Consider the following 54,671-nt stretch of genomic DNA (forward strand, 5'->3'; position numbering starts at 1 on the left):
GTGGTGCATCCATGTGGCGCCGTATTTCTCTGTGAGCTCGCCGCGTATTTCGCCGGCTCGCTCTGTTGTGATGATGCTCATTGCCTTGTCCTTAAAAAGTGATGTCGTTTTGTGTGATGGATACAGGGTCATCGTCGACCCAGATGTTTGGGCGAATGCCTAGGCTGGCCAAGTAGTCGGCCTTGGCTTGGCCACCTGTGCAGTGGATCGTTATTGACGTGTCCAACTCGGGGGCGAAGGCACGGCCGGTGCAGATCACGATCTCGTGGCCTTCTTCACGGGCGGTGGCGGCGAACCGCTCCCACAGGCGTGGCGATGATGAATACGTGTTGTCGTAGTCGATCGCTATTAGCAGAGCTTCTGACATTACTTTCTCCTAAAAAATTGTTGATGAACTAATTGTTGCGCAATAAACAAATTGTTGCAAATGGAGCGAAAAAAAGACCTTCAGATTCACTCGGACTTTGATTCAACCCACCATTCACGACTTCCTTGTGCGCTCATCCATGGCTTGAATGGAGCGGGGTGCACATGAATACTCTCTGCTATACAGGAGTTGATTCCCCACTTGCAGGCCTGCCTCCACGCATGGCGTTTGCTGGCAAAAACTCTGTACTTGGGTGCACCTTGCTGCATATAGCGAGGGGGGTAGACGATGAATTCCTTGCGGCGGTGCGTCATGCGAAGCTCCCAAAGGTGATCGGCGTCTTGTCCGCGGCTTGCAGGTAGGCCACGTTAAGTGCATTGCGAGCCTCACGCAGGCGCTCGGACTCTTTGAAATGGTGGTAGTCAAAGTCATAGCCGGCGTAGTGCTCGCGCAGCTGGGCGACCTCAGCTTTGGCCTCGAGGTATTCGTCTAAGAGTTCTGTGAACGTGCTCATGGTCGGGCTCCTTTCAGTAGTGATGGATCTCGCTTTACGGCCGCCGCCATTGGCGCTGCCAGCACTGACATCGCCAAGTCTTTGGCAACTGCGTTGACGAATTTTGGAATCCAGGTTTCTGGTGATGCGTCAAACATGTCGATGCGGAAATCTGTCGTAAGCTTCTTGCCATTGACGGAATAGACAAAACGCAATAAGTGATCGCCAGTGAGATGCTCAACCATGGTATGAATCACACCGTCGAACCGGTTGTCGTTCAGTGTGATCGCCTTGATGACCTCGGCCTTGGACTTGGCCTCCATTTCGCGCAACAGCTTGACCGATTCATCTGTTGGTGCGCGCTTCTCGGTGATAGTGACGTCGGCGCGAATTGAGCCGGACTGGTGAATTGTGGTTCTGTCAAACATTAGTGCTCCTTGGCCATGGCTTCACTTGCTGCCAGACGGTTTTCTGTGGCGTGTACGGCACCTCGCCGAGCACATCCTGGGTGAGCGGCTCCGCACGGTTCACGCGGGTCGCGGCCTTCTCAATCAGCTTGGCCGGCTTGAATGGCACATACGGCTTGCGCACATACGCTGGGCGAGGTGCATTGACAGGCTCAGGCACGCATGCCCAGACCTGACGCTGACCGTTCCAGCTCTTGACGTAGCAGCCGTAGGTGGCATGCAGGCGCTTGGCCACGTTGGTGTACTCGCGCTCTAGCGCATTGGAGATGGTTCCAATGTCGAGGCCTTCGGGGTGCTTCAGCAGCAGATCACGTAGGCGCTTGGATGTGTTGGCGTTCATGGATGCTCCTTTGTCTCTTCAATGAGGCGAAGATAACGACCGAGCACCTCGCACCAAACTTTGTCGGGAGAGTCCACCAAGGCGAACTGATGCCAGAAACCGTTTCCGCTCCAATTAAAGCCAAGATAGACAAGTCGCTCAGGTTGTCCGATCCAGTTGTATTTCCCGCCTACATTCATGACTGCCCCTTGATGCCGTGGGCGGCTTCGGCATCTCCGATACCCCACGCATACCAAAACCACGCATCTTTTTCACCAAGTGCTTTTAGTTTTTCTCTTGCGCGAAACATTGGGACAATCTGCTCATCCGTCAGCGTCTTGCGCTGTGGTGCAAAAATTATGACGCGCTCCCATACGCTTAAATCTGCTTTGGCTTTTGGGAACATCATTGCAATATCAAGGAACTCAAATAGCTTTTCATTCATGTGCTGAGTTGCTTTTTCATCGCTGTCAATCACAAGCGGCTTGCGCTGTGGTGGGGTGGTGTAACTAAGCAAAGGCACTTCACTCATGGAAGGATAAAGCGATGGAGTATTCATACCCATGTCGGCAATCAGTTTGTGAGCATCTTCTTGGGTAGCGCAGATTTGTTGCCATGTCTTGCCGCCAACAACCCAAACTGTTTTTATCACAGTCTCATGTTTTGGCTCTTTTGGTTGTGGATTGTTTACCCAACCAGCGCCAAGGCATTTTTTGCAAACGTGTTCCATATCTGCCAATCCTTCATGGCAGTTGCCACACTCTACAAGGACAGGCTCCTGCTCTGGCTGTGCCAAGGCTTTTTCTTTCCAGTAATGCACATCACACAAGTCGCCTTGGTCAATGTCTTCTTTGTATAAATTGAAAGCGTAGCTTCCACAGTGGCAGCGTTTCATAACGGGCTTTCTTCAAAGTTGTCAGGGTTGAATTTCGGCACGCGATTGCCGCGGTCCATGGGGTTGGGGTAGGGCGGGAATGGCCATGCATTCATGACGAGGCCTCCTGTGGCGGCTCAAACAATTCCCTTATCGCGTGCTCGGCGGATACAGGGTCTGTGCTGCTGTAGATTTGAATACACCGCATAGCGATAGCCATAGCGAGTTGGCGCTTGAATGGCATCTTGGCGTGCTGGAACCGTCGCGTGCAGCCAGCTGCAGAATTTGCCACCGCGATGAGTCTGAGTAGCTCTAAGTCTTGTTTGGTGTTCATGCAACCGCCTTGTCTTTGATCTGCTCAGACACCCAGTTGCGCATCATTTTCCAGCGGCGGCTTGGCGCGGTTTCATCAGGCATGCGAACTGATCTGGTGTGCCGTCCCCAGTGCGGGTAATGAGGTAGAGATGGGCCGCAGATCTCAACGTCCACAAATTTGAAGTCGCCAATCCACTCATCATTCATGTACATAATTTCTTGAACCAATGGCGCGGCCACGCCAAAGCGCTCGGCGACAATGCGTTCGTCGCACCCGTCCTCGGCGTCACCAAGGTCGTCCATCTTTGTGCCACGCGCAGCACCGAGCACACCGAGGGTGCAGTACTCACCGGTCGCCTGTGCAAAGCTGTTGGGGTACAGCCGCTTATCCGGCATGGCATCAAGCGCAGTGAGTAGCTCGCTCAGCATGGCCTGGCCGCGCTTACCGCGGATTGAGCTGGCCACGCGACCGCGCCACATAATGTGATTCCAGTGGTTGTCTATGTCGTCTGAGTATCCGCTGCGGCTCATTTGTTGGTCTCCTTGCCGCAGCGATATAGGAACCACCACGCCAGGTAGTACATTGGGCTGACGGCGATCACTGCGATGATTGTAATTTGAGTGTCTATCATGCGTTTTTCTCCTTGAATAGCTTGATAGCCCGGTCAATGACATCGGCGCGGCTGCCGCCGTAGTTGTCATCAAGAAGAGCTTGTTTGTCGGCAATGGTTAGATCGACCCACTTGCGTAGTACTTTTGGTGATGTCGGCGACACTGATGTCGCTGACTTGCGGTGAGGCACTGAGAGGCCGATGGGTTTGCGGGTCATGCTCAGTAGTTCCAAGGCTTTGCGCCCAGTGTTGCGGCGCGGTGCTTGGCTATGGCTTTGGTGGCGTAATAGCCTTCGGTTTTAGCGCCTTGAATGTTCGGCGTATCGCTGACAATCAGCTGCCATCCGTTGCCGATCTTGAAGATGTTTGCGTAGAGCATTTGGACTCCTTAGTAGTTGCGGGGTAAGAGGGCGTCGCGGCCAGAGAGCTTGGCCACGAGCTTGCAAATGGGGTCAGCCACCGCGGCATGCGCCAAGTAGCGGACCTCGAGGTTGTGAGTGATGTACTCGGCGATCCAGAGCGCGACGCCCTGAGTGTTGATGGCGCGACGAACGCGGTAGGTGGCGGGTGTCATGCGCAGATCCTTGAGGTACGCTTGTACGTAGTGAGAATTTTTCTGGCGGTGGTGTCTGTCAGAAAATGTGAATGCTTCATGCGATAGAAAGTTTTTTCATGTACGCCAGTTGCCTTGCAGGCTGCGCAAAGGCCGCCAGCATGCTGCTCAATCTTTTCGAACAATGCAATAAATGCAGGCACCTTGGATTGGATGATGAGATTTGCTCTTGGCATGATTGATCCTTAAGCAGCTGAGATTTGAATGCTGCAAGCGCAGGCCAAAACTTTTCCAGCCTTGGCGCGTCGACCTTCGGAGAGAAGATCTTTGGCGTGCATGGCGCCGCCAACGGCAGCGGCCCAGTTCTCATTACGACTATTCAATGGGACCCTGTTCAGGATGCTGATAGCGGTATCGATCTTGCGCATCAAGCCATCGCTTGGCTTGGTGGAGATGGCGTAGCCGCCATGGGGCTTGGTAGTCAATGTCATTGGAACTCCTTAAACATTTTGTTGCTGATGAATGATATTGTTGCGCAGGAAATAAATCTGTCAATAGATAATCCCTACAAAGCACTCGGGTATTGGTTCATACGTCAACGATTTAGGGGATTTCATAACACAGATTTGCCCCTGTATTCGCCAAAATAGAAATAAATGTTTGCACGTATCAACAAAATGTTGTACAATCACTGCATCGAAAAGATTGACGGCGACACCTGTTGGTTCGCCGAACAAATAACTACACGGCAGCGCCATTCCCCCTCTGAGGGAATAGTCACGCCTCCAGATATCGCGGGTTAGATCAGAAGCAGATCAGTTGGTTCATACCCAAAAGGACGAAGGTGCGAGTCCTTCACCCGCAACCAAACAATCCCTTATCCGAGCAATTGGACTAGGGCGAACAAACCCGCTTCGGTGGGTTTTTTCACATATACCGGACCAGCATGAAACTAATTGACGACTGGAAGACGGTCGCAGTTAAAGCATGGAGCATGCGACTTGCGCTGCTCTCCGCAACATTTTCTGGCGCTGAAGTAGCGCTACCGTATTTCAATGGCATCGTCCCGCCTGGGACCTTTGCTGTTCTCGCCTTGGTGATCTCGGTCGGCGCTGCGCTCTCGCGCCTTGTCCATCAACCCAAGATGTACCAATGACACCCCAGCAAAAGAAAGCAACAGCTGTCGCATTGGCGACTGCATTAGCTGTGCCTGCTGAGGGCTTGCGTCAAGTTGCCTACTATGACCCACCCGGCATCCTCACGGTCTGCGAGGGTCACACGGGAAAAGACATCATCAAAGGTAAGGTGTATAGCCTTGCCGAATGTAAGGCGTTTCTCAGCGCCGACATGCAAAAAGCAGTAGATGAAGTTGATCGATGTGCTCCTGATTTGCCTGACAATGTGCTGGCTGCCTTCGGTGATGCTGCTTACAACTTGGGGCCAAAGATTGCTTGCGATCCTGCGCACTCGACTGCTGCGCGTTTACTAAAGGCGCACAACATTACTGGCGCTTGCAATGAGCTCACAAAATGGGACAAGGCGAGCGTCGCTGGACAAATGATTTCCCTGCCAGGTCTCACCAAACGCAGACAGGCTGAAAAAGCCCTGTGCCTTGGAGAGATCCAATGATCAAGACATTCACGAAGAACGCTACCGGAAAAGACTGGGTAGTTGGTGATGTGCATGGGCACTTCAAACGCCTAGAAGACGCACTGGACAAGATCGGCTTTGATCCTGCAAAGGATCGCCTCTTTAGTACAGGCGACTTGGTAGATCGCGGACCAGCGTCCGAGGAGGCAATCGATTGGTTGGCTAAGCCGTGGTTTCATGCTGTCATGGGTAACCATGAGCAGATGGCCATCGATCATGTGTCCGGCAATTCAGATCCGCGCCTCTACCTGCAAAACGGTGGTGCTTGGTTCTTGAGCCTGCCAGACGCTGCCCAACAAGACATTGCCTGCCAGTTCGCAGTGCTGCCGATCGCGATTGAGGTAGAGACAGACAACGGACTCGTTGGCATCGTGCACGCAGAAGCCCCGCTCAACAGCTGGGAGATGATGCGATACGCTTTGACTGAAGCTGATGAGTACGCCCGCAACCAGTGGATCGTCAACTGCCTGTGGAGCCGCACCAAGATCAATGGAGCAGATGACCGCCCTGTGGCTGGCATCTCCGCCGTGATCTGTGGTCACACGCCATTGTCGGAAGTCGTCGAGGTTGGCAACACCATCTTCATCGATACCTATGGATGGGGACCAAATCACAAGGCTGGCGCACTGACTTTCGTTGACTTATCAGACCTAAGTACAGTCAGCATTCATCGTGATATCAGCGTGATATCAGCCTGATATCAATACGACATCAGGTTGATACATGACAGAACAATTCAGAATTTTCGCTGTGGCAATCGTTTTTGCCATGGTTGCCGCTTCTGGCTTTTGGGTAGGTGAAGAACACATCCAAGCCAAGTGGGACAAACAAACTAAAGAGCAGACCGAGCAGCGCATCCAAGATGAGCGCGTCGCCCGATCTGAAGAACAACACAAAGCTGCTGACGCAATCAGGATCACAGATGAACAAGCCCAAAGCAATGCCATCGCTGCTGCTGACGCTGCTAGCGCTCAGCGCACTATTGACAGCCTGCGCGGGACCATCGTTCGTCTCAACTCCCGTACAAGCCCCAGTGACTCTGAAGCTGCCGGATACGCTCGCGAAGCGTCCATCGCTAGAGAGTTACTCAATACGTGCTCAGCAAGATACGCAAGTCTGGCAGCAGAAGCTGACGGATTACGAATTCAAACCCGCGGCCTCATCGATTGGTCTGAAGCAGAAGTAAAGTAGCATGCCTCCAGATACCAGCCTGGCCGTAGCCATTTCCAAGATCGAGTCATTGTCTGAGGACATGGGCGACATCAAGAGTTCGATGAGAGAGCTGGCTCAGGCCGTCTCACGTTTAGCTGTTGTAGAAGAGCGTCAGTCCAGCATCAATGAATCCATTGGCCGCTTGTTCAAAACGATTGAGTCCTTTGATAACCGACTCAAGAGCTTAGAGCAGCTGCAACCCATTCAACAACAAACCAATGGCTGGATTCAGTCAGGGGTTCAATACATCATCGCCGCCGTCCTTGGCGCCATCCTTGCTGGTGTGATTCGCACACCTCCGACACTGCCATCGGTGCAACCTCCAGCAATCGTCAGTAAGTAACACAATGAGCAACCTTCCGATCAATGAAACCCAAGACTCCCAAGTCGACGAGACAAACGCAACCCAAGGGTTGGATCTCGACTCGGATGCACCCTTGGCTCCCGCATGCCCGCTGAACCCAGCTGATGGCACTTGCGAGGCTTGCCAGTAAGGTGAGATCATGACCGGTGAGGCGGCAAACAAGAAGCCAGTTGATTGGGAGATAGTAGAGAAGGACTACCGAGCTGGTCTGAAGTCTCTGCGTCAGTTGGCAGATGAGCATGGGGTATCCCATGTAACCATCGCCAAGCGAGCCAAGAAGTATGGCTGGGAAAAGAATCTTGAAGAAAAGATTCAGACCACAGCGAAAAACAAAGTTGTTCGTACTGTAGTTAACAAGCAGGGTAACAACGAGGTTAACAGCAAAGACCAATTGTCAGATGCGCAGGTTGTTAACGCCTACGCTGATGTCGTTGCCTCAGTTGACATGATTCAACGCGACGACCTCAAGCTGGCCATTGACAACAGTCGCAGCCAATTGCGTGAGGTTGTGGCTTTGGGCGATCCGAAGTTCTTGGACAAGCTTGTAGAGCTCGGTGCGACCTTTGATGAGTCCGGTCCAACTGCTAACGGCGGCTGGAAGACCGACAAGAACAATGAGCTCTATCAATACATCATCTCGCTCGCTGGTCGGGTGAAGATGTCTAAAGAGATCGCTGCGAGTCATGGCGTTTACTTGCCAATGCAACGCAAGGTCTTTGGCTTGGATGTCGAGAAGAAGTCTACTGGTGAGTTTGAGGAAATGCTGCGACAAATCCGCTTGGAGGATTGATGGCTATTTCCCTTTCCACTGAGCAGCGAGCCAAAATTAGGCTTCTTGATAGCAAGCTCGAGGTCTATGCGGCTTCTTGCTTAAAGATTTTGGACAAGAGCGGCACAAAAATGCCGTTTATCTTCAACCAGGCGCAACTGTATGTTCACGAGTGCCTTGAGAAGCAATTAGAAAAGACTGGCAAAGTTCGGGCGCTGATCCTGAAAGGTCGCCAACAGGGCATCTCCACTTATGTGGCAGCTCGCTTCTATCACAAGACATCGATGAATGATGGCCAACGCGCCTTCATCGTGTCGCACGAACAAAAGTCTACGGACAACTTGTTCTCGATGGTTAAGCGTTACCACGAGAACAACCCGATGCCGATCAGCACGGGAGCAACGAACGCGAAAGAGTTGATCTTTGACCAGCTTGATGGGGGCTACAAGCTCGCAACGGCAGGCACTAGCGACGTGGGTCGCGGTAACAACGCTCAGCTCCTTCACGGCTCTGAATTTGGATTCTGGTCAAACGCAGCAATGCACTTGGCTGGTATCGGTAACACGATTGGCGATATTGCTGGCACGGAGATGATCTTCGAGTCGACTGCCAATGGTCTTGGCAATCAATTCCACACGATGTGGCAAGATGCCGAGGCTGGCAAGAGTGAATACATCGCGATCTTTGTGCCTTGGTTCTGGCAAACAGAATACCGTGCACCGATTCGCAATGATCTGGCACTGTCGTCTGATGATGTGACCTATCAAAATGTCTACGGACTTGATATGGAGCAGATGCAGTGGCGCCAAAACAAGATTCAGACCTACGGCGCTGGCCATGAGTGGTTGTTTGATCAGGAATATCCTGCAACTGCCGCACTGGCCTTTAAGACATCGACCCAGAACCCGCTGATCTCTCCCAACAATGTGATGGGTGCAGCTAACAGCCAGTTCCGCGAGCGGTTGGGTCCACTGATCATTGGTTGCGATCCTGCTGGTGACGGCGAGGGCGATGGTGACCGCACAGCGATTGCCTTTAGACAAGGTCGTACCTGCTTTCGCTTGGAGTATCACGAGAAAAAGAGCCCGATGCAAATCGCAGGCATCTTGGCTGGATACTATCAAGAGTTCAAGCCTGATGGCCTGCTGATTGACAAGGGCGGCCTAGGCGCTGGCATCTACGACCGTTTGGTAGAGATGAACATACCCGTCATCGGCATCAACAACGCTGAGCGTGCACGTGACAGCGAACGCTACGAGAACAAGCGTGCAGAGATGTGGTGGCTGATGGCAGAATGGTTTGCAGATCAACCGAATCGAATTCCCAATGATTCTGCTTTGATCAGCGACATTTGCGCGCCACAACCCGAGCGACACTCTAGTGGCCGCAAGCTGCTCGAGAGCAAGAAGAACATGAAAAAGCGTGGCATTCGTTCACCAGACGGTGCCGATGCCTTAGCCTTGACGTTCGCTGAAACGATTGCTGAGCGTGCTCCTGAGTACGTTGCCAAATCCAGTTACAAAGCGCCAACTAGCGCAGGATATTAAACATGGCCGACGAATACGCAGACGCGTGGACAGAAGATGAGAACGACAAAGGTCTGACAGACAGCTACAACACCAAGCTGTCGCCAGAAGATGAAGCCAAATTTCAGGGATGGGCCACACAGAACGGCAAGCTCAAAGATGCGTATGACTACGACATCCGTGGGTTTTGGAAGAACGATGGCCAGCTCGATGAGCGTGCGCATGGTTCTGATTTGTACAAAAAGCCGAATCACCCAACCTTTAGCGATCAATCGATGTACCACGGCCAAGATGGTCAGTACGGCGGCCAGTGGAATGCGGACGAGAGCGGTAATACGGTCTCATTCACACCCTCGCAAACTAACCTTAAGAACATGTCAGCTGAGCAGCTGGGTCAATACTTCAAAGAAGTCGAACCCAACATCGCACTTGACTTGCCTACAGCCAAATAAACCTGGCAATGAAAGACACTATGACCGATAAAAACGAATACGAAGCAGCATGGAATGAAGGCGGCGAAGAAGCCAAGCCAGCAGAAAATGCTCTGGCTGCAGCGAAAAAGGTCAGCGATACTGCCGAAGCAGACGACTATGTCACTGCCTACGATGAGATCGACAGTGGTCAGTCGGTCAACGGCGAAGACTTAAAGAACGTCAAGCCCAAAGACAAGACCCAAGAAGCGGGCAACATCGCCACCAACACCGACTCCAATGACGGCAAGGGCGAGAAAAAAGACGACAAAGCTGCCAAGTAACCCATGAGCAACATGGATCAAACCGAATACGCACTGGCCGCCACAGACCAGTTGCGTGATGCTGCGCCCACTCAGGCCATGGATGCCTTGGGCACGGTCTTGATTGCGGAGTTCGCTCGTGCTGAACTCGAGCGCCGCTTAACGGAAGAGCGTTGGCTCAAAGACTTGCGTCAATACCGTGGTCAATATGATCCCGACGTGCTGGCGCTCATTGGTCCTAACCGCTCCAAGTCGTTTGTGCGCAAGACCCGCGTGAAGGTCAAGACAGTGGACAGCCGCGTGGCTGATTTGCTGTTCCCTTCAGGCAGTGAGAAGAATTGGGAAATCGACACGACTCCCGTGCCCAATGTGTCAGATGAGCAAAAGCAATTGGCCATGAACCAGTTGCAGATCATGGCTCAAGGTCAGCCGGTTCCAAAAGAAGCGGTTGATGCTTTCTTGTTAGAGCTGGCACGTCAAGCTTCTAAGGGCATGTCTAAACTGATTGATGACCAATTGGTTGAGGCGCGATACAAAGATGTGGCCGTCAAGACGATTCACTCAGGCCATTTGTATGGCACTGGCGTGATGAAAGGCCCACTCGTGGAGCGCAAAGTGCGCACTACGTTTGTGCAACAAGGCAATAAGTGGATCGCCAAGAGCGAGTCCTACGTGGTGCCGTTTGTGGACTACGTGCCACTGTGGCGCTTTTACCCCGACATGAATGCTACACAGCTTGACCAGTGCAAGTATGTGTATGAGCGTCACATGATGACCAAGTCCGATTTGGTGGAGCTGTCAGCTCGCAAATCGTTCAACAAAGACAAGATCGTCAACTACATCAAGTCTCATCCAGATGGTGAGATCAAACTGCGCTACTACGACAACGAGCTGCGCATCATTGGCGAGCGCACTGCCAACCAAGCCAACAAGCAAAACACCTATGAGGTGCTTGAGCGCTGGGGCTGGATTGATGGCGACAGACTCAAAGAAGTGGGCGTTAAGGTTCCCGAAGACCGTGTGCATGAGTCGTTCTTTGCGAACGTGTGGCTCTTGCCTAACGGTGAAGTGATCAAAGCCGTGTTGCAGCCAATCAATGGCGTGACTTGGCCTTATCACATGTACTACTTTGACAAAGACGAGACCTCGATCTTTGGTGAAGGCCTGTCATCGATCATGCGTGATGATCAGACCATGCTGAACTCTGCTGTTCGCATGATGCTCGATAACTCCGCGATTGCCTCAGGCCCCATGATTGAAGTGGCTCCCAGCCTGTTGTCTAACGTGGACAAAATGGATGAGATGTACCCATGGAAGGTTTGGTTGCGCAACAGCCAACAGCCAGGCGTGCCGGCCGTTCGTCCGATTCCTTTGCCAAGCAACCTCAATGAGTTGTCTAGCATGGCCGACCGCTTTGAAGCGAACGCCGACGAAGTGACCGCAATTCCGCGCTACATGACTGGCGAGAACGTCAGCAATGGCGCAGCAGGTACCGCTTCTGGCATGTCTATGTTGATGGGCGCGGCCAACGTGGTCATCAAAGATCTGATCACCAGCTGGGATGAAGGTGTCACCCGCCCGTTTATCACCGCCTTGTATCGTTGGAACATGCAGTTCCACAAAGACAACTCCATCAAGGGTGACTTTGATGTGAAGGCTCGCGGCACAGCCTCATTGGTGGCCAAAGAAGTGCGCGCGCAGCAGCTCGATGCTTTTGCAGCGCAAGCAGCCAACCCCATGGATGCGCCGTTCATCAAGCGCGATAAGTTATTGCGTCAGCGTGCCGAAGCCCACGAGCTTTCGGATGTGGTCAAGACCGAGGACGAAGTCAAGCAAGAGCAAAACAGCCCACAAGCCCAAACGCAAATGCAATTGGCCCAGGCTCAAGCGCAACTCGCATTGCAAGAAGCGCAAGGCAAGGCCAACAAGTTGATGGCCGAAGCAGAATTGGCAGCGGCCCGCTCCAAAGAAGTGATGGCCAATATCGATCTGCTCGTAGCCGAAGCGGTGAACAAGCGCGTCGAGGCCGTGTACGCCGCCTTGCAAGCTGGCGGAGTTGCTACCAGCACACCGCAAATCGCTCCTGCTGGAGATGAAATCTTGCGCAGCTCCGGTTGGCAAGATGCGACGCCCAATCCGTCGATTGCCGATCTAGACCGTCAGCCGGTGCAACAAGCTGGACCACAAGGTCTCATGCCTGCGCCAGCAAACGGTAACACTGATCCTGAGCGGCCAGCTATGCCAGCACAAGGCGGACCACAACAAGCTGCTCCCGCTGCGCAAGCCATTCCTGCAACCGGCATGCAAGGTGCACGTCAAGGCATTGAGACACCGGCCAACGACTGATGGACGAAGAAACCAAAATCATCATCGCGCTGGCGGATTCCGCAGTCGATGTGGCCAAGTTCAAAGGCTCTGATGCCATGAACACCATGGACAAGATGCTGAGCAACTTGGCCGAGGCCTACAAGAATCAATTGGCCAATGTGACCGTCGATGAGCTGGTCCGCATTCAGGCTTGCCTTAAGCAAACCTTGGCCATTCAGGGTGTCATTCGTGGCACTCAGCAACTGCCCTCAATCTAATCTCAGCCCCTGCAACCGCAGGACAGTGTGAGCCAGGAGACTGGCTTTTAGGAAGCCGGACGAAAGGAACCCCATGGCAACCACTCATGACAACATGAAAGACGAACAAGACGCTTACGGCGCTGCGTTCAATGAAGAGCAACCTGCGCAGCATGTGCAAACAGAAGACGAAGCCTTTGGCATCTCTCCTGAAGAAGCCAAGCCTGCTGCAGATCAAAGCGCAGCAGAAAACAAAGCTGGCGAAGACGCTGCCGATGGTGAGTCTGGCGATGAAGGCAACGTGGCTATCGTGATTGATGGTGGCGAGCTCAAAGACGCTGCAGAGCAAGAGAATGCAGAAGCTAGTGCACAGCAAGCAGCTGCTGCCCAGCAACAAGGCGAATCACAAACTCCACCCGATGCCCCTCAAGAAGGTGATGCGGGCGAAGTCAAAGCACCTGCTGTGGATATGGAAAAAGAAACCCAACGATTGAAGTCTTGGGAAGGTCGCCTCAAGGCCATGGAAGCCAAGCTCAAAGCAGCTGGCGCTGATACCCCAGAAGAGCAAAAAGAAGCTGTGGGTGAGGCGATTGAAGACGCTGCTGAGAAGGCTGACACGCCTGCTGCTGAAGAGCAAGTCGAGCAGATTGCTGAGCAAGTTGAAAAAGGCGAGCTCACTCCTGAAGAAGCCATGAAGCAGCTCGAAGAAGATTTTGGCTCTGACTTTGTGAAGATGATTGAAATCATCGCCACGCAAAAAGCCAAAGAAGCCGGCATGGAAGCGACTGCTGAGCTGGGTAAGACCGTGAGCGACATCATCGATGACATGGTTGACAGCAAGGCCAAGGCTCACTTTGCCAAGATCGAAGCAGCGCACCCTGACTTTAACGAGATCGGCCAGTCCGAGCAGTTCAAGCAGTTCATTGATGCGATGCCTGAAGATAAAAAGCAAGAAGCCCTGAGCGTGATTGGTAACGGTTCTGCCGACCAGATCAACCAATTGCTCGATGGCTTTAAGCAAGCAACCGCTGCTGGCCAAGAGTCCAAAGAGGGCGAGACTGAATTGGCTCCTGCACAAGGCGAGTCCATCGTAGATGAAGCTGCTGAGTCCAATGAAGACCAGCTCGATGCCGCTGAAGGTGTGCGCTCTTCTGGTATGAAATTGCCTGAGAGTCCTGCTTCTGCTGACAACTACGAAGACGCTTGGAATCAAGCCTAATCATGCCAGTCATCAAGTCTGCTGACGCCAAAGACGTCGGCAAGAACATCAAAACGGAAATGGACGCAGGCAAGCCTCACAAGCAAGCCGTGGCCATCGCATTGTCCGTGCAAGACGAGGCCAAGAAAAAGGCTAAGACTGCACAAGAGGACGCCAAAACAGAATATGTCGACGCCTGGAAAGAGGGCGAGAACAAGTAAAGAGTTCCTGCTCTGCGCAAGCATCAGGCTTTTGTCCAGTCACGCCACTCCACGATGCGCACCCCGACTGGTCTCTATCAAACAGCTGATCGCCCATGTGGTGAAACAGTATCTGGGTCGCTTCACTTTGTGAGGTGGTCCTGTCAAGAACCTGACGAGTCAGAAACTTCTGCCTCACAGTCGGTGTAGCAGGGTGCACCGGTTACCAAACACCCAGCATTTTCGGAGCACGACCACCCAGTCGCGCAAGACAAAGAATTCAGGGATACGGCTTAAAACGCTGCCCCGCCACGCTTTCGTAGTCTGCACACGGCACACGGGAAAATCCATCGCTCCTTTCACGATGGCTGTTACCAACAGCAAAAAAGCATTTTTTAGCCATTAAAAAAGGAAATTACCATGGCATCTACCTCATACGGCGATATTTCGCCTCGTACCGCAGCTTACGCAGAAAAAGAACTGTTGAAGCGCGGCCTCCCATACTTGGTGCTCGAGAAGTTCGGTCAAGCCAAAAGCTTGCCTGAGCACAGCACCAAGGTCATCAAGTTCCGTCGTTACAACGCGCTGCCTAATACGCCTACCGCGTTGACCGAAGGCGTGACTCCTGCTGGTCAAACTCTGTCTGTGACTGACATCACAGCCACCTTGGCTCAGTACGGCGACAAAGTGACCATCACTGACGTGATCTTGGACACTCACGAAGACCCAACATTGAACGAGTCTGTTGCCCTCTTGGGTGAACAAGCCGCTCAAATGATTGAGAAAATGCGCTTTGGCGTGCTCAAGGCTGGCACTAACGTGTTGTACGCAAACGGTTCAACCCGTACTGCTGTGAACACTTCCGTGACCGTTGCCTTGCAACGCCGCGCTGTGCGTGCCTTGAAGCGTCAAAACGCTCGCTTCATCACCACTATCGTTCGCTCGACTCCTTCTTTCGGTACAGAGAACGTGGCTCCTGGCTACGTTGCTTTGATTCACCCCGATTGTGAAGCTGACGTGCGTTCCTTGGTTGGCTTCGTTCCTGCTGAAAAGTACGGCACGATGACTCCATGGGAAAACGAATTGGGCAAGTTGGAAGACGTGCGTTACGTGTCTTCGACCATCTTCGCTCCCTTCGCTGACGCTGGCGGTTCCGCTGGTGCGATGTTGTCCACTTCTGGCAGCAATGCCGACGTGTACCCCATCTTGTACGTGGCCCGTGACGCTTACGGCATCATCGCCCTCAAAGGCATGTTCGCTGTGACTCCAATGGTTGTCAACCCTAAGCCAAGCGATTCCGATCCTTTGGCCCAACGTGGCACCGTGGCATGGAAAGCAATGCAAACCTGCGCGATCTTGAACGACGCTTGGATGGTTCGCGCTGAAGTGGCCGCTACTGCCTAATCGGCAATGAGCCCTCTAGCGGGGGCTCTATCAATCTCGGTGCGCAGCTTTTAATTGCGACCAGCACGACGCCGCGGCGTGTAATCCGCGGCACCCTTTAAATCTGTGAGGAACTCAACATGTCTGATAAAGATACCAAAATCTCGTCGATTGACGACGCCTTAAACACTCCCTCTGCCAGCAAGCCTGCAGCCCCCAAGAAGGCTGTCAAAGGTCAGAACCACGATGTGGCTCTGTCTGGCAAGACTCGCACAATCACTGTGCACACTTCAGAAGCTGAAGGCGGACACGAAGCCGTGTTCTTGTCGATCAATGGCTTTGGCTACCAAATCCCTCGTGGCATTCCAGTCGAAGTGCCCGAAGAAGTGTTGCAAGTGTTGGAAAACGCCAAGACTACTTCCTACCACCCAGGCGACAAAGCCGGAGAGTTCGTAGAACGCACTGCGCACCGCTTCGCCTTTAGCGCTCACTAAGCAAACACAGCATGGCAAACACCCTTGTCCGTGAAGTCTTGTACCGCGTCTCTGATGCACTGCAAGATCTCAAACCCCAGTTCACACGTTGGACACAACGCAGCCTGATCGCTTACCTCAATGATGGTCAGCGCGCAATTGCGAAGTACTGTCCGCCTGCATGCTCTCGGGTGGATGCCATCAAGTTAAGCCCAGGCACCAAGCAATCGCTGGCCTTTATCCCCGCGGCATCAGTCGTGCCGGGAGACGGTTCTACAGCAGCTGACGTGCATGGCAATGGTCTTGTGTCCGTGATCCGGAACATGGGATCAGATGGCCTCACGCCAGGCAACGCTATCCGCATTGTCGACCGTGAGGTCCTCGATATTTACTCGCCTGAATGGCACACCACCACAGACACCAAAGTCTCTGGCTTTGTGTTCGATCCACGCATCCCCAAATATTTCTACGTCACACCTGGCGTTCCCGCATCGCCGGCAGTGTGGGTAGAGGCCTCTTTCTTGGCTGATCCACTAGAAGTGTCAGCTACGCCAGATTACGGCTACAACGGCAGCGATACAACCACGATTTCGATTGACCCCAAGTTCGTTGACGATCTGGTCAATTACATCTTGGCGCGCGCCTATGGTAAAGACAGCGAGTCGGCATCCAATAAGGTGCTGGCCGATGGCTACACCACTCAATTTGTTGGCAGCATTAACGCCCAAGCAACTGCACTGCTTGGCGTCAATCCCAACTTGCAATCCCTGCCAAGCAATATGGCAGCCTCTACACCGCGGGCTTAATTTATGGCGTCAAACACGATTACCGCGCAAGAGCTCTTGCCGTATGTACTGCCTGATGTCTCTGATGCGCCAGACTCGCTCGTCGTTCGCCAGATCATGTTCGCGGCCAATGACTTTTGCATCAAGACTGGCGTGTGGGATGAGATCCAAGATCCAGTGACTGTCATTGATGGCGTATACCAATACGATGTTGATGTGCCCAAGAATGCACAGGTCAGCACCATTAAAAACATTTGGCTGCCTAATCGCGAAGTGATTGCGGTGACCATGGACAAACTGCAAGAGCTGATGCCCAACTGGCAAACAGCTACCGGCTCTGGCCCTGCGTACTACAACGCGGCGCAAGACTGGACCTCATTTCGTTTGTTCCCGATTCCTGAGCAGGCTGGCAACGTGCAAATGACTTTGCGCGCTGCTTATGCGCCTGATCAATTTGGCAATGTGTTGCCGCGCTTTTTGGCTGACCGCTGGTTAGATGAAATCTGCGCAGGCGCCAAGAGCCGACTGATGCTCATGCCCAAACCTTGGCGCAACGATGTGCTCGCTGGAGTGAACGAAAAGATCTACACCGATGGCGTCATGGAAGCCAAGATCTTCATGGCCCACGACAAAGTGATTGGCTCCATGCGCGTCAAGCCCGTCAAAGTCTATTAAAGAGAGTCATCCATGGCAGAAAAAATCAAGCTCGTACAGGGCGATAGCCGACCACAAGTCCAAGCAACCCTGACCGATGACACCACTGGTGTGCCGATTGATATCACTCGCGCCACAGTGGTTTTGAAGTTTCGCGTGATCAATGGCACCACCATTTTGTCGACACTGCCTGGCTACATCACCGATGCGGCAAATGGTAAGGTGTGCTTCACTTGGCCCCCTGGCTCACTTGATGTAGCGCCAGGCCAATACGAAGGTGAAATCGAAATCACCTTTGAAGACACAACGGTTCAAACCGTCTACGACACGCTCAAATTTATCGTGCGCGCTCAGTTCTAATGGATTCATCCGCTGGATCAACTAAGGTCTCGGCACTAACGATCCTTGCTCAGACCACGATTGCAGCCTTAAGCGCTGCGATCAATGCACCCATCATTGCCGCTGACATTCAGTATGCCTTGATTGCCGCTGCCGCCATTACTGGGCAGTTTTTGACCTTGCTGTATCTTGAAGATGCCGCAAACATGAGCGATGAGACTGTCATCGCGATGAGCAAGTCCTTGCAAGAGTTGGCCAGCTTGGCTGACGAGGCAACGATTAGCACCAGTAAAACGTTCGCAGATCAATCGATCGTCACTGACTTGTTGATCAATCAGGTCACCAAGGGCATTGCAGATCAAATGGGTCTGACCGATGTTGTCGTGCGATCTATCGGCAAAGGATTGGTTGAGACACCAATCTTTAGCGATGCGGCTGCAATTGGACTTTCCACTGCACGCCAAGACAGTTTCTCGTGGCAAGAGGGACCAGGATTTTCCGATTACTCGCAAGGGTACTCAGTTGATGATTACGCCCGCGATAGTGCCCCTGCAATCAGTTTGGGCAAGGGCGTAGCAGAGCATCCTGCACTGACCGATTCGTATGTGCGCACACTGGGCAAGAACCCCATTGAAGTGCTGGGCATCTCGGAGACGTTTAAGAAATACCTCACGCGCTCCATCGTTGACAACTTGCAAGTGTCAGACGATTTCTTTGGCGCCGCCTCGTTTGACGATGAGCAGACGATGAGCTTAACCAAGCAGGTCTCCGATAGCTTTGCGATTGGTGACACGTTTGCTCGAGTGGTGTACTTCACTCGCAACCCTATTGATCCGGTGGGCTTGAGTGATGTGAACACTAAGCGCATTGGTAAGACCTTGGTGGATGCCGCCGCCGTTACAGATCCGGCCACTATTACTACCAGAAAGCCCCTCACTGAGGCTTCTGCGGTCACTGACACCAAGAGCTTTGCGCTCAGTAGGGCGGTGACTGACAGCTCGGCAATGACCGATGTGAGCGCAATCAAGACGACCAAGGCTTTACTTGAGTCGCCGGCCATTACTGACACCAAGACGCAAAATTTTGGCAAGGCAGCAAGCGATGCCACAGCGCTAACTGACACTCGGTACAACACCGTGGGCAAGGTAGCAGCTGATGGCACGGCCATAACTGATTTCGGCATTCGCAACGTCGGCAAGGTTTTGATGGAAACGCCAGCACTGACTGACGTGCCAACCTTTAAAAATTCCAAGCCCTTAGCAGACTCGGCCGCAATCGTCGACGCCAAGGGATTTTCACTTAACAAACCGTTTGCCGATGCGGGCGCGATAACTGATGCCACTTCACTGAAGACGGCTCCATCCAAAACAGATGCAACCGCTCTGACTGACACCGGTTTGATCTACACCCAGAACTACGCGGGAACGTATTTCTCCGCTGACTTTGTTGGCAGCAAATTTACTTTTTAAGAAGAGGAACCCATGAGCAACATCATCGAAAATCTGAAAATCCGTGGCGACTTGAACATTCAATTGTTCGATGAGCAAGGCAATCTCAAAGAGAGCCATGACCGCACCAACTTGGTTGTGACTGCTGGCTTGACTTACATCTGCTCGCGCATGGCTAACACTAGCCAAGGCGCTATGGGCTTCATGGCTTTGGGCTCTGGCACAACTGCTGCCGCTGCCGGTCAAACTGACCTGACTACCTTGATTGGTAGCCGCAATGCATTAGACAGCACAACCCCTGGCGCAAGCTCTGTGGTGTATGTGTCGACCTTCGGTGCTGGCGTGTCGACCGGTGCGGTGACTGAAGCAGGTATTTTCAATGCCTCTACTGCTGGCACGATGTTGTGCCGCACAGTGTTCCCAGTCGTGAACAAACAATCTGGTGACACGATGGTAGTCACTTGGACGATTTCGCTGACAGCGTCTTAATCGGTAGCGCCCCATGACCGGCACCACAATCACACTCCGTGCGACGAAAGGTGCGCCGCTCACCAACACTGAGGTTGATAACAACTTTACAAGCCTTGCCAATAACAAGCTTGAAGTTGGCAACAACCTCAGTGATTTGACCAGCGTATCGACAGCACAAGCAAACCTACAAGTCGACCCAGCAGGCACAGCAGCATCGCAAGCAATTGCAATGGCTATTGCGCTCGGGTAACAAGGAAAAAAATCAATGTCATTTAAGTCACTTCCGACGCCTAGCATTGGCGTAACGGGCTCACCTAGCACCATCAGTGCAACGGTGGCCACAAGTACTACCAATACGATCATTGGCCTGTCTTTGGCCAACGTGGGCACAGCACCTGTGACTGCCAGCGTGAAGATCATCAAGGCCAACGCTACGACAGCCTTCTTGATCAAGGACGCCATCGTTCCATTGGGCGGTGCATTGATCGTCGTTGGTGGCGATCAAAAGCTAGTGCTTGAGGCGGGTGACTCTTTGACTGCTTATTGCAGCGCTGCGTCGTCTGTCGATGCTGTCATGAGCTACTTGGTATAAGAACATGAGTTACCTCGGCTCATCCGCAGCACCAATCCCTGTTGCTTTTGCTGGCCAACAAGGCCAAGCCTACAACGGCGGCACAAACACATTCACGCTCAGCCGCGCAGTGGCTCGCACGTTGGACATTGACCTCATCGTCAACAACGTTGTGCAAAGCCCTTACGATGGCTCTTATACCGTCAGCGGTAACGTCGTGACCACGGCTGAAACCGTGAGCGCTGGCGTGGGCAATGTCTACGTCATCTTCCGCGATGCGCCCGTTGGCTCGTTCGCCCCGATTGACGGAAGCGTGACGCCAGCAAAGCTTGACAGGAGCTACGTGCCAACGGCTGGCGGCACCATGACAGGACCATTGATTGCACCGGGATTGCGAGCAGCTGGAACTCCTGCACTTGGATTCCAAGCATCAAGCTGGTTTATTCAGCAGGAAGATTCCATCATCGCCAGAAGCTATGTGTGTGGACCTGATGCGTCTACATACGGACAGTGGTCAGCATATATTGCTAAATCCACTGGTTCGCCACTTGAAATGATTCGTCTTGGTCAGGATGGACGAGTCTTCGTTCCGCAAGGGCAACTCGCATTTCCAGCAACTCAAAACCCATCCTCTGATGCAAACACGCTGGATGATTATGAGGAGGGGACTTGGACTCCAGTGGCTACGCGTGTAACTACTGCGCCATCCGTTTCATATGGTCGTCAAGTTGGTACGTACATCAAAATTGGGCGCATGGTTTATGCAAACTTTGAAATTCAACTAACCGCCATAGCCACCAATGGTGCCGGATACAACGCCATCTCAGGGCTTCCTTTTCCTATCAGTAGTGCAAACGCAGCTTGGTTTGATATTGGTGGTGGAATGAAATACAACACAGCCTTCTCCATTAGCGATACGGTAAAGCTTTCTGGCGGTGGGGGGCAAGGGGCAAACGCAGTCTGCTTTTTACCAGCCGGACGCTCAACCTCAGAGGTAAACGAAAACTGGCAACCGGGATACGTTACCGCCACTATTGTTTACCAAACAACAGCATAAAAGGAACACACATGTCACTCACAGAAACAAAAACCATCGACCAAATTACCGTCACTGAAAACGGCACAGTCTTGTACCGTGAAGCCACGCGCATTATCAAAGATGGTGAGCAAATCGCTCAGACATTTCATCGCACGAGCCTGACACCTGGTCAAGACCTAGAAGGCCAGCCTGCTCAAGTGGCAGCCATCGCCTCGGTCGCTTGGACACCTGAAGTCATCGCTGCATATCAAGCGCAACAAGACGCTCAAGCCGCTGCCATAGCAGCGCAACAGCCCGCTCAGTAAGCGTCACTCACCACACAAACACAGCCCTCTTCGGAGGGCTTTTTGTTTTAGAAAGAACACATGCCATCACTGAGCAGAATTCAAACGCCCGCACTGGGTAACTCGGGCGCTGAGCTTGGGTTTCGGAACCGGATCATCAACGGAAACTTTGACGTGTGGCAGCGCGCGACGACCGGCTCTGGAAGTGGATACTTCTTCGTTGCCGATAGATGGCTTTCGTATGGCTACGGCGGCGCAAACACTACATTCTCGCAGCAGGCCTTCACCATTGGCCAAACCGCGGTGCCAAACAACCCAAAGTATTTCGCTCGCATGGTCTGCACGAATACACGGCCATACCTTGAGCAGAGACTCGAAGGTCTCGGCGCCTATTCGGGTCAGCAGCTCACCGTGTCACTCTGGGTTAAGTCGCCCGACATCACAGCCCCGCTGACATACGCGTTCTACTCATACTTCGGGACATCTGGATCTGCCCCCGTTTCAAGCGGAGACATCGCAACAGGAGTCTCATTGTCAAACACCTGGCAAAAGGTTGTATTCACATACACCGTGCCTTCGATGACCGGCAAAACCATTGCCGGTGGCAACGACTACCTGGGTATCGACTTTGCACCAGCAAGCGGAATTGTCGGAACTCTCGATGTTGCCCAAGTGCAAGTGGAGTTTGGCCCATCCGCAAGCCCATTTGACTACCGCCCGTATGGTACTGAGTTGGCTTTGTGTCAGCGGTACTACTACAAGGTTGGGCCGACTGGTACAGATGGTTTTACTCAACTTGCATTTGCAAACATTACATCCACAACAAACCATGTTGCTTTCCTACCATGTCCCCCGATGAGGGCTGCAGCAACAAGTATTGATTATGCGAACATTGGTTTTGTTACTCAATGGGGCGCAGGTGTTACAAGCATCTCTGCATTAACCCTGCAAAGAAATAACCCTAATGGAGCAACATTATCGGCAACTTTAAGTGGTGCTCTAGGTTCTGTTGGCGGGGTTTCTATATTCCTACAAAACAACAACAGTGGCGGCTATGTTGCACTTTCTGCGGAGCTTTGATTATGTATAAAACAATGACCGAAACAATATATGGTGTGACTAAGACGTTTGTTATTCGTGACAACGGTAACGGTTCTTTCACTTCATTTTCTGACGACCCCGCCAACACAGACTACCAAGCCTATTTGAAATGGCTGGACGAGGGTAACACGCCTGAGCCAGCAGACCAAGCCTAATCCCACAAACCCCAAAAGAGCTCGCTTCGGCGGGCTTTTTTATTTGGAGAACGAATGTCCTACGTAGGCGTCCCACCATTCGGACAAACAGTCCGCACAGTCACCGAGCAAATCGCTCAGCAAGGCCAGAATATCTTCTACCCAACTGGTGGATATATCCCTGGCTACATTGATGTCGATCTCGACGGCTCAGGCCTTGGCTCTCAAGACTTCACAGCAACAGATGGACTGAGCGTTACGCTCAACCAAAGCGCTGGTGCAGGTGATCTGTTTAAGTCTGTAGCTTACTGGCCTGTCGCGATGCAAGACACAATGCGCCGAGCTGAGATCAACGCGATTGTGGGCGCAGGCAACTGGGCTATGCGCAATCGAATCATCAACGGGGATATGCGAATTGACCAGCGTTACGCTGGGGCAAGCACAACTAATGGTCAGTACATCCTAGACCGTTGGCAAACAGGCGCTGTGTCTGGTGCTACGCTTACTTCGCAACAGGTTGCAGACGCTCCCGCAGGATTCCAATACAGTTTTAAACAGACTACAACTGTTTCATCTACTGCCAACGACTACAGTGCAATTTGGCAAGTAGTTGAAGCAAATAACGGTATTGACTTGGCATGGGGTACTTCAAATGGTCAGTCAGCAACACTTTCGTTTTGGGTAAAGTCAAGCGTAACTGGGCAGCAAAACGCTTGCATCATCTATTACGGCCCAACAAACTATTTCTATTTTCCAACATACACAATTAACGCTGCCAACACTTGGCAATATGTTACGGTAACAATCCCAGCTCCTCCAGCAGCGGCTGGCGCGTTTGCTGCGACATTGAATACTGCATACATCAGTGTGCGACCAGTTGGAGTTTTTAGTTCTGGGTACACAAATACTGGGGCTGGAAATGCTTGGACTTCTTCGGGGACGTTTAAAGTTACTGGAACGGTAAACCTTGCTAGTACTGCGGGTGCAACAATTCAGTTCACAGGCGTTCAACTAGAAAAAGGCTCCTACGCTACGCCGTTTGACTTCCGCCCGTACGGAGCTGAGTTGCAGTTGTGTGAACGCTATTGTCAAAGTGTTTTGTTTAACAACTACATTGGTAACGGTTCGGGTTGGTATTGGTCAATGCCAATTAACTTTCAAACAACAATGCGAACAGCCCCTACTTTTAGTGCGTTTTCGGGCGGTAATACAAGCAATATTACATACGAAGCAGCTGAGTCTATAGGTGTTCAGGGTTGTAGATACACAATACTTGCATCCGGCCTAAATGCACAAGGTATTGGTCGAACAGCACTTGCATCTGCGGAGCTTTAATCATGGAAAACTACAAACAAATATTTGGCTCAACTGGATTGCAAACAGACTGCATCAAACGCATATCTGACGGTGCAACCATCCCCTTCGACACCGCCAACACCGACTACCAGCAATACCTAGCATGGCTCGCAGAAGGCAATCAACCCCTCCCCGCAGACGCTTAATCGTCCTCACATCAAATGACCCGCTTCGGCGGGTTTTTCTTTTTCCGGAGTACACATGACAAAAGCAAGAGACCTTGCAAACTTAGGCGCGATTGCGTCCAGCGGGATTGGGTTCCGTAATCGAATCATCAATGGTGCGATGATGATTGACCAGCGTTACTCTGGTGGTCCGTACCTTGCCGCAGGGAATGGCATCTATCTGGTTGACCGTTGGCGCACGATTTCCACCATCGCCAACAAAATGACCTATCAACAGAACCAGGGAAGCCTAACGCCACCCACAGGGTTCACTGCTTACCTCGGCATGACTGCTACAACGGCAGACTCAAGCGGCACTGGCTGGTGGGGCGTAGAACAAGGCATCGAAGGCTTGAACCTTTCCGACTTGGCCTACGGTACGTCCTATGCTCAAACAGTCACTGTGAGCTTCTGGGCTCGAGCAAGCATTGCTGGCACGTACTCGTTCAGCCTGTTCAGCAACAACGGCAGCACAACGCGGTCGATTGTCCAGACATACACGATCAACTCAGCCAACACTTGGGAATACAAGACGCTGACGTTTGTTGGCGACACGTCGACAACGATGTACACGAACACAAACCAAGGCATTGCTGCACGCTGGGATTTGGGCACTAACGCTGGCGCAACCACGTCAACACTCGGGCAGTGGATTACTGGCAACTACATGCGGGCCACGGGTTCGGTGAACTGGATTGCAACGGCGAATGCAACGTTCCAAATCACAGGCGTCCAACTAGAAAAAGGCTCAACAGCAACGAGCTTTGACTACCGCCCGTATGGTACTGAGTTGGCTTTGTGTCAGCGGTATTACCAAAGGTGGTCAAGCACTAACGGCTCCTATTTGTCTATTGGAAGTGGCAACTGCATAACAGCGGGAACCATAAACCGATGGGGATTCCCACTTAGCATAAATCTTAGAACATCTCCAACAATCAACTTAGTTAATTGTGTTGGATGGGACGGAAACGTTGGTGGAGCAGCTTCTGTTGCCATAAATTACTCATCAACCAACAATATTGACATTGATGTAACAACTTCTAGTATGACCGTTGGCTTGGGACATATGGCTAAACTTCTTATTAATGGTGCAACAGGCGGATATATTGAAACAGTGGGGACTGAACTATGATTAAAAGTGCAAAACTCTGCATAGACAACTTAAGTGGTGGTGTTGTGTCTATCCTTTTAACTGATGAAAATGAAAAAACACTTTGCGCCCCTGTTGATTCAGGAAACACAGATTACCAAGCCTATTTGAAATGGCTGGAAGAGGGTAATACTCCAGAACCAGCCGATGAAGTTCCTGTTCAGGCAGCAGCTTAAACAATTTGTTGCATAACCATTGCAAGTGGTTACAATCGGTGTTTTGCACAAGACTTGTAATCATTTGTAAGGTCGATATGTGATATCCATCAAGCTCGAAACTGAAGACTTCAATCTTGTGATTGATGCTCTAAACTACCAGCAAGCACAACTTGCTCGAATTGCTAAAGAGGTCCACTTGCAGGGCTCTTTGCAAAACAATCAACAGTCAGCGGTCAATCCGCCAGGCGATCAGTTGCCACTCGACACGCCAAAACCATAACCTATTGCCCTCTTCGGAGGGCGTTTTTCTTATTGGTCGGCGCTTGCAGCTGACAGAAAGCAGTACATGGCAGTTGCATCATGCACAGATACCGAATTCATGGAGCTGTTCAAGCAGCTTGGTAGTCCGCAAAAGATTGCGAATGAGTTGGGTGTCAATATTCGTAGCGTTCACTCTCGCCGCGCAAATATCGAAACAAAGTATGGGGTTAAGTTGTCCACTTGGGATGCGCCTCAGCACTCCATTCGTGAGGCGGCTGAAGTTCCCATGTCAGAAGATTCCTCTAAGTTCATGGAGCATTGGGGGCCTGAGGAGTGCGTTGCAGAGCTGCGCCGCATTGCCAAGATCGACGAAGACAAGGTTGTTACACGTAACTACTTTCGCACGCACAGCAAGATCTCAGAGAGCACATGGAACCGTTATTACGGGACCTTCGAAGAGTTCAAGCGCCAAGCGAACATCACGCTCTCGCGCCAGCAGCACCAGCATGAGCGCCACATCGCCAAGCATGCTTCGGTAGATCATTATCGCCGCATGAACATTGATCGCCAAGACTGGGATCAAAAGTACATTCGTGAGAACAGTAAACGCTTCAAGACCATCCTAGTCGCATCGGACCTGCATGACATTGAGATTGACCCCTTCTACCTCCGAGTGCTCATCGACACCGCTCGTCGCGTCCAGCCCGATGTCATCAGCCTCGTCGGGGACATCTTCGACTTGCCCGAGTTCGGAAAGTACGGCGTCGATCCGCGGGAGTGGGACGTCGTAGGTCGCATCCGATTCGCCCATGACAACATTCTTGGACCCTTGCGCGAAGCCTGCCCAGATGTCCAAATCGACTTCATTGAAGGCAATCACGAAGCCCGCCTGTTGCGCCAGCTGGCTGACGCCACTCCGGCACTGCGTGCGGTTCTTTCTGACCTGCATGGGTTTACCGTATCCCGCCTGTTTGGCCTAGATCAGTTCGAAATCAACTACATCGCAAAGGCTGACCTTGGCTCCTTTACTAAACGCGACTTCAGCAAAGAGCTTGCGACCAACTACAAGATCTACTGGGACACAGTACTGTGCCACCACTTCCCCCACGCGCGAAACATGGGACTACCGGGTGTCAATGGGCACCATCACAAGCACATTGTTTGGAGTGAGTTCAATCCGATATACGGTGCCTACGAATGGCATCAACTCGGCTCGGGTCATAAGCGCTCGGCATCGTACTGCGAAGGCGAGAAATGGCACAACGGTTTCGCGCTGATCAACGTCGACACGCACACGCGCTCGACTACCTTTGATTACATCAGCGTAACGGACTTTGCTGTGTCTGGTGGCAAGTTCTACTACCGTGCTGACAACGAGCTGGACGCATCGGTCCCAGCAAGCATTCTTCAAGAGAAAAAATAATGGCATCTATCGACATCAACACCTTTGACGGCATGCAGCCGGTGCTCGACCCTTTGTTGCTGCCCGTCGGCAAAGCTGTGATGGCTCAGAACGTCATTCTAAATAGTGGCACGCTCAAGCCATTGCTTGGCACGACTACATTGAAGTCACTCACCAAGACCAATCCTAAAACGATTTGGCGCTATGGCTTGTCTAGTAACGAAAATGAATACTGGCTTGAGTTCTTGAATGACACTGATGTGATCAATTCTCCTATTCCCAATGATCAGTGGGGCAGGGCATACTGGACCGATGGTATCAAGCCGCAATATGGCGTCAACAGCACTATCATTTCCGGAAGCTCATACCCAGGCACCAGTTATGACTTGGGACTGCCTGCGCCATCGAATACGCCAGCCCTAACAGGCAGTGTGCCAAGTGTCGCAGCACTGGGCGAGACGCGCACCTACGTGGAGACGTTTGTCAGCGCCTATGGCGAGGAAGGCCCTCCATCTGCCGCAGCTACTCCAACAACCATTGATGCTGGCCAGCCAGTCTATGTGAGCAACTTGTCAACTGTGCCATCAGGCGCGTACAACATTGCCACGCGCCGCCTGTATCGCTCATCGACCGTGGGCAGCGCAGCGCAATTTCAGTTTGTCGTTGAGCTTCCCATCGCACAAACGACCTACACCGACACTATTTTGCAAGCCAACTTGGGTGAGGTGCTGCCAAGCGAAAATTGGATTGCGCCGCCTGATGGTCTTAAGGGTCTGAAGATAGTTTCAAGCGGTGCGGCCGTTGGATTCATGGACAACGTCGTGTACATGTCTGAGCCCAATTTGCCTCACGCTTGGCCAAATAAATACCCCATCGATTTTCCGATTGTGGCCGTAGGCTCATTCCAGCAAACGGTGATTGCTGTTACCACCTCATTCCCATTTGCCTTGTATGGCGCAGACCCGGCCGCCATGAGTCCAGCACGATTAGAGCTTGCACAAGCTTGCGTCTCCAAGACTTCATTGGTTGAGACTGGAGATGGCATTTTGTATGCCTCGCCTGATGGCTTGGTGAGTATTGGCGCCTCGGGCATGTCGGTCATTACTGAGCAGTTCGCAACTCGTGAAGAGTGGCAGCAACTTAACCCTGCATCATTTCACGCATTTGTCTATGACCGACGCTACATTGCGTTTTTCACTCGCGCCGATGGATCTCGTGGCACGCTGATTTTGAACATGAGCGGCAATGGTCCATTTTGGACTGTGAGCGATCTCAATGCAGCAACCGAGGTCACCGCAGCCTATTCAGATAATCGCTCTGACACGCTGTACATGGCGCAAGGCGGAAACATTGTGCGCTTTAACCATGGGTCGCCATTGAGCTACTTGTGGTCCAGTCGCATCTACCGCATGGCATCACCATTAAGCATGGGATGGGCATCAGTCAATGCCAAAGCCTATCCAGTGACGCTCAATATCTATGCCGATGGCACACTTTCGGATACTCGTAGCGTAGAAGACAGCAGCCCATTTCGATTGAGCAGCGGGTTCTTGGCCACTGATTGGCAGCCAGAATTATCTGGATCAAACGAAATCACGCGCGTGCGCATTGCAACTAGCATGCAAGAACTGAAGACATTGCCATGAGTTTGACCAAGGTCCCATCGATTCCACTGCCAACAGCAAACAATCTGCTGGCAGTATCACAAGCCATCAAGGGCATCTTAGATGTGCGAGAGGGTTACGTTGGTGACCCGATGGATCAGAACGTTACCTACCGAGACCTAGTGAACTCTGGCATTGCCCAGACAACTCAGGCCGCGGTAAGTGGCATCTCTACGCTTCCTCAGATCGAAGTCCCAGGCCTAGTGAATGGGTACAACCCTGCAACTGACGAGACTGTGCCGCCTCAGCCGCAGCATGTGCTCGTCACCTCCGGAACGACGCTGGTCAAAGTCAAATGGGACTTGGGTCAGTACCCCAATCACTCCTACACTGAAGTCTGGCGTGGATTGACAAATGCTATTGGCAGCGCGACTTTAATTGGAAAATCTGATACGCAGTACTACGTTGATGACTTAGGCCACGATGGCTTGACTTTGTACTACTACTGGGTGCGCTTTGTGTCCATGGCCGACATTTTTGGGCCATACAACACCACCGATGGTATTGCACCAACAACCGGCTTGATTGATCATGCGGACATCGCTTTTTTGGATGCAGCCAATATCACCGTTGGCCACCTGTCTGCCGATAGGATTGCGACCGGTTCGATTGATGCCAAGATTGCCAACCTAGACACGGCCGTGATTACCAGCGGAACTTTTGGTACAGCGCGCATTGGCGATGCAACGATCACCACCGCCAAAATTGCCAGCACATTGCAATCAACCAACTACAGCGCTGGCGCAGCGGGATGGAAAATCTCCAAAGCTGGCGACATGGAATTAAACAGCGCAACATTTCGGGGAACGCTAGATGTGCGTAGCGGAAATTCTGGTGCACACATGACTATTGCCAATACTGTGATCAAAGTATTCGATGCCACCAACAGCTTTCCGCGCGTGCAACTTGGAGACTTGAACGCATGACGTTTGGCATTCTTGTCAAAGGACCAGCAGGTCAAACTTGGATGGACAGCACGCTCATCACATGGAATATGGTCGAGGTGTTTACGGTCAATGCAGGAGACTCCATCACCAAGACCTATGATTCACTGGCAGGCCGAGAGTTCATGGCCATTCAGATTCCATTGGAAGTTCCCAAAGTGGATAGCTACACCTATGAAAAAACCATTGTCGTTGCAGGCAATCAGGTCAGCGTCTACGGTGGAAATCAAATCGCAGAAATCGTGGTGCTTTGCCGATGACAACAGGACTTTTAATTCAAAACGACAGCGCTCAGATCATTATTTCTGATGCGACTTCAACGTTTTACTACTATGGGCCAGCCGCTCCATACAACGTTGTTGGCACTCCCGACTACGGCGGCGTAGTAGTGCGTCTGTATAACTCATTCACCTCAGCACCCATCATTCCATTCATTTGCCCCAAAGATGGCAATCTGTCTGCCATCACACGCATCTTCCGTGATGGCTCAGGATATTGGCAACTTGAAGTGGCCACCTCAAACGTGTACTCGGCAGCTCCTGAGGTGGTCATTTTCACAACGGCTGATGCCGAGAACTGGGCCAGTCGATTCACGCTTGGTGACCGGTCTGTTGGTCTGCGAGTGAAGCGCGATGACGGATCGCTTGCTTTTGATAGCAGTGTTGGTCAGCCTTTATCGGTTCAGGCTACGCTGTCTGTCGTCCCGCCAACCAACCCAACCTCTGGCGGAACAGATCTCACGCCAACCAATATCACTGGCTATTCGATTCCTAGCAATATAGTCACGCCCATGTTCGGGTACTACTCGCTGGCCATGTCTGAGCGTCAATACACGGTCACGCAAGTGCGCCGCGATTGCACCGGTATTGGATATGGCGGGTCATGCATCGGCTGGTCTGATGTCACGGTGCAGTCTGACCTATATTGGGCTTTTTATCGCTCAGCATGTGGCGCCACGGCATCGACTCTAAATTGCGGGTGGCTGACCTATTCAAAGGGTCACCTCACCAATACCTCATCTAGCTCTGGAATATCGGTTTTCATTCCAATCATCAGCCTTGGTGGAGGATCATCCTCGTCTGGCTATGGCCCGTTTGTGAATGACACGATCAACTTGTCCAACTCGCCAGTGCTATTAACAGACCGCAATCTGTATCCTGACTCAAGCTTTAATGCGTCGACCAATGGCCCAGCTAATCCGCCGACCAACCTCACTGCCAATACACAAATGTCAGGTGGATCTCTCAAGTTGGAAGCGGCTTGGAACAATGCTACTGGGTATCCTTTTGCTGCGGCATTCCATGTCTACTACCGCATCACTGGCTCATCTTTGTGGAGTGATGGTGGCATCACCAACCTGACCGTCTGGGGGGTTGATAACGTCGCCAATGATGCCTTTGATGTGATGGTTGTTTCGATTGGTGGAGATGGTGCTCAGGGATATTCCATCACTGCCACCTCAACACCGTACGTTGCGCCAGCACCAATTGCTGGAGCGCCAGATTATTCTGGCGGAGATGGCGGTGGCGGTGGCGGAGATGGCGCAGGCGGTGCTGATGGCGGCGCCGGAGACGGCGGCTCAGGAGGTGATGGCGGCGGCGGTGGAGATGGCGGTGGTGGCGGCGATGGCGGCTAAAGTTATAGAGTCCATTTTTCCTCAAGAGCTAGCTTCCTCGCTTGCATCATCCATTGCTAGCGGCTCATGGAATCATGGCTGGCGCTCCAATACCTCCATGGGTTATGGCCATTGGAATCAAGACCTTGCTAATGGCGAGAGCTGGAATGGTCTTGATGTCTCAAGGTCACTGCGCGGGCCATTCAAAGAAGCTTGGGATTACATATCGTCGGTACATCTGAATAAGTACCGACTGATTCGTTGCTATGCTAATGCGCACACGCATGGAGTTGAGGGCTACCCGCACACAGACTCCATTCGTAAAGATGACCTCACATTGGTTTGCTACCTCAATCGCGAGTGGAAGCGAGAGTGGGGCGGTGAGACGGTTATCTTTGAAGGTGACAACATCTCCATGGCGCAATTACCCAAGTTCAATCGTGGAATACTTTTTCATGGTGCGGACTGGCATTGCGCGCGCGGAGTGAGTCGAATCTGTCCTGAGTTACGTCAGACATTGATGTTTAAGTGTGCACCAGAAGGCATTGATTTGCATCGAGATGCGCTGCAAAAGTTGCTCAATACGTTTGGCGCATACTTCATCAAGCATCGCAATGGCGTGCTCACACGTCACCTGATGGCGACTTATGACTTGCTCAAGCGGTCAGGCCAGCCTGATGGCGTATGCATGGCTGGTGGCGCTCACTCTGTATTTGGAACCAGCACATTCAAAGAAGTCTGCATTGATCGAGATCATCGTCAAACGGTTGAGCAAGCGATTGGCTACAACGCACTGCATTTGGTTGATTTGTTCTCAAGCATCAAGAGGGCACATCAGCTCGATGCCTACGCGGGCCAGAATGGGGCATGGTTGGAGTTATTTAATGGTGGCAATGTCAGCGTAAGCAAAATAGAATTAGACGCTCTGTGCATGATTGAGTGCGCCAATCTCTTTGACCAAGATGAGCTTGGTCAGTGGCCGCGCCTAAGCCAGATGTGGAAAGAGGCCAATTCATGATTTATCCGTTTCGTGTGATCAATTCAAAGCCTATTGAAGGCGGCTTTGGGGTGACCATCGAGTTAAGCAAAGTGGTCCGATACGAGCCAAGTATTGACCCATCGACACAATACAAGACGCCAATACTTGAGTTATCAACGCAATACCACACCATTGATGCAGCCAGTCTTGATGAAGCCCTTGGAGTAATCGCACAAAATGTCGCAAATTCTTGAGGTGATGACGACGGGCGGTGAATCGCGCTCGCTGTATGACATGAGATCAGCCGAGGCAAAAGCAATTATGGATGAGGTCGAGAAGATATTTGGCCCGCAAAACTGGGCTGGTTATATCTCGATTGGAAACTCCGTATCTAATTCTGCCATGGGCAGTCGCATCATTACTGCGGTATGTGGTGTGATTCCGCACTACCTATACGATATTGGCGCGCGCGGAGCGGAGAGAAAGTTCCACATGGACACCGGCTTCATGTACGACAAGATGTACACATTTGCGCCATCTGCTGATCAGCTGCCAGTATTACCTCCATCAGCCAAAGCAATTGCAATTGGATTTAATCATTGCATTGCTGGTCGGGGCGGAGATCCTAAAGTGGAGAACGTGTGGGATGTTTATTTTTCAGCAGATCCAGACGAGTGTGAATCGTTTTTCAATCTGGACAAAAAGCGTGGGCTGTATAGCACGCTGTACGGAGTGACCTACGACCATCAAACCAAAGAAGTTCTGCGAGTCAAGGTGTATACCTACGACAATAATGCAGGCCATTCTGACTGGGACGGCGCGCTAGCCGAGGCATTAGCCACAATGTAATAGAAACAAATTGTTGACTGGCGAATGGAAATCTCTGGAAGCCTTGATATTCCTAGCAGACAAGAAAATAGTTGTCAACAAAATGTTGCATTTCTGGTAAAATCAGGTACCAAATTGACTGGATGCCAATGCCCATATCGTCGGAAAAATTGACGCTCCAAGAAAACTCTGAATCAAATTCGGAAACCACTCGGCGCTCAATCTCCAATCTAGACGACGTATTTTCAAGCGCCTCAGGCCCTGATGTGCGAGCAAAAATATTTGCACTTCAGGATGCGTGTCTTGAGTACCCGCAAATTGATTGCCCAGTAAAGCATCACTTTGCGCCAGGTCTTTATGCGCGCGAAATTTTCATGCCGGCCGGAGCAACTGTTGTTGGAAAGATTCACAAGCATGCGCATGTGAACACCATATCTCAAGGTCGCTGCATCGTGACCACGGAATTTGGCTCAGAGGAATTAGCTGCCCCGTTGTCGTTTGTTTCCAAGCCTGGGACAAAGAGAGCTGTCCATATCCTTGAAGACACGATCTGGACAACTTACCACCCAACAGAAGAAACAGATCTCGAAAAGATTGAAGATCACGTTATAGCAAAGACATATAACGACTATTTGGAATTTACTGGCGAAGAGCCAAAAATGATTGAAGGAAATAATCCATGGCATGGGTAGCAACAGCAATCGGTGGAAGCGCAGTCTTAGGGTATATGGCCTCAAGCAATGCAACTGACGCCTCGAATAACGCCACGAATGCATCGGTAGGCGCAGCAAACCAACAGACTCAACTCGCTCGCGATCAGTTTGACTGGAACAAGCAAAACTATGAGACAAACATTCTTCCGCAGCAGCAGAAGTCTCAAGCAATTCAGGATCAGATTGCCCAGCAAAGTTTAGATTCCTCAAAGCAGCAGCAACAGTTTTCAACCGATCAGCAGCAATATTACAAAGATACGTTCCAGCCTGTTGAGAAAAAGACGGTTGATGACGCCAACAACTATGACTCGCAGGCAAACGTAGACAAGCAATCCGGCATGGCCTCGGCCAACGTCAACCAGCAATTCTCCAACGCTCGCAATCAAAGCGCTAGGCTTGCCGGTCGATATGGCATGAGCTCTACGGCGTTCTCTGGTCCTGCTGGATCATCTGAGCGCGCGCAAGCTCTTGGCGCAGCAGGTGCTGCTACAGGCGCCGCCACAGCCACACAAGACAAAGCAATCGCACTGCGCGCTGGTGTTGCCAACTTTGGCCGCAATATGCCAAACACATCAGCTCAATTTGGCCAGATCAGTAATCAATCTGGTGCGGTTGGAACAAATGCTGCAGGCGCTGCATTAGGCTCTTCTACTGTTGGCGGAAGCGTTATGAACAACGCGACTGGTAACTACATCAACACGATTGGTTCGGCAGCAAATTTGACATCGAACGCATACAACAACCAAGCAAACATGTACAGCAATCAAGCTGCTGGATTTGGAATGCTTGCCGGTGGAATTATGGGAAACAAGACGGCTCAGTCAGCGATTACAGGCATGGGAAATTCGATTAGCAATTTCTTCACACCAACACCAACACCAATAATGGATGCAGGCATTTCTGGAATGCCAACTTACGCTTAATAAGCAGTCAAGGAATAAGACATGGCAGGATTAGGATTTTTTGGAGGCATGGGAACGCTTAGTGGCGGAATCATGCAGGGATACCAACAAGGCGCTCAGCTGCAAAACCAACAAGATACGGCCGACTTTTTAAAGACTCAGCGCGACCGCGCTCTCAAAGAGCAGGCGCGTGATGATACTGTGCGCGAGGGTATTGCAAATACCCCAACCACAGAGACTTATCAAACTCCAGACCCATCTGTCATACCAACAGAAGCCCCTGTTCAAGATGGCTCAATGGGTCCCAATCAGGCTGCTCCAGCCCCGATGATTGATGCTACTCGCGACCGGCGCCAAGATGATGTTCTGCGTGACTATGCAAAGCTCTATAAAAGCACGGGCAACATTGAAAAATACATGGACTTTAATGAGAAGGCTGACAAGATTGGCTGGAACCGTGCAAGCCAGCAATACAACCAACTCGTGACAAATTCAGCGGGGATGAGTGCTGAGCAGGTTGCCAAGGCTGCCGCTGAAATCTATCACAATGACCCATTCGCCGGTGGCATCAAAGAGAAGCCAGTAGTTAATTCTGATGGCACGATCACCGTCAATGTGTTCAATAAGAATACTGGCGCTACAAATCAGTCAACCTTTAAAAACAAAGATGACTTGTTGGCTTCATTGCAGCCGATGTACCAGCCAGAGGCATTTGCTAAATTGCAAGCTGCCAAGCAAGAGATGGCGCTCAAGGCTCAAGAGAAAATGTACGAGGAGCGCGCTAAGACTGTCGTGATGAAGCCGGGCGACGTTGCTTACTCTCGAGATAATTTGGATGGCCCTCTGAAAGAGTCGGCATCAAATGCTACGCCTCCAAAGGGTTATGAGGACGTAACCGACCCAACAACTGGAACCACACGTCGCGTCAAGATTGGCGGCTCTGGCGGCTCTGGCGGTGGCGTTCCAAAGGCAATTGAGCTGGGACTGAAGGGCAATGAAGCACTGATTCCAAGTGCCACGAACATCTCTTCGATTCTTCTTCAGAACAACCCAAATATGCCAGAGGCGCAAGCCAATGCACTGGCTATTGAGGCTGCTAATGGCAAGAACATGAAGAGTACGTTCGATATGTCAACCGGTCAATTTAATCGTCACTTCACCGATGTGGCAGAGATTGATCCCAAGACAAATCAGCCTACACGATATGCGACGAACAAGACATATCTCGTGGATTCTGGTGAGTATTCACCAAACGGTTCATCGGTTACCAAAGAGCAAGCCATATCCGCTGTGAAGCAGATGGAAACTCAAGCCCCTGAAGTGTTCAAGCAATACGTTGCCGCCACAACCCCAGAGGGTTACAAAGCATTTAACGAGAAAATTGCTCAAACATGGGAAAACTCTAAAGCAGAAGCGCAAGCAGCATACGCTCAAGCTCAGAAAGATGAGCAGGTTGCAAATGCTTCTGGAGATCGTCAGGGTGCGGCTGCCGCAGCGGCGCGCCAACAAGATATCCAAAACAAAGCAGCGCAAGGGTGGGCTGCTATTCAGGCAGAAAATCGTAAGCTTGAACTTGTGAAGCAATTCTATAAAGCCCCAGACAAAACCAACTCGGGATCATCACTCCAAGCCCCAGGTGGACTCTATCAGCCCAAAGCTGGCGTCCCAACAGATCTGGCAGCTCGTGCGCAGCAGGTATCTGCGCAGCAAGCCAAAGATCAGGCAATCAAGGATGCTGCGTCTAAGGTGGATACAGAAGCAAAAGCAAAGCGCACAGCAGAAGTGTCATGGCTGACTACGGCAGAAGCTGCAGTTATGAAGCCAAATGAGGCTCAGCAGTATTTGACAAAGTACCAAGATGTCCTGCCTGGTGGGCCAGATGGAGAGGTGGCGCGAGCTTTGCGCCGCCAGCTGTAAATGGCAGATTTAACATTTCTTGAGTCAGTCAAAGGGATGCCAATGCCAAATATATTTGGCGGGAAAAGTTCTGGCTCACCATCTAAGTCATTTTTGGAGAGTGTGCGAACAACGCCTGCTCCAGATTTGGCTCATCCAGATTCACCCAAGACGGGTAGCCTCACTTCGTTTGTGCAAACCTATTTGCCTGTTGCAGAGAAAGTCGGGCAGCGGATTGGCGTTGCTCCAAAGAACTTACTCGCACAATGGGGAGTTGAGACTGGCTGGGGAAAAAGCGTTGTCCCTGGAACAAATAATCTGGGCAATATCAAAGATTTCAGCGGTGCTGGAGCCAAGGCAGTTGACAACTATACGAAGACAACGGATGCCTATCGCTCATACAAAACAGCCGATGATTTTGGAAATGATTTTGCTGGCGTTATTGAGCGTGTGCACAAGGGTGCCATGAATACTGGCGATGATGCAGGAAAATATTTTGGATCACTCAAGCGCAGCGGATATGCCGAGCATCCAGAGTACGTGAACATGGGCGTCAAAGCGTCCCGCATGGTTGATAAAGAATTGCAGCGCATGCGACCAATGAAAACATCAGATGCATCTGATGCGCAAGATGAATATAATCCCACGCCACTTGCAAGTGCTGCTGGTGGCGAGTACGAACAGGCATGGAATCAGCCTGAAGACGAAACAATGAAAGCATCTGCATGACCGACATTTTTGACACTCTGGCAAGCAACTTTAGTAAATCTTTGGCCAGTACAGAGAAGGCTCAGCCTACCTCGTACTCCATGCAGCCAACTGATAGCGCACGCGGCCAATATGCCGTTGACCCTGCTACGCCAAAGTCAAATGATGGTGAATTCACAAAGGGTTTCAGTCGATCATTCGCAGAGATTCCTGGGTTGATTGCAGGCCTAGGCGCATACGGAGCAGACATCGTCGGTGCAGATCACGCACGCGATGCAATGCTCAAGTATGCCAAAGAGAATCAAGACTCAACAGAAGAAAAGTATGGCAGTGATGCCGCTAGCTTGACCAATGTGCTTGACGGAAAAGCCAGCGCGTGGGATTTTGTCAAGAATGGCTCTGGCTATGTGACCGGCCAAGCGCTGCAGTCGCTGATCACTGGCGGACTTGGCGCAATGGGCGTAAAGGCCATGGCACAAAAAGGCATTGTCGCTGCAGGTCATGACTTGGTCGCTAACGAGCTGGCCAAAGGCGCAACAGCAGAGGCAGCAAAGAAGGCTGGAGAAGCATTCCTGAAGGATGCAGCATTCAAGGCTGGGATCACTGGCGCCACCGCAGGCGCTGGTGCACAAAACCTTGGTATGGAGTTGGGCTCCATTTACCCAGATGCCGCTGACCAAGCTCAAAAGGAAGGCCGTCAATTAGATGGTGGCGACTTGTTGCGTGTAGGCGCTGCAGGTGTTGGCGCAGCTGCACTCGACACCGCTGTTGAGCGCGCCAACCTTGGCAAGATTATGGGTGGCGGCAAGGGCAAGTCCATTGGCTCTCGCGCTTTGCATGAAGTGCCCGTTGCCATGGGCGAGAATGCCGCAACCGAATATGGGCAAACTGGCCTTGAGTACGCCGGTGCAGGAAAAGACTTTTTCACACCAGAAGGTCAGCGTGAAGGCATTGACTCGGCGGCCGTTGGATCGCTTGGTGGATTTCATGCGGGCGCTCTGGCCTCTTTGCATCAGAAAGCGGAAGAGCCAAACAGCCCCCTATCTCGCGCAGTTGTTGCAACTGGTGTAGCGGGTGCACCTGGAGCCCCGGCGGGCCCACTAACACCTACTCCTGATGCAATGCCAGGTGATACACCCGCGGACACACCCGATCAAGCCCGATCAGGGGATGATAAAACCCAAGTAACCCTGCCGCCCACCGATGCAATGGGTCAGCAGGTGCGTGCGATTGAAACCGAGCTCCGCGGCACAAATCTACTGGACACCCTGCGCCTTGATGGCGTCAACGTGCCTCAGATCTTCGATGACCTGAACACCGCTCGAAATCTGAAAGCTCCGCTCGAGCAGCGCCAAGAAGCCTTGTCCGCCGTGACTGAGCTCGTGCAATGGGCCAAGAACAACTACAAGCCCAACGGTCCGATGGACAACTTGGCCACGCCACAGCCTGTTGGTGTTGCGCCTGCGCAAGAGCCCGTGCAAGTGCCACCGGTCGACGCCGCCATCGCCGCTTTGCGTGACGACCAGTTCAACCGTCTGCTATCTGACAATGACCGTCAGAATCTGATTCAAGCCATCCAGACATCACAGGCAAAGGATCTTCCCGCCGCCACGCGCGCGAATGCAGCCAACGCCGCTAATGAGATTGTCGGCCGCTACCAAGCACCACAAGGCAAAGCCACTGGCACAGGCGCGCCTGCGCTCAGCACGCCCTCGGAAAGCCTGGCGCAAGCCCAGGGCAATAAAGTCACGCCTGCAGAGCAACAATTTGTTAACCCGCAAACAGGCGCTATTCAAAAGTCTGACTACACGCAAGCGGTAGATGCTCCTCGCGTTCAGATTCCAGCCGATAAAGATGGCTCCCGTAAAGACCCCGCATTCATCCGCCGCCGCGCCGCCGAGATCAAGCAGCTGGTGGCCATGGGCTTTGAGACTGTTGAGCGAAAAGGCTCTGAGTTCTTTTTGATCAACAGCAAGACTGGCCAGAACTTCAAGCTGAGCGGCATGGCCGACTCACAACTGGCACGCAAGGCGATTGCCGACCGCGTGAATGAGATTGCTCATACCGCAGCAACCAGCCCAAAGAACGACCGCGCCGAGCCAACCAAAGCTCAGATCGAAGCCGGCAACTACAAAAAATCAGATGTCATTGAGCTCAATGGCATGCAGATAAAAATCGAGAATCCCAAGGACTCTACGCGCCGCGGCACTTCGCCCGATGGCGAGGTCTGGGAAACCAAGATGGCTCACCACTACGGTGAGTTCCAAGGCACGCTCGGTGCCGATGGCGACAAGCTGGACGTATTCGTTGGCCCACGTCCAGATAGCCACAAGGTCTACGTCATTGACCAGAACAATGCCGACGGCTCATTTGATGAGCACAAGGTGATGATGGGCTTCACCTCTGAGCAAGCGGCTCGCGATGGCTATCTTGCTAACTACGAAAAAGGTTGGACCGGCTTAGGTGCTATCACCGAGATGAGTGTTGACCAGTTCAAATCATGGGCAAAGTCTCATGAAGCCAAAAAGCCTGCCGCAGCGATTGCAGATAATTCTGCCGCCAAAGTCGCAGACCAAAGTTCGTCACCTATTGAAAAATCGCTCAAGGAAGAGCAAAAACAAGACGCAGGAAAAGACGCAGGGCAGGCCAGCTTTTCAACTTATGAAGAAGCGAAGTCCTACATCGGAAGTCAACGTCGCAATGGCTCGAGCATTTCTGCTTTGCCAGTTCCGCATGCAGACGGCACATTTGGTGTTGCCATCAAAGGAACTCCAGGATACACAGCGGCAGAAAAATACGCCAAGCAGCAGCAAAAGAAATCCAAAACTAGCAAGGCAAGCAAAGCTGCCAATGATGAAAAGGCAGGAGACTTTAAAGTCAACGTCAATGGAGAGCAAGTGAGCCTTCATAGCGTAGGCAAAAAAGATCTCCCAAAAGATGTTGCCTCTGCAACTCGCAAAGGACACTTGCGCGAGCTCACTCAGTCTGATTTGAATCTGCTGGAAAAGCTGGCTAGCATTTTTGGCAAAACACTCAAAGTCTTCAGCGAAGACACGGCTGGTGTAGATTCCAAAATTGGAGATGGATTCGTTCGACCATCCGAGCCAAACGCAATTTACATTCGAAATTTCACTAGCGTCAATCCAGTTGCTGTTTTCGGACATGAAGTATTTCATTCCATCAAGGACTCAAATCCAAAGGCATGGGATTCAATTGCCAAAGTAGTTCGCGAGCAGTTGGGTGATGGCGCTGTTGAAAAAATGCAGGGGCTCACTTACAGCTCAGATGAAGCGTTAGATGAAATCGTTTCTGACATCGGAGGAGATCTGTTGTCCGATCACCACTTCTGGAAAGAGGTGATGATGCAAATCGAAAAAGACCATGGCAAGGATGCTAAGGGCATCATCGCTAAGCTGGTTGCACATTTAAATGACCTGATTGACAAACTCATTGCGCAGATTCGTCAGTCGGGCTATGGCAGCGCCAGCATGGTCAAGGATATGCGTGCCGTGCGTGCAGCATACAAAGAGGGCTTGACTCAATACTTCAAAGAGTCAACCATCTCGCGTCCCGCCGTGCAAGCGCAAGTGATGCGCGAAGAGCAAAACATCAAGCGCGCTACCCAGCGCCCAGAAGACCCTAACCAGCCAAAGGTTGGTGTGCACTTTAGCAAGCAGCCGCGTCATCACATCATGGGCAGCGCCTATGGCACAGGACTACGCGGTATGGAGCGCGAGCGCATCTTTAATGGCGATGATGCTCGCATTAAAAATCGCGTCTCCTTCTACGTTGATGAAGGCAATGGGCTTGTACCAGAATCAGGCGTTGGTGGCTATGCTCATGAAATTGCGCTGCCAAAGCTATATGACGCTGCCAAGAATGCAGAAAAGCTTTTCGTGGGTGGAACACCTGAGCAACTTAATAAAAGTGAGTCTCGTGTATTGGATGCTGGCTATGACGGCTACTGGGTTTCTGGTCACTCTAACCATCAAGGTGTTGGCGTCATTCTTGGTCGAGCAGCAAGTGCTGTTGAGGCTAAACAAATTGAAAATCCAGTAGGCAGAGTCAGCGGAACTCCAGTGGAAACAACCCTGAAGAAGGGATTGATGTCCAAAGAAATCGACAGCATCTTGACTGAGAAAATTCCAGGCGCAACGATGCGTGCTGGCATCTTGAGCATTCCCGTGGATAGCCGCGAAGCTGCCAATGATGAATTGGCTCGTATCGGTTCTGGCATCCGCTTTAGCCATGAGCGTCCAGAGAGCAATGAAGACCGCGCCAAGCGTGAGTTCGAAGAAGTGCTTGCCAAGCACAAAGACACTAAAGATTGGCTTAAGGCGCCAAATGGAAAGAATTCGCATCTGAATGAACGTCAATGGGTGCAAGTGCGCACGCCATTGTTCAAAGAGTGGTTTGGTGACTGGGAAAAGGCGCATGCCGATGGCGGCGTCTGGGCAACAACTGAGGATGTATCCAAGGCAGTCGATGAGAATGGTGAACCATTGGTCGTGTATCACGGTACAGACAAGGGCGGCTTTGCAGCATTTAATCATCCAAGTGGGGAGAAGCGTGGCGACTTGGGTATCTTTACGACACCCAACTTGGCCATGGCTCAAACCTACTACAGCCGTCGCGGCGGAGAGATTGAGTTGACGGTCAGCCCAAGCAGCATGGCTGAACTGGAGGCTCTTGGTTACGACTTCTATGGCATGACAGATGACAATGATGCACCTGAAGGTCAATACTACAAAGATGCAAATGGAGATGAAAACGGACCATTTGAAACCGAGCAAGAAGCTATTGATGATGCAGTCGCCTCATTTGAGATGGAGCCAGATACGCAGTCAGGCTACTATGCGATGTTTATTAACATTCGCAACCCCAACGAAAGCGACTTTGAGGGTGCCAACTGGGAAGGCTCTCGCGAGGGCCAGTACAACGTCATCGATCGAGATGGCGAACAGGTTTACTCCAAGGATGGCAAAGGCGTATTTGACAGCTATGACGAGGCGCAGGAGGTTCAATTTGAAAATCCTGGCTCGACTGTCGAGGGCGCAGCCGATCACTATGAGACAACCGATAGCGTGGTGCGAGAGGCAAGCCGTGATGGATATGATGGCTCATTCATGCAAAACGTCGTCGACGCTGGCCCTGGCGGCGGACCATACATTGATGAGCCATCGGACATCTTTGTTGCGCTCAATCCAAATCAACTGAAGTCTGCAAGCTATAACAATGGCGAATTTAGTGTCAGCACCGATGACATTCGTCGTAGTGTTGAGCGCCCAAAGAAAAGCAAATCACGCGCTCGTGAAATTCCAGAAAGCATGGACGCCATCACTACAGCAGATGCCTCGTTCGAGTTTGCTAAGAGCAAAGAGTTTGGCACCAATCGCGAGTTCAAGCTTGCCATGCAAAAGCGCACTCAAGATGCCGCGAAAGAAGGCAAGCTAAACCTAGAAGATGAGAGCGAGGAGCTTCACAACTATCTCGTTCGTGTTGGCGTCGCTGATGCTAAATCAGGATTGCGCGATAACGCAAATGCCGTCGGCTGGTACGATGAAAAAGTCAAGAAGGCCTTGCGCTTAGTTGGCTTGATTCACCCAGAGATCAACACAGATCCTGAGGCAAAATTTGCTTTCATCTGGGCGCTGGCTGTCACCTCTAACGGAATCAAAGTCAATAAAAACTTTGAGCTGGCAGAGCTTGTGTATGAAGAATACAAACGCACCGGCAAGATGCCAACTAACATCAAAGCTGGCACAACACAAAAGGCAATCAACAAGAGCCTTGGCTTATTTAACAAGCTCCGTGATACATGGGGCATGGAGCCGCTGATGCGCTTCATGACCACTAAGCTGCCAGTTCGTGACATCGAGAAATCATCAAACATCGAAATCACTGGAGAAGGAAAGAACACTGAAGTCTACGGTGCTGCAATTCTTGGCCCAAAGATTGGCAATGGATTTTTCATGAACCTCAATGGTCGCTTTGACCAGTTGACCATGGATCGCTGGTTGATGCGCACATGGGGACGCTGGATTGGAAAGCTCGTTGATGTAGACATGACTAAGGTTCGCCTTAAGCGCGAGCAGCTGAGCGGAGTGATTCGCATGTTGTCACCGGAGCAGAAGTCTGAGCTTCAAAAGATTATTGGCACCAAGCTGACTGTTGGCAATATCGATGAGACTTCAATGGCCATCTGGAAGGCTAGCCAAAAGATCTCTCTGCGCGAAAAGATGAATGCAGTGGGCGAGCTCACTGAAGAGCAGGGCGCTCAGCTCGATGAGCTACTTGGTGCAACTAAGAAGAACCAAGTTCGCGAGAGCTTGGGATCTGAAGTTCGCAAACTGGGAAATGGCTTGCGTGGCTACCTAGATGGCCAAATTGAAGCTCCTGGAGGCTCGAAGCAGCGAAACTTCATTCGTAGTGTTTTTTCTGGCGTTTTGAGTAAAATGCGAGAAGAGAACCCAGATCTCAGCATGGCTGACTTGCAGGCTGTTGTTTGGTATCCAGAGAAACTTTTGTACGATGCCGCTAAAGCAAACGAGGAGTCTGATGAGGGCTACTCCGATGACGAAGCACCAGATTATGCAAACGCAGCAGCTTTGCTTGCAGCAGAAAAGGGCGTACCAAGCGCCAAGATTAAAGAGGCCATTACTGATGTCGACCATGAAATTCAATCCGCAAAGCGGGCAAGAGACGCACAACGAGCAGCTGGAGGAAATAACAGCGAAGCCGAGCGCACTTCCGGAGTATCTGAACAAACTTCCACCGGAGCCGGTGCGGGATCAGTTCAAGAGCCAGGACGAGTACGAAGAAGCCTTGAGCGGTTGGACGGCACGAGTGGGACGAATCAAGGGAATGGCGGGCGTGAAGAAGACGGAAGCTTAAACGGCCTTCCACGTAGCTTTACTGTTGATGGCAAGGCGATTCGCGCCAGCCATTGGGCACCTGCTGAAAAAGTTGCCCAAGATTACATGAAGGCCGCGGGCCTCGAGTACAACCCGCCATCACAATATGCTAAGGTCGACAAGGAGCGTGCTGCACGCATCGCCAACGAGTATGACCGCATGGAGCATGATCCTCAAAACCCAGAAGTCAAGGCGGCATATGCAGCCATGATCAAAGAGGTTGCCGCCCAGTACAAGGCAATCATCGACTCCGGCCTGAAGGTCGAGTTCATTGATTACGCCAAGCAGGGCGATCCATATGCGGCCAGCCCACGCTTGGCCACAGAAGATGTCCGTAAGAACAATCACATGTGGGTGTTCAGTACTCGCGACGGCTTCGGCTCATCTGACTTTGATGTCAATGACAACCCAATGCTTGGCGAGACAGAGTTTGAGATCAGTGGCCAGAAGGCCTTGGCCAACGACCTATTCCGTGTCGTGCATGACTACTTTGGTCACGTCAAAGAAGGCGTCGGCTTCCGTGCTGATGGCGAAGAGAACACATGGCGCTCACATAGCGCAATGCTCAGCCCTCTGGCTCAGCGTGCACTGACTACCGAAACACGCGGCCAGAACAGCTGGGTGAACTTCGGCCCCCATGGCGACAAGAACCGCACAGCCAATGGTTCAGACACACACTACGCAGACCAGAAGGTTGGCCTGTTGCCCTTGTGGGTGAGCGAAGACGGCCGCGGAGATGATGGCGGACCTGATGGAGGACCTGATGGCGGCGTTAAATTTGACCCTAATGAGCCCTCTATCATTCGCTCTGCAGAGCGCCCATACTTTGGTGCGCTCAGTGAGCTCAAGCTTGCAAGCGGATATAAGGTTGGCGACTTCTTGGCAACAAGCAAGAAGCTCAGCTGGTGGGATAAAACCATTGGCACTCCATACCATTTGGCGCAGAAGTACCCGTCATTCAAGCGCGTGTTTGATTCGATTCAAAACTTCATCAATGATATCTCTTACTTTGCAACACAAGCAGCAGACTTGGCTCCAACCATTTTGCCAAAGCTTGAAAAGCTAAGCGATATCAGCAAGGCAGCATTGTCTGCTGAAGACATCAAGGCTTTGTCTGATCCCATCTTTGGTGGAACCCTCAAGTACAGTCGCGATGAGAATGGCTTGATTCAACCTGAAGACGATGTCGAGAAGGCTGGCGTCGTGTTCACAGATCAAGAATTGCGCGAATACTTCCAACTAGATGATCGCCAGATTGGCTTGTACCACGAGTTCCGCAATGCAGTTGACCGAAGCATCTCTGATTTGGCTGTGGCAGATATGCTGCGCTATCTTGGTGATGATGGACTTGGCGTTCGCAATCGAGCACTCAATGCAGGAAGCTTAGACCGTGCCGTTGAAGAGATGTCCGCACATCTTGATCAACTTGCTCAAGATAATCCGAATCGTGCAGAGGTTTTGCAAAACACCAAGGAAGCCATTGAAGCGAAGGCTAAGCAGGCCAAAGATCTGATGGCAAGAGGCTATGCACCGCTGTCTCGTTTTGGTCAGTACACCGTCTATGTCACAGGCAGAGATGGCGAGCAAATTTACTTTGGCATGTTTGAGAACGAGTACGAGGCCAACAAGATGGCAGGGGAGATGCGCATCGACTACCCAGAAGCGACTGTCGAAACTGGAACTATGTCTCAAGAGTCGTACAAGTTGTTCTCTGGTATTACCCCAGAGACGCTCGCACTGTTCGGCGAATCACTTGGGCTCGAAGAGAGTGGGATCGATGCTAAGTCTGAGGCATTCCAGCTGTACCTCAAGCTTGCAAAATCAAACCGCAGTGCAATGAAGCGCATGATTCACCGTAAAGGTATCACTGGATTTAGCATGGACGCTGGCCGCGTTCTGGCTGGATTTGTTTACTCAAATGCACGCCAGATCTCTACCAACTTGCATGCTGGTGAGATCTCAAAATCTGCCGCCAGCATCAAAGAGGGAGACTTGAAGGATCATGCTCTCAAGATGATGGAGTACATCCAAAATCCACAGCAAGAAGCGCAAGCAATCCGCGGGCTATTGTTCACTCAGTTCATCGGTGGATCGGTTGCATCTGCGCTGGTCAACATGACACAGCCATTCACAATGACTCTGCCATACCTATCTCAATGGGGAATTGGCAACGCAAGCAGAAACATGAAAAATGCTCTGTCTCTCGTTGCTGGAGGAATCAAGGATGATGAAGAGTTAGCCAAGGCACTCAAGCGCGCAGAAGATGATGGCGTCGTAAGCCCTCAAGAAGTTCACCAACTGATGGCTCAGGCGCAAGGTAAGGGTGCACTGCAATCTGGTGATGGCACTAAGCTTGGCGACTCATTAGCTTTTGCCAACAACTCAGTCTCCAAGCTTTCACTTGGTTGGGGCAAGCTGTTCTCCACTGCTGAGCAGTTCAACCGACGCGTTACATTTATTGCCTCGTACAACATTGCTCGCGAGCAAGGCATTGCTGATCCATTCGCTTTTGCCGAGAAGGCAATTAACGAAACGCAAGGCGTCTACAACAAGGGCAACAAGCCAGCATGGGCACGCGGTGCTGTTGGCTCTACCTTGTTCACATTCAAGCAATACAGCATCGCCTACGTTGAGTTCTTGCAGCGCATGTGGGGCAATGGACCAGAAGGCAAGAAGGGCGTCGGAATGGCGCTTGCAGTCTTGTTCCTAGTGTCTGGGCTTGGTGGAATGCCTGGCGCAGACGATTTGGACGATGTGATCGATGGTATTGCACAGCGCGTATTCAACAAGTCTTTCAACAGCAAGCAAGCAAAGAAAGAATGGTTGTCTTCATTTGTTGGCGATGACTGGGCTGACATCATCTTGCATGGTGCTAGCTCAATCCCTGGCGTTCCAATCGATGTGGCGGGTCGCATGGGCCTTGGAAATCTTGTTCCAGGTACCGGCATGCTCACCAAGAAGAAGGACTACGGCAGCGACTACAAGGAATTGCTTGGACCTGCTGGCACACTGTTCGCTGGAATTGGGCAAGCTGCAGCAAAGATTGCAGAGGGCGATGTTCCAGCTGCGCTTAAATCTGTAGCGCCCGTTGCCGCCCAGAACGTGATCAAGGGCTTAGACATGCTGACCATGGGTTACTACCGCGACGATAAGGGTCGCAAGGTGGTCGACACAACGGCAGCCGAGGCGGCCATGAAGATGATTGGATTCCAACCCACATCGGTTGCCAACGTCCAAGAGGCGACACGTGTACAGCAGTCTCTAATTTCGCTGAACAAGCTGCGCGAGTCTGAGATTGCTGACATCTGGACAGCAGGTCGAGTTGAGAATGACCCATCCAAGATTGAAAAGGCCAAAAAAGACTTGGCCGAATGGAATAAGGAAAACCCTGACAGCCCAATCAAGATCGATCCATCTCAGATCAATAACCGCGTCAAGCAGGCAAACATGGATAAGGCAAAACGCATTGCCATGGGGGCCTCGAAAGAGATGCGATCATCTGTCAAGAAAGAGCTTGAGAGCGCTCTACCACAGTAATCCATAACCTTCAGTTACTCGGCCCATCCACTTATGTGGTTGGGCTGTTTTTTTTCGCCCATACATTCCAAAATCCCTATAATTGGCAATGCAGTTGTTGTTTGGAATCTTTGTTTTAATCGGTCTTTTGGCCATCATTTTTGCTCATCCTTGGATGGCATTTGTAATTGTCGGATCGGTAGTTGGAATTTTTTTCTGGTCGAAATAATGACGGTACCGTTGACGGTACGGAGTAAAAAAAAGCCATAGAATCCTTAAGTAGCTGTCGTTTGTGGACTCTCTCGTCTCCGCCAAGAAGTGAATAGGCAAAAGGGCTTTTAGCCCTTTTTTCTTTTAAGCTACACACACATTGATCTACCGATATTCATCACAAAATGAAACTACTACTATCACTGGCAATCGCAATCTGGATAAGCTGTTTGAGCGGATGCTCTGTTTATATGGCTTCACATCAGCCATCAGAGAAGAACGTTGCGCTATTTAAGCCCGGCACACCGCGGAGCTTTTTGGTTGCGGAGTTTGGGCAGCCAGTCTCCAGTGAAGTGAAGAATGGCAAGACCTATGAAATTTTTCGCTTTACACAAGGCTATAGTGGTGGCGCAAAAGCTGGACGCGCTTTTGCTGAAGGTGTAGCTGATGTTTTCACTCTTGGCGTTGCCGAGATCATTACGACCCCAGTAGAGTCGATTGCTGATGGTAATTTAACGGCTTATGAAGTGAGCTATGACAGCAATAATCTGGTTGTAGAAGTCATTCCACTGACACCCGTAGCCTCTCCAGACGCTCCTGCGCAAAATGCTGCCACTCCTACACCCACCCCTCAAGCTGTCAATACGCCTTCCAGGTAAGGCGGCAAGAGCAGGGCGTGTAGTCACTTTTGGTCCATATTTGGCCAAATAACCCCAAATTGATCAAAATTTTCCGCTTTTATAGCCTGTTTTTGTATGAGCCGAGAACTAAAAAATAACAATAAAATCAGTAGCTTAGGTAGTCTAAAGCCTTAAATTGTTCTTATTTGTGTTGCATTGCCGCAAATAAATGTTGCACCACAACAATTTCTTTCTTACAATGGTGCATCGCAACAAATAATGTAACTCTTAACTAAATAAGGATTAAACATGTTCCAGACTCAATTAAACGATCAAATCGCTCAAGCTCAAGCTAAAGCTGTTGAAAACGCAAAACACTTGGCACAAGTTGCTGTTGAAAGCGCTCAAGAGTTGGCAGAAATCAATCAAGCTGCTGCTAAAGATGCTTTGGCCGCTGCTCAAGATGCTAGCTCACAGTTGTTGGCTATCAAAGATCCACAGCAATTAGCTAAATTGGCTCAGCCAGAAACAGCTCAAGAAGCTGCTAAGTATGCTGCTGCTTACCAAGCTAAAGTAAACAAAGTTGTTCGCAACGGTAACAAAGAAGTTGCTCAAGTAGTTGATGCTTCTATCGATGATGCACGTGACGACTTAGTTAAGTTTGTTAAAGAAGCTACTAAAACAGCTCCTGCTGGTTCAGAGGCATTTGTATCTGCATTCAAAACTGCATTCGAAGCTTCACTCCAACAATTTGATCAAGTTCGTGCAACTGCAACTGATGCATTCGCTAACTTTGAGAAGAGTGTTGATGCTGCTTTGGCAAACATTCAAGGTCAATACGCTGTTGCTAAGCCAGCAGCTAAAAGCCGCAAAGCTGCTTAATTAGTAAAGTAATCTCTACTAAATAAAAAACCGCCTTCGGGCGGTTTTTTTATTGCCTAAAAGCCTGATCAATCAAGGCTTAGCGGTCATTCACAACGCAGCGTGAATCAATAATTTCTACCGTCAACTGCTTTCAGATAACCTTGAAGGTATTGGGGTGGTACAAAAATAGTGCTGCTTACTCCAGCCTTGGAAGACAGGTTCAACTGAAAGCCATTTTTAATATGGTCCTTGAGGAAGGCATCACTAACTTGGATAGACAGCAATTCTTTAAACATGCACCCTTGAGCTTCACACATTCCAGCTTCTCTAGAGATCACTTTAAAAGTAGTGCTCGGTACATTCTCTAAATTAGCGGCATCGTAATAACGCATTTGAGAGAAGTAGGTGAGGTGAACGAGTAATTCAAATGACTTAGTGCCTTGCTTAGTTTGTTCAGCCTTTAAGTTAAACATCTGATAAGTATTGGATTCATCCATTGAGTTAATGGAGGGGCCGGTATAAGTCTTTAGTCCGGTAGTCTGACTAGGGCTAACAATGGTGGATTGGTAGACATCGTTGACTTCCCACGAACTAATCTTTTTGTCGTTATTGGCGCAAGCGATCAGCCCCAGGCTGACTATGAGTAACAAAACGTAACGATGCATATATGGCTCCTTTGATTGCTCAAATCATACTATCGTCCGCTCTAAACCTAGCAATAGCCTGATTTTTGGGCATCTGCCGTCTCCCAAATCTCGATTTATAAAAAAAATCATCGCCATCTAGGGTTTGTCATTAGAAAATACTATACTTCACAACTTCACATGTTCAGAAGTTGTGATATAGTGTGAAGACTGGGAGATGAAATGAAAAGACAGATACCAAAAACACATCAAGCCTTGGAGTGGATAGGCAAGGGCATGAGCGCAGCTCAAGCCGCTAGGAAGATGGAGATTTCAGAGTCCAGTGTGTATGCCGCTTTAAGAAAAACCCGAGCAAAAAATCAGGGCTGTTGTCCAACTTGTGGTCACAAAATAAGGAATTAAGATGAAAAAAACGCTATTAGCCGCTGCAACTATTTCTGTCGCTGCCTTCGCATATGCAAATACAGCATCAGACTCTTCAGCATTGGTTAGTCAGCAGTGCAAGATTTCTGCTGAAGCAGTTTCAACCTTAAAGACCCTGCAGTACGGCAATACATCCATTCGTAAGGATGTAGCCAGTTTGATTGATCGCCACCTCAAGACTCAAGAGAATCGCGATCTAGCTCATAAAAAACTCAACCTCATGGTGGATGACAAGTCGATTGACGCAACAACACTAGAGGGTAAGTATTGTTCTTAATGACCAGGCTGCAATAGCGGGGCATCATGGCGCAAATCGCTGAATGCCCCGAGTGCGGTAATTCGAGGGCTTTACTAGAATGCTGTCCGCATTGTGGATCGCCTACGCCGCCGATATTAAGCGCTGACACCATCGAGCTGAATATCAAATCTGACAATCCTTCGGTAGAGGAGGCACTTGACCGTTTAACGGAAAAGATTCGGACGTATCAGGAGCTCGGTATCAAAAACATCATATTAATTCACGGGTATGGATCGAGCGGTGAGGGTGGTCGCATTAAGTGGGCTATTCATAACGCCCTTGAAAATAATCGATATGCCGATCGTGTTGAGGAATATCACTTTGGTGAACGCGTCGCATTTGGGAGTATTGCCTATAACGCACTAATGAAGCAGCGCCCCGGTCTCAAACACTATTTAAGACATTTCAAAGGTGGTAACGCTGGAATGACGGTGTTATTGCTTGGGTCTGTGCGCAGAAGTGCTTAGAATGGAAGTAATAGAGGTAATAAAGGTAACTAAGGAAAATTGTCATGACAGGTAAAAAAATAGAGCATATGACTGCTTCTGAAGCGCCTTCTGTAGGCGCCGATCAACTCGTAAGTGAGTTTAAATCCCTCATGGCCGATGCTGAAGCTTTAATCAAAGCAACCGAAGATCATCCTGGCGATGCTATTAGCTCACTTCGTAATAAGGCTTTAGAAACCCTATCTGGTGCGAAGCAAAGCCTTTCCAATTTAGAGGGTACATTAGCCGATAAAGCAAAAGTGGTAGCTGAAGGTGCGGATGATTTTGTGCATCGCAATCCCTGGGAAGCGGTCGGCGTTGCCGCAGGCTTGGGTCTCTTGCTTGGCCTTTTTATTCGTCGTCGTTAGGTTCTTATGTCACAAGAAAATTTACTTTCCTCGATTAAGGGTCTGGCAGCAACAGGCGCTTCGATTGCTAAAACACGACTTGAGCTTCTTTCTGTAGACGTACAAATTGCCCGTAGCAAATTTATTCGTTTGCTAGTGATGATTGTATGTACCCTGTTTTTCTTATTCTTTGGCTTGGTGATGTTGGCTTTGCTCATCGTGATCTACAGTTGGGAATCAGATCGTATGCTAGCCTTAAGTTTGCTTACCGGAGCATTTATATCGATTGGTGTAATCTTGGCTTTGCTGATTGTTCAATCCTTTCGTACGATGCCGCAATTATTTGAGGCTTCTATCGCAGAGTTTGCTAAAGATGTGGAAGAGCTCTCACACTAGGATGAGTAAAACTATTCACGACCTCGAGGCCCGTCGCCACCTTCTTCAAGAGCAATCCGCACATGAGCGCCGTTCATTCGCGGAGCACTTTGAACCCTGGGAGAAGCCGCTCTCTTGGGCTGATAAGGGGATTGATGCCTTTCATTTTCTTAAAGACAATCCATTGTTGTGGACCAGCGCCTTTGCCGCCTTGGCGCATTACAGGCCGAAGTTAGCCAGCAAGGTCTTGGCAGTCGGTTGGGGTGCCATGAAGTTACTCAAGAGCGCAAAGAAGCTTATCTAAGCTCTCGGGAAAGTCTGCTAGCTAACTAAAACAGACTTATTGGGAATGCCGTTCTGGTTTAAAAGGGTGCTGCCATTGAGTGCGCCAATTTCTAGTAGTGTTATCGCGCCACAAACACTAAAGCCCGCACTACGTAGTAATTTATCAGCTGCAATCAGCGTCCCTCCAGTAGCGAGCACATCATCTATTAGTAATACGCGAGCATCTTTTGGAAGGGTGGATTGCTGAATCTCCAAAGAGTCATCACCGTACTCCAGGCCGTAGAATTCACGATGGCTCGCCAGGGGAAGTTTATTGGGCTTTCTGGCCAGGGCAAGACCCTTGTGGGCATGATGGGCTAATGCAGATCCAAAGATAAAGCCTCGGGATTCAATGCCTAAAATATGGGTATAGTCAAAAGTATCAGCCAGCGCTGCCAATTGGGCAATTGCCTCCTTAAAAGCTGCTGGATTGGCTAATAGAGGGGAGATATCTCGAAAGAGGATTCCAGGCTTCGGAAAGTCCGGCACGCCGGGTAGATAATCTAATAAATTCATTAATAGCAGACATGAAAAATCATTTCCTCATTATCACCGCATTAGAAAGTGAGCTCAAGCGCTCCGCACTTCCAGTAGGCGTGGAAATTGTGTACTGCGGTATTGGGAAAATTAACGCTGCGATCGCTACTGTGAAAGCCATTGCGCAATTCTCTCCGCAGCAGATTATAAATTTTGGAACTGCCGGCAAGGTTAATTCAAGCCTGTATGGCTTATTGGAGATTGGCACTGTTATTCAACGCGATATGCAGACCGAGCCTCTAGCGCCACGCGGTCAAACTCCTTTTTGCAACAAGCCTTACGAATACCATGCCTTAGGTCAATATCGATGTGGAACGGGTGATAGCTTTGTCACAGCGCATGACCCCTGGTTGCATGAACAAGGGGTTGATGTGGTGGACATGGAGCTATTTGCCATTGCAGCCTGTGCCCATCATCATCAAGTGCCTTGGCAAGCCTATAAATACATTACTGATGATGCGAATGCCGACTCTGGTAAAGATTGGCAGGATAAGGTGCATCATGGACAAGATTTATTCTTGGAAAAACTCAAGCAGCAGTTGAGTTAAAGATATTTATATCGATATGAATTCTTCTAGACCTTGGCTCAAAAATTACCCTGCAGGCGTGCCTCAGGAGATCGGTCCGCCTAGCCATACTTCCTTGACGGATTTTCTAGAAGAATGCTTCGATCGATTTTCAAATCATCAGGCAGTGGAGTCTATGGGGGTATTTTTTACCTACCGTCAAATCGATCGCCTTTCAAAAGACTTTGCTTCTTATTTACAAGTCCTAGATTTAGAGCCGGGTGCTCGTGTGGCGTTGATGTATCCAAACGTAGTGGAATACCTCATTGCTATGCTAGGTACTTTGCGAGCCGGCTACGTAGTTGTCAATATCAACCCTTTGTATACCCCAAGAGAGTTGGAGTCTCAACTGAAGGATAGTGAGGCATCCGTCTTGGTATTGATGGAAAACTTTGCTGCCAGTTATCAATCGATTGCGAATAATGTTCTAGTAAAGCAAGTCATTATTAGCAGCCCAGGTGAAATGCTGGGACTCAAAGGACATCTGATTAATTGGGTAGCGCGCAATATTAAAAAGATGATTCCTGCTTGGGACCTTACGGGATTTCAGCACTGTAAATTCAAATCAGCGCTTGCAATCGGTGCAAGGCATCATTTCCAGAAACCCCAGATTGGCCTGGAAGATATTGCTTTCTTACAATACACCGGCGGCACTACAGGAACCTCAAAAGGTGCAGTCTTGCTCCACCGAAATATTCTCTCTAATGTGATGCAAATTGAAGCGTGGCTTAATCCGGGATTAAAGCCTGAGACTAAAGAACAACTTCAATTTTTATGTGCATTGCCGATGACGCATATTTTTGCATTAACGGCCTGTGCATTATTGGGTATTAGCAAGGGAGGCCTTTTAATTTTGGTTGCGAATCCACGAGATATTGACAACTTTATTCAGCTACTGATCAAGCATCCCA

The 54,671-nt window shown here is 50.8% G+C and carries 70 protein-coding genes and 1 tRNA gene (2 of these 71 running past the window's edge); 55 read left to right on the top strand and 16 right to left on the bottom strand.

Going from position 1 to position 54,671, the window contains the following annotated elements:
- The 14 genes from ICN24_RS06010 to ICN24_RS06075 all read right to left on the bottom strand — a co-directional run.
- Positions 1–81, bottom strand: the 5' portion of a protein-coding gene (locus ICN24_RS06010; protein ID WP_216222030.1) for a hypothetical protein. 288 nt of this gene lie to the left of the window's left edge; the window shows 81 of its 369 coding nt (coding positions 1–81); its start codon is at positions 79–81; its stop codon lies beyond the left edge, outside the window.
- A 10-nt stretch (positions 82–91) separates the two neighbouring features.
- A complete protein-coding gene (locus ICN24_RS06015) occupies positions 92–367 on the bottom strand; it encodes a hypothetical protein (protein WP_216222032.1) in 276 nt (91 codons plus the stop codon).
- 86 nt (positions 368–453) lie between these two features.
- Positions 454–681 (bottom strand): hypothetical protein, encoded by a 228-nt coding sequence (locus ICN24_RS06020; RefSeq protein ID WP_216222034.1) that lies wholly within the window; start codon positions 679–681, stop codon positions 454–456.
- On the bottom strand, positions 678–881 hold the full coding sequence (locus tag ICN24_RS06025; protein WP_216222035.1) for a hypothetical protein: 204 nt from the start codon (positions 879–881) through the stop codon (positions 678–680). The genes ICN24_RS06020 and ICN24_RS06025 overlap by 4 nt, the downstream gene beginning before the upstream one ends.
- The gene (locus tag ICN24_RS06030; RefSeq protein WP_216222036.1) at positions 878–1,288 is read right to left on the bottom strand and encodes a hypothetical protein; all 411 of its coding nucleotides are present in this window, start codon (positions 1,286–1,288) and stop codon (positions 878–880) included. Before ICN24_RS06030 ends, ICN24_RS06025 begins: the two co-directional genes overlap by 4 nt.
- Positions 1,281–1,667, bottom strand: a complete 387-nt coding sequence (locus ICN24_RS06035; protein WP_216222037.1) for a hypothetical protein — start codon at positions 1,665–1,667, stop codon at positions 1,281–1,283. The genes ICN24_RS06030 and ICN24_RS06035 overlap by 8 nt, the downstream gene beginning before the upstream one ends.
- Positions 1,664–1,846 (bottom strand): hypothetical protein, encoded by a 183-nt coding sequence (locus ICN24_RS06040; RefSeq protein WP_216222038.1) that lies wholly within the window; start codon positions 1,844–1,846, stop codon positions 1,664–1,666. The genes ICN24_RS06035 and ICN24_RS06040 overlap by 4 nt, the downstream gene beginning before the upstream one ends.
- A complete protein-coding gene (locus ICN24_RS06045; RefSeq protein WP_216222039.1) occupies positions 1,843–2,541 on the bottom strand; it encodes a hypothetical protein in 699 nt (232 codons plus the stop codon). The genes ICN24_RS06040 and ICN24_RS06045 overlap by 4 nt, the downstream gene beginning before the upstream one ends.
- Before the next feature lie 309 nt (positions 2,542–2,850).
- Positions 2,851–3,366, bottom strand: a complete 516-nt coding sequence (locus ICN24_RS06050; protein WP_216222040.1) for a hypothetical protein — start codon at positions 3,364–3,366, stop codon at positions 2,851–2,853.
- Positions 3,367–3,463: 97 nt separating this feature from the next.
- Positions 3,464–3,664, bottom strand: a complete 201-nt coding sequence (locus ICN24_RS06055) for a hypothetical protein (protein WP_216222041.1) — start codon at positions 3,662–3,664, stop codon at positions 3,464–3,466.
- Positions 3,665–3,666: 2 nt separating this feature from the next.
- Positions 3,667–3,825, bottom strand: a complete 159-nt coding sequence (locus ICN24_RS06060; protein WP_216222043.1) for a hypothetical protein — start codon at positions 3,823–3,825, stop codon at positions 3,667–3,669.
- A 9-nt stretch (positions 3,826–3,834) separates the two neighbouring features.
- A complete protein-coding gene (locus ICN24_RS06065) occupies positions 3,835–4,020 on the bottom strand; it encodes a hypothetical protein (protein WP_216222045.1) in 186 nt (61 codons plus the stop codon).
- Positions 4,017–4,235, bottom strand: a complete 219-nt coding sequence (locus ICN24_RS06070) for a hypothetical protein (protein WP_216222047.1) — start codon at positions 4,233–4,235, stop codon at positions 4,017–4,019. The genes ICN24_RS06065 and ICN24_RS06070 overlap by 4 nt, the downstream gene beginning before the upstream one ends.
- A 9-nt stretch (positions 4,236–4,244) precedes the next feature.
- A complete protein-coding gene (locus ICN24_RS06075; RefSeq protein ID WP_216222049.1) occupies positions 4,245–4,490 on the bottom strand; it encodes a hypothetical protein in 246 nt (81 codons plus the stop codon).
- Positions 4,491–4,792: 302 nt separating this feature from the next.
- Between ICN24_RS06075 and ICN24_RS06080 the strand changes: the two genes are divergently transcribed.
- From ICN24_RS06080 to ICN24_RS06315, 48 genes are all read left to right on the top strand, one after another.
- Positions 4,793–4,867 (top strand) — tRNA-Met (locus ICN24_RS06080).
- A 78-nt stretch (positions 4,868–4,945) separates the two neighbouring features.
- Positions 4,946–5,155, top strand: a complete 210-nt coding sequence (locus tag ICN24_RS06085; protein ID WP_216222051.1) for a hypothetical protein — start codon at positions 4,946–4,948, stop codon at positions 5,153–5,155.
- Complete coding sequence (locus ICN24_RS06090) at positions 5,152–5,628, top strand: lysozyme (protein WP_216222052.1); 477 nt, start codon at positions 5,152–5,154, stop codon at positions 5,626–5,628. The genes ICN24_RS06085 and ICN24_RS06090 overlap by 4 nt, the downstream gene beginning before the upstream one ends.
- The gene (locus ICN24_RS06095) at positions 5,625–6,347 is read left to right on the top strand and encodes a metallophosphoesterase (protein ID WP_216222055.1); all 723 of its coding nucleotides are present in this window, start codon (positions 5,625–5,627) and stop codon (positions 6,345–6,347) included. The genes ICN24_RS06090 and ICN24_RS06095 overlap by 4 nt, the downstream gene beginning before the upstream one ends.
- 25 nt (positions 6,348–6,372) lie before the next feature.
- Positions 6,373–6,840, top strand: coding sequence for a DUF2514 family protein (locus tag ICN24_RS06100; protein ID WP_216222056.1), 468 nt, complete (start codon positions 6,373–6,375; stop codon positions 6,838–6,840).
- A gap of 1 nt (position 6,841) precedes the next feature.
- Positions 6,842–7,204 carry a hypothetical protein gene (locus ICN24_RS06105; protein WP_216222057.1) on the top strand — a complete coding sequence of 121 codons (363 nt, stop codon included), beginning with the start codon at positions 6,842–6,844 and terminating at the stop codon, positions 7,202–7,204.
- Between the two features lie 4 nt (positions 7,205–7,208).
- The gene (locus tag ICN24_RS06110) at positions 7,209–7,355 is read left to right on the top strand and encodes a hypothetical protein (protein ID WP_216222058.1); all 147 of its coding nucleotides are present in this window, start codon (positions 7,209–7,211) and stop codon (positions 7,353–7,355) included.
- Between the two features lie 9 nt (positions 7,356–7,364).
- The gene (locus ICN24_RS06115; protein WP_216222059.1) at positions 7,365–8,015 is read left to right on the top strand and encodes a hypothetical protein; all 651 of its coding nucleotides are present in this window, start codon (positions 7,365–7,367) and stop codon (positions 8,013–8,015) included.
- Positions 8,015–9,541 (top strand): hypothetical protein, encoded by a 1,527-nt coding sequence (locus ICN24_RS06120; protein WP_216222060.1) that lies wholly within the window; start codon positions 8,015–8,017, stop codon positions 9,539–9,541. The genes ICN24_RS06115 and ICN24_RS06120 overlap by 1 nt, the downstream gene beginning before the upstream one ends.
- 2 nt (positions 9,542–9,543) lie before the next feature.
- Positions 9,544–9,972, top strand: coding sequence for a hypothetical protein (locus ICN24_RS06125; protein ID WP_216222061.1), 429 nt, complete (start codon positions 9,544–9,546; stop codon positions 9,970–9,972).
- Positions 9,973–9,992: 20 nt separating this feature from the next.
- Positions 9,993–10,274 (top strand): hypothetical protein, encoded by a 282-nt coding sequence (locus ICN24_RS06130; RefSeq protein WP_216222062.1) that lies wholly within the window; start codon positions 9,993–9,995, stop codon positions 10,272–10,274.
- Between the two features lie 3 nt (positions 10,275–10,277).
- On the top strand, positions 10,278–12,599 hold the full coding sequence (locus ICN24_RS06135) for a hypothetical protein (RefSeq protein ID WP_216222063.1): 2,322 nt from the start codon (positions 10,278–10,280) through the stop codon (positions 12,597–12,599).
- Positions 12,599–12,838: a hypothetical protein gene (locus ICN24_RS06140; protein WP_216222064.1), complete on the top strand. Its 240-nt coding sequence runs from the start codon at positions 12,599–12,601 to the stop codon at positions 12,836–12,838. The genes ICN24_RS06135 and ICN24_RS06140 overlap by 1 nt, the downstream gene beginning before the upstream one ends.
- Before the next feature lie 73 nt (positions 12,839–12,911).
- The gene (locus ICN24_RS06145) at positions 12,912–14,036 is read left to right on the top strand and encodes a type II secretion system F family protein (protein ID WP_216222065.1); all 1,125 of its coding nucleotides are present in this window, start codon (positions 12,912–12,914) and stop codon (positions 14,034–14,036) included.
- A 2-nt stretch (positions 14,037–14,038) separates the two neighbouring features.
- A complete protein-coding gene (locus ICN24_RS06150; protein ID WP_216222265.1) occupies positions 14,039–14,236 on the top strand; it encodes a hypothetical protein in 198 nt (65 codons plus the stop codon).
- A 399-nt stretch (positions 14,237–14,635) separates the two neighbouring features.
- Positions 14,636–15,619 carry a N4-gp56 family major capsid protein gene (locus ICN24_RS06155; RefSeq protein ID WP_216222066.1) on the top strand — a complete coding sequence of 328 codons (984 nt, stop codon included), beginning with the start codon at positions 14,636–14,638 and terminating at the stop codon, positions 15,617–15,619.
- A gap of 119 nt (positions 15,620–15,738) precedes the next feature.
- Entirely contained in the window at positions 15,739–16,092 is a 354-nt protein-coding gene (locus ICN24_RS06160) for a hypothetical protein (RefSeq protein WP_216222067.1), read from the top strand.
- A gap of 11 nt (positions 16,093–16,103) precedes the next feature.
- A complete protein-coding gene (locus ICN24_RS06165) occupies positions 16,104–16,877 on the top strand; it encodes a DUF6682 family protein (protein ID WP_216222068.1) in 774 nt (257 codons plus the stop codon).
- A gap of 3 nt (positions 16,878–16,880) precedes the next feature.
- The gene (locus ICN24_RS06170) at positions 16,881–17,531 is read left to right on the top strand and encodes a hypothetical protein (protein ID WP_216222069.1); all 651 of its coding nucleotides are present in this window, start codon (positions 16,881–16,883) and stop codon (positions 17,529–17,531) included.
- Between the two features lie 12 nt (positions 17,532–17,543).
- Positions 17,544–17,870 carry a BppU family phage baseplate upper protein gene (locus ICN24_RS06175; RefSeq protein ID WP_216222071.1) on the top strand — a complete coding sequence of 109 codons (327 nt, stop codon included), beginning with the start codon at positions 17,544–17,546 and terminating at the stop codon, positions 17,868–17,870.
- Positions 17,870–19,318 carry a hypothetical protein gene (locus ICN24_RS06180; protein ID WP_216222072.1) on the top strand — a complete coding sequence of 483 codons (1,449 nt, stop codon included), beginning with the start codon at positions 17,870–17,872 and terminating at the stop codon, positions 19,316–19,318. Before ICN24_RS06175 ends, ICN24_RS06180 begins: the two co-directional genes overlap by 1 nt.
- A gap of 12 nt (positions 19,319–19,330) precedes the next feature.
- Positions 19,331–19,786: a hypothetical protein gene (locus ICN24_RS06185; protein ID WP_216222074.1), complete on the top strand. Its 456-nt coding sequence runs from the start codon at positions 19,331–19,333 to the stop codon at positions 19,784–19,786.
- A 13-nt stretch (positions 19,787–19,799) separates the two neighbouring features.
- Positions 19,800–20,018 carry a hypothetical protein gene (locus ICN24_RS06190; RefSeq protein WP_216222075.1) on the top strand — a complete coding sequence of 73 codons (219 nt, stop codon included), beginning with the start codon at positions 19,800–19,802 and terminating at the stop codon, positions 20,016–20,018.
- Between the two features lie 15 nt (positions 20,019–20,033).
- Positions 20,034–20,360, top strand: coding sequence for a hypothetical protein (locus ICN24_RS06195; protein WP_216222076.1), 327 nt, complete (start codon positions 20,034–20,036; stop codon positions 20,358–20,360).
- 4 nt (positions 20,361–20,364) lie between these two features.
- Positions 20,365–21,396, top strand: a complete 1,032-nt coding sequence (locus tag ICN24_RS06200) for a hypothetical protein (RefSeq protein WP_216222077.1) — start codon at positions 20,365–20,367, stop codon at positions 21,394–21,396.
- Positions 21,397–21,407: 11 nt separating this feature from the next.
- Entirely contained in the window at positions 21,408–21,683 is a 276-nt protein-coding gene (locus tag ICN24_RS06205; protein WP_216222078.1) for a hypothetical protein, read from the top strand.
- Between the two features lie 60 nt (positions 21,684–21,743).
- A complete protein-coding gene (locus ICN24_RS06210; RefSeq protein ID WP_216222079.1) occupies positions 21,744–22,742 on the top strand; it encodes a hypothetical protein in 999 nt (332 codons plus the stop codon).
- A 14-nt stretch (positions 22,743–22,756) separates the two neighbouring features.
- Positions 22,757–22,918 (top strand): hypothetical protein, encoded by a 162-nt coding sequence (locus ICN24_RS06215; RefSeq protein WP_216222080.1) that lies wholly within the window; start codon positions 22,757–22,759, stop codon positions 22,916–22,918.
- Between the two features lie 54 nt (positions 22,919–22,972).
- Positions 22,973–24,232: a hypothetical protein gene (locus ICN24_RS06220; protein ID WP_216222081.1), complete on the top strand. Its 1,260-nt coding sequence runs from the start codon at positions 22,973–22,975 to the stop codon at positions 24,230–24,232.
- 2 nt (positions 24,233–24,234) lie between these two features.
- Positions 24,235–24,399 (top strand): hypothetical protein, encoded by a 165-nt coding sequence (locus ICN24_RS06225; protein ID WP_216222082.1) that lies wholly within the window; start codon positions 24,235–24,237, stop codon positions 24,397–24,399.
- A 55-nt stretch (positions 24,400–24,454) separates the two neighbouring features.
- Entirely contained in the window at positions 24,455–25,549 is a 1,095-nt protein-coding gene (locus ICN24_RS06230; RefSeq protein ID WP_216222083.1) for a hypothetical protein, read from the top strand.
- The gene (locus ICN24_RS06235; RefSeq protein ID WP_216222086.1) at positions 25,546–25,743 is read left to right on the top strand and encodes a hypothetical protein; all 198 of its coding nucleotides are present in this window, start codon (positions 25,546–25,548) and stop codon (positions 25,741–25,743) included. The genes ICN24_RS06230 and ICN24_RS06235 overlap by 4 nt, the downstream gene beginning before the upstream one ends.
- A 79-nt stretch (positions 25,744–25,822) precedes the next feature.
- Positions 25,823–26,005: a hypothetical protein gene (locus ICN24_RS06240; RefSeq protein WP_216222088.1), complete on the top strand. Its 183-nt coding sequence runs from the start codon at positions 25,823–25,825 to the stop codon at positions 26,003–26,005.
- Between the two features lie 66 nt (positions 26,006–26,071).
- The gene (locus ICN24_RS06245) at positions 26,072–27,409 is read left to right on the top strand and encodes a hypothetical protein (protein WP_216222090.1); all 1,338 of its coding nucleotides are present in this window, start codon (positions 26,072–26,074) and stop codon (positions 27,407–27,409) included.
- The gene (locus ICN24_RS06250) at positions 27,409–29,034 is read left to right on the top strand and encodes a hypothetical protein (RefSeq protein ID WP_216222091.1); all 1,626 of its coding nucleotides are present in this window, start codon (positions 27,409–27,411) and stop codon (positions 29,032–29,034) included. Before ICN24_RS06245 ends, ICN24_RS06250 begins: the two co-directional genes overlap by 1 nt.
- Complete coding sequence (locus tag ICN24_RS06255; RefSeq protein WP_216222092.1) at positions 29,031–29,978, top strand: hypothetical protein; 948 nt, start codon at positions 29,031–29,033, stop codon at positions 29,976–29,978. Before ICN24_RS06250 ends, ICN24_RS06255 begins: the two co-directional genes overlap by 4 nt.
- Complete coding sequence (locus ICN24_RS06260) at positions 29,975–30,256, top strand: hypothetical protein (protein WP_216222093.1); 282 nt, start codon at positions 29,975–29,977, stop codon at positions 30,254–30,256. The genes ICN24_RS06255 and ICN24_RS06260 overlap by 4 nt, the downstream gene beginning before the upstream one ends.
- Positions 30,253–31,632 (top strand): hypothetical protein, encoded by a 1,380-nt coding sequence (locus ICN24_RS06265; RefSeq protein ID WP_216222094.1) that lies wholly within the window; start codon positions 30,253–30,255, stop codon positions 31,630–31,632. Before ICN24_RS06260 ends, ICN24_RS06265 begins: the two co-directional genes overlap by 4 nt.
- Positions 31,553–32,629, top strand: coding sequence for a DUF6817 domain-containing protein (locus ICN24_RS06270; protein ID WP_216222095.1), 1,077 nt, complete (start codon positions 31,553–31,555; stop codon positions 32,627–32,629). Before ICN24_RS06265 ends, ICN24_RS06270 begins: the two co-directional genes overlap by 80 nt.
- Positions 32,626–32,844, top strand: coding sequence for a hypothetical protein (locus ICN24_RS06275; RefSeq protein ID WP_216222096.1), 219 nt, complete (start codon positions 32,626–32,628; stop codon positions 32,842–32,844). The genes ICN24_RS06270 and ICN24_RS06275 overlap by 4 nt, the downstream gene beginning before the upstream one ends.
- Positions 32,828–33,439 (top strand): hypothetical protein, encoded by a 612-nt coding sequence (locus ICN24_RS06280; RefSeq protein ID WP_216222097.1) that lies wholly within the window; start codon positions 32,828–32,830, stop codon positions 33,437–33,439. The genes ICN24_RS06275 and ICN24_RS06280 overlap by 17 nt, the downstream gene beginning before the upstream one ends.
- A 149-nt stretch (positions 33,440–33,588) precedes the next feature.
- Positions 33,589–34,110 carry a hypothetical protein gene (locus ICN24_RS06285; protein WP_216222099.1) on the top strand — a complete coding sequence of 174 codons (522 nt, stop codon included), beginning with the start codon at positions 33,589–33,591 and terminating at the stop codon, positions 34,108–34,110.
- Positions 34,098–35,054, top strand: a complete 957-nt coding sequence (locus ICN24_RS06290) for a hypothetical protein (protein WP_216222101.1) — start codon at positions 34,098–34,100, stop codon at positions 35,052–35,054. The genes ICN24_RS06285 and ICN24_RS06290 overlap by 13 nt, the downstream gene beginning before the upstream one ends.
- Before the next feature lie 21 nt (positions 35,055–35,075).
- A complete protein-coding gene (locus ICN24_RS06295) occupies positions 35,076–36,950 on the top strand; it encodes a hypothetical protein (RefSeq protein ID WP_216222103.1) in 1,875 nt (624 codons plus the stop codon).
- A 42-nt stretch (positions 36,951–36,992) separates the two neighbouring features.
- Positions 36,993–37,658 (top strand): glucosaminidase domain-containing protein, encoded by a 666-nt coding sequence (locus tag ICN24_RS06300; RefSeq protein ID WP_216222106.1) that lies wholly within the window; start codon positions 36,993–36,995, stop codon positions 37,656–37,658.
- A complete protein-coding gene (locus tag ICN24_RS06305; RefSeq protein ID WP_216222108.1) occupies positions 37,655–48,088 on the top strand; it encodes a PLxRFG domain-containing protein in 10,434 nt (3,477 codons plus the stop codon). The genes ICN24_RS06300 and ICN24_RS06305 overlap by 4 nt, the downstream gene beginning before the upstream one ends.
- Before the next feature lie 440 nt (positions 48,089–48,528).
- Positions 48,529–48,936 carry a hypothetical protein gene (locus ICN24_RS06310; RefSeq protein WP_216222110.1) on the top strand — a complete coding sequence of 136 codons (408 nt, stop codon included), beginning with the start codon at positions 48,529–48,531 and terminating at the stop codon, positions 48,934–48,936.
- 270 nt (positions 48,937–49,206) lie between these two features.
- Entirely contained in the window at positions 49,207–49,779 is a 573-nt protein-coding gene (locus ICN24_RS06315; RefSeq protein ID WP_216222112.1) for a phasin family protein, read from the top strand.
- A 107-nt stretch (positions 49,780–49,886) separates the two neighbouring features.
- Here ICN24_RS06315 and ICN24_RS06320 read toward each other — a convergent pair whose 3' ends face one another.
- Positions 49,887–50,426, bottom strand: coding sequence for a hypothetical protein (locus ICN24_RS06320; protein WP_216222114.1), 540 nt, complete (start codon positions 50,424–50,426; stop codon positions 49,887–49,889).
- A 382-nt stretch (positions 50,427–50,808) separates the two neighbouring features.
- Between ICN24_RS06320 and ICN24_RS06325 the strand changes: the two genes are divergently transcribed.
- Genes ICN24_RS06325 through ICN24_RS06345 form a run of 5 tightly spaced genes read left to right on the top strand, consistent with a single transcriptional unit; the run spans position 50,809 to position 52,637 of the window.
- Positions 50,809–51,105 carry a hypothetical protein gene (locus ICN24_RS06325; RefSeq protein WP_216222115.1) on the top strand — a complete coding sequence of 99 codons (297 nt, stop codon included), beginning with the start codon at positions 50,809–50,811 and terminating at the stop codon, positions 51,103–51,105.
- Between the two features lie 26 nt (positions 51,106–51,131).
- Entirely contained in the window at positions 51,132–51,593 is a 462-nt protein-coding gene (locus tag ICN24_RS06330) for a Smr/MutS family protein (protein WP_216222118.1), read from the top strand.
- A gap of 44 nt (positions 51,594–51,637) precedes the next feature.
- Positions 51,638–51,979 carry a YqjD family protein gene (locus ICN24_RS06335; protein ID WP_216222119.1) on the top strand — a complete coding sequence of 114 codons (342 nt, stop codon included), beginning with the start codon at positions 51,638–51,640 and terminating at the stop codon, positions 51,977–51,979.
- Between the two features lie 6 nt (positions 51,980–51,985).
- Positions 51,986–52,354: a phage holin family protein gene (locus tag ICN24_RS06340; RefSeq protein WP_216222121.1), complete on the top strand. Its 369-nt coding sequence runs from the start codon at positions 51,986–51,988 to the stop codon at positions 52,352–52,354.
- Between the two features lies 1 nt (position 52,355).
- Positions 52,356–52,637 (top strand): YqjK-like family protein, encoded by a 282-nt coding sequence (locus tag ICN24_RS06345; RefSeq protein ID WP_216222123.1) that lies wholly within the window; start codon positions 52,356–52,358, stop codon positions 52,635–52,637.
- A gap of 17 nt (positions 52,638–52,654) precedes the next feature.
- Here the strand turns inward: ICN24_RS06345 and ICN24_RS06350 are convergent, their stop codons facing one another.
- Complete coding sequence (locus ICN24_RS06350; protein WP_216222125.1) at positions 52,655–53,173, bottom strand: adenine phosphoribosyltransferase; 519 nt, start codon at positions 53,171–53,173, stop codon at positions 52,655–52,657.
- 11 nt (positions 53,174–53,184) lie between these two features.
- Here ICN24_RS06350 and ICN24_RS06355 point away from each other — a divergent pair, with 11 nt between their 5' ends.
- Both ICN24_RS06355 and ICN24_RS06360 read left to right on the top strand, forming a co-directional pair.
- Positions 53,185–53,742, top strand: coding sequence for a 5'-methylthioadenosine nucleosidase (locus tag ICN24_RS06355; RefSeq protein WP_216222126.1), 558 nt, complete (start codon positions 53,185–53,187; stop codon positions 53,740–53,742).
- Positions 53,743–53,758: 16 nt separating this feature from the next.
- Positions 53,759–54,671: the 5' portion of an AMP-binding protein gene (locus ICN24_RS06360; RefSeq protein WP_216222127.1), read on the top strand. It continues 767 nt past the right edge of the window; the window shows 913 of its 1,680 coding nt (coding positions 1–913); the start codon lies at positions 53,759–53,761; its stop codon lies off the right edge, out of view.

The sequence above is a fragment of the Polynucleobacter sp. UK-Kesae-W10 genome (genome assembly GCF_018881575.1).
Lineage (GTDB): Bacteria > Pseudomonadota > Gammaproteobacteria > Burkholderiales > Burkholderiaceae > Polynucleobacter.

What these genes read in the sequence shown, in the direction of transcription:
- ICN24_RS06015 (WP_216222032.1), bottom strand. Translation starts at nt 367, where the DNA reads ATGTCAGAAGCTCTGCTAATAGCGATCGACTACGACAACACGTATTCA.
- ICN24_RS06020 (WP_216222034.1), bottom strand. Translation starts at nt 681, where the DNA reads ATGACGCACCGCCGCAAGGAATTCATCGTCTACCCCCCTCGCTATATG.
- ICN24_RS06025 (WP_216222035.1), bottom strand. Translation starts at nt 881, where the DNA reads ATGAGCACGTTCACAGAACTCTTAGACGAATACCTCGAGGCCAAAGCT.
- ICN24_RS06030 (WP_216222036.1), bottom strand. Translation starts at nt 1,288, where the DNA reads ATGTTTGACAGAACCACAATTCACCAGTCCGGCTCAATTCGCGCCGAC.
- ICN24_RS06035 (WP_216222037.1), bottom strand. Translation starts at nt 1,667, where the DNA reads ATGAACGCCAACACATCCAAGCGCCTACGTGATCTGCTGCTGAAGCAC.
- ICN24_RS06040 (WP_216222038.1), bottom strand. Translation starts at nt 1,846, where the DNA reads ATGAATGTAGGCGGGAAATACAACTGGATCGGACAACCTGAGCGACTT.
- ICN24_RS06045 (WP_216222039.1), bottom strand. Translation starts at nt 2,541, where the DNA reads ATGAAACGCTGCCACTGTGGAAGCTACGCTTTCAATTTATACAAAGAA.
- ICN24_RS06050 (WP_216222040.1), bottom strand. Translation starts at nt 3,366, where the DNA reads ATGAGCCGCAGCGGATACTCAGACGACATAGACAACCACTGGAATCAC.
- ICN24_RS06055 (WP_216222041.1), bottom strand. Translation starts at nt 3,664, where the DNA reads ATGACCCGCAAACCCATCGGCCTCTCAGTGCCTCACCGCAAGTCAGCG.
- ICN24_RS06060 (WP_216222043.1), bottom strand. Translation starts at nt 3,825, where the DNA reads ATGCTCTACGCAAACATCTTCAAGATCGGCAACGGATGGCAGCTGATT.
- ICN24_RS06065 (WP_216222045.1), bottom strand. Translation starts at nt 4,020, where the DNA reads ATGACACCCGCCACCTACCGCGTTCGTCGCGCCATCAACACTCAGGGC.
- ICN24_RS06070 (WP_216222047.1), bottom strand. Translation starts at nt 4,235, where the DNA reads ATGCCAAGAGCAAATCTCATCATCCAATCCAAGGTGCCTGCATTTATT.
- ICN24_RS06075 (WP_216222049.1), bottom strand. Translation starts at nt 4,490, where the DNA reads ATGACATTGACTACCAAGCCCCATGGCGGCTACGCCATCTCCACCAAG.
- ICN24_RS06085 (WP_216222051.1), top strand. Translation starts at nt 4,946, where the DNA reads ATGAAACTAATTGACGACTGGAAGACGGTCGCAGTTAAAGCATGGAGC.
- ICN24_RS06090 (WP_216222052.1), top strand. Translation starts at nt 5,152, where the DNA reads ATGACACCCCAGCAAAAGAAAGCAACAGCTGTCGCATTGGCGACTGCA.
- ICN24_RS06095 (WP_216222055.1), top strand. Translation starts at nt 5,625, where the DNA reads ATGATCAAGACATTCACGAAGAACGCTACCGGAAAAGACTGGGTAGTT.
- ICN24_RS06100 (WP_216222056.1), top strand. Translation starts at nt 6,373, where the DNA reads ATGACAGAACAATTCAGAATTTTCGCTGTGGCAATCGTTTTTGCCATG.
- ICN24_RS06105 (WP_216222057.1), top strand. Translation starts at nt 6,842, where the DNA reads ATGCCTCCAGATACCAGCCTGGCCGTAGCCATTTCCAAGATCGAGTCA.
- ICN24_RS06110 (WP_216222058.1), top strand. Translation starts at nt 7,209, where the DNA reads ATGAGCAACCTTCCGATCAATGAAACCCAAGACTCCCAAGTCGACGAG.
- ICN24_RS06115 (WP_216222059.1), top strand. Translation starts at nt 7,365, where the DNA reads ATGACCGGTGAGGCGGCAAACAAGAAGCCAGTTGATTGGGAGATAGTA.
- ICN24_RS06120 (WP_216222060.1), top strand. Translation starts at nt 8,015, where the DNA reads ATGGCTATTTCCCTTTCCACTGAGCAGCGAGCCAAAATTAGGCTTCTT.
- ICN24_RS06125 (WP_216222061.1), top strand. Translation starts at nt 9,544, where the DNA reads ATGGCCGACGAATACGCAGACGCGTGGACAGAAGATGAGAACGACAAA.
- ICN24_RS06130 (WP_216222062.1), top strand. Translation starts at nt 9,993, where the DNA reads ATGACCGATAAAAACGAATACGAAGCAGCATGGAATGAAGGCGGCGAA.
- ICN24_RS06135 (WP_216222063.1), top strand. Translation starts at nt 10,278, where the DNA reads ATGAGCAACATGGATCAAACCGAATACGCACTGGCCGCCACAGACCAG.
- ICN24_RS06140 (WP_216222064.1), top strand. Translation starts at nt 12,599, where the DNA reads ATGGACGAAGAAACCAAAATCATCATCGCGCTGGCGGATTCCGCAGTC.
- ICN24_RS06145 (WP_216222065.1), top strand. Translation starts at nt 12,912, where the DNA reads ATGGCAACCACTCATGACAACATGAAAGACGAACAAGACGCTTACGGC.
- ICN24_RS06150 (WP_216222265.1), top strand. Translation starts at nt 14,039, where the DNA reads ATGCCAGTCATCAAGTCTGCTGACGCCAAAGACGTCGGCAAGAACATC.
- ICN24_RS06155 (WP_216222066.1), top strand. Translation starts at nt 14,636, where the DNA reads ATGGCATCTACCTCATACGGCGATATTTCGCCTCGTACCGCAGCTTAC.
- ICN24_RS06160 (WP_216222067.1), top strand. Translation starts at nt 15,739, where the DNA reads ATGTCTGATAAAGATACCAAAATCTCGTCGATTGACGACGCCTTAAAC.
- ICN24_RS06165 (WP_216222068.1), top strand. Translation starts at nt 16,104, where the DNA reads ATGGCAAACACCCTTGTCCGTGAAGTCTTGTACCGCGTCTCTGATGCA.
- ICN24_RS06170 (WP_216222069.1), top strand. Translation starts at nt 16,881, where the DNA reads ATGGCGTCAAACACGATTACCGCGCAAGAGCTCTTGCCGTATGTACTG.
- ICN24_RS06175 (WP_216222071.1), top strand. Translation starts at nt 17,544, where the DNA reads ATGGCAGAAAAAATCAAGCTCGTACAGGGCGATAGCCGACCACAAGTC.
- ICN24_RS06180 (WP_216222072.1), top strand. Translation starts at nt 17,870, where the DNA reads ATGGATTCATCCGCTGGATCAACTAAGGTCTCGGCACTAACGATCCTT.
- ICN24_RS06185 (WP_216222074.1), top strand. Translation starts at nt 19,331, where the DNA reads ATGAGCAACATCATCGAAAATCTGAAAATCCGTGGCGACTTGAACATT.
- ICN24_RS06190 (WP_216222075.1), top strand. Translation starts at nt 19,800, where the DNA reads ATGACCGGCACCACAATCACACTCCGTGCGACGAAAGGTGCGCCGCTC.
- ICN24_RS06195 (WP_216222076.1), top strand. Translation starts at nt 20,034, where the DNA reads ATGTCATTTAAGTCACTTCCGACGCCTAGCATTGGCGTAACGGGCTCA.
- ICN24_RS06200 (WP_216222077.1), top strand. Translation starts at nt 20,365, where the DNA reads ATGAGTTACCTCGGCTCATCCGCAGCACCAATCCCTGTTGCTTTTGCT.
- ICN24_RS06205 (WP_216222078.1), top strand. Translation starts at nt 21,408, where the DNA reads ATGTCACTCACAGAAACAAAAACCATCGACCAAATTACCGTCACTGAA.
- ICN24_RS06210 (WP_216222079.1), top strand. Translation starts at nt 21,744, where the DNA reads ATGCCATCACTGAGCAGAATTCAAACGCCCGCACTGGGTAACTCGGGC.
- ICN24_RS06215 (WP_216222080.1), top strand. Translation starts at nt 22,757, where the DNA reads ATGACCGAAACAATATATGGTGTGACTAAGACGTTTGTTATTCGTGAC.
- ICN24_RS06220 (WP_216222081.1), top strand. Translation starts at nt 22,973, where the DNA reads ATGTCCTACGTAGGCGTCCCACCATTCGGACAAACAGTCCGCACAGTC.
- ICN24_RS06225 (WP_216222082.1), top strand. Translation starts at nt 24,235, where the DNA reads ATGGAAAACTACAAACAAATATTTGGCTCAACTGGATTGCAAACAGAC.
- ICN24_RS06230 (WP_216222083.1), top strand. Translation starts at nt 24,455, where the DNA reads ATGACAAAAGCAAGAGACCTTGCAAACTTAGGCGCGATTGCGTCCAGC.
- ICN24_RS06235 (WP_216222086.1), top strand. Translation starts at nt 25,546, where the DNA reads ATGATTAAAAGTGCAAAACTCTGCATAGACAACTTAAGTGGTGGTGTT.
- ICN24_RS06245 (WP_216222090.1), top strand. Translation starts at nt 26,072, where the DNA reads ATGGCAGTTGCATCATGCACAGATACCGAATTCATGGAGCTGTTCAAG.
- ICN24_RS06250 (WP_216222091.1), top strand. Translation starts at nt 27,409, where the DNA reads ATGGCATCTATCGACATCAACACCTTTGACGGCATGCAGCCGGTGCTC.
- ICN24_RS06255 (WP_216222092.1), top strand. Translation starts at nt 29,031, where the DNA reads ATGAGTTTGACCAAGGTCCCATCGATTCCACTGCCAACAGCAAACAAT.
- ICN24_RS06260 (WP_216222093.1), top strand. Translation starts at nt 29,975, where the DNA reads ATGACGTTTGGCATTCTTGTCAAAGGACCAGCAGGTCAAACTTGGATG.
- ICN24_RS06265 (WP_216222094.1), top strand. Translation starts at nt 30,253, where the DNA reads ATGACAACAGGACTTTTAATTCAAAACGACAGCGCTCAGATCATTATT.
- ICN24_RS06270 (WP_216222095.1), top strand. Translation starts at nt 31,553, where the DNA reads ATGGCGGCGCCGGAGACGGCGGCTCAGGAGGTGATGGCGGCGGCGGTG.
- ICN24_RS06275 (WP_216222096.1), top strand. Translation starts at nt 32,626, where the DNA reads ATGATTTATCCGTTTCGTGTGATCAATTCAAAGCCTATTGAAGGCGGC.
- ICN24_RS06280 (WP_216222097.1), top strand. Translation starts at nt 32,828, where the DNA reads ATGTCGCAAATTCTTGAGGTGATGACGACGGGCGGTGAATCGCGCTCG.
- ICN24_RS06290 (WP_216222101.1), top strand. Translation starts at nt 34,098, where the DNA reads ATGGCATGGGTAGCAACAGCAATCGGTGGAAGCGCAGTCTTAGGGTAT.
- ICN24_RS06295 (WP_216222103.1), top strand. Translation starts at nt 35,076, where the DNA reads ATGGCAGGATTAGGATTTTTTGGAGGCATGGGAACGCTTAGTGGCGGA.
- ICN24_RS06300 (WP_216222106.1), top strand. Translation starts at nt 36,993, where the DNA reads ATGCCAAATATATTTGGCGGGAAAAGTTCTGGCTCACCATCTAAGTCA.
- ICN24_RS06305 (WP_216222108.1), top strand. Translation starts at nt 37,655, where the DNA reads ATGACCGACATTTTTGACACTCTGGCAAGCAACTTTAGTAAATCTTTG.
- ICN24_RS06310 (WP_216222110.1), top strand. Translation starts at nt 48,529, where the DNA reads ATGGCTTCACATCAGCCATCAGAGAAGAACGTTGCGCTATTTAAGCCC.
- ICN24_RS06315 (WP_216222112.1), top strand. Translation starts at nt 49,207, where the DNA reads ATGTTCCAGACTCAATTAAACGATCAAATCGCTCAAGCTCAAGCTAAA.
- ICN24_RS06320 (WP_216222114.1), bottom strand. Translation starts at nt 50,426, where the DNA reads ATGCATCGTTACGTTTTGTTACTCATAGTCAGCCTGGGGCTGATCGCT.
- ICN24_RS06325 (WP_216222115.1), top strand. Translation starts at nt 50,809, where the DNA reads ATGAAAAAAACGCTATTAGCCGCTGCAACTATTTCTGTCGCTGCCTTC.
- ICN24_RS06330 (WP_216222118.1), top strand. Translation starts at nt 51,132, where the DNA reads ATGGCGCAAATCGCTGAATGCCCCGAGTGCGGTAATTCGAGGGCTTTA.
- ICN24_RS06335 (WP_216222119.1), top strand. Translation starts at nt 51,638, where the DNA reads ATGACAGGTAAAAAAATAGAGCATATGACTGCTTCTGAAGCGCCTTCT.
- ICN24_RS06340 (WP_216222121.1), top strand. Translation starts at nt 51,986, where the DNA reads ATGTCACAAGAAAATTTACTTTCCTCGATTAAGGGTCTGGCAGCAACA.
- ICN24_RS06345 (WP_216222123.1), top strand. Translation starts at nt 52,356, where the DNA reads ATGAGTAAAACTATTCACGACCTCGAGGCCCGTCGCCACCTTCTTCAA.
- ICN24_RS06350 (WP_216222125.1), bottom strand. Translation starts at nt 53,173, where the DNA reads ATGAATTTATTAGATTATCTACCCGGCGTGCCGGACTTTCCGAAGCCT.
- ICN24_RS06355 (WP_216222126.1), top strand. Translation starts at nt 53,185, where the DNA reads ATGAAAAATCATTTCCTCATTATCACCGCATTAGAAAGTGAGCTCAAG.